General features: G+C 50.3%; 56 protein-coding genes, 1 tRNA gene and 2 riboswitches (2 of these 59 only partly in view). Of the genes, 26 read left to right on the top strand and 31 right to left on the bottom strand.

Translation table 11 applies throughout. The features are described 5' to 3' along the window. From OCU14_RS02405 to OCU14_RS02385, 5 genes are all read right to left on the bottom strand, one after another. Positions 1–559, bottom strand: the 5' portion of a protein-coding gene (locus OCU14_RS02405) for a Cof-type HAD-IIB family hydrolase (protein WP_261809630.1). 257 nt of this gene lie to the left of the window's left edge; 559 of the gene's 816 nt are visible here — the first part of the coding sequence; the start codon lies at positions 557–559; the stop codon falls past the left edge of the window. A gap of 61 nt (positions 560–620) precedes the next feature. Beyond that, on the bottom strand, positions 621–1,430 hold the full coding sequence (locus tag OCU14_RS02400; RefSeq protein WP_261809629.1) for an alpha/beta hydrolase: 810 nt from the start codon (positions 1,428–1,430) through the stop codon (positions 621–623). Continuing rightward, positions 1,408–2,703 (bottom strand): PTS transporter subunit EIIC, encoded by a 1,296-nt coding sequence (locus OCU14_RS02395; RefSeq protein WP_261809628.1) that lies wholly within the window; start codon positions 2,701–2,703, stop codon positions 1,408–1,410. The genes OCU14_RS02400 and OCU14_RS02395 overlap by 23 nt, the downstream gene beginning before the upstream one ends. Positions 2,704–2,789: 86 nt before the next feature. Next, a complete protein-coding gene (locus OCU14_RS02390; RefSeq protein WP_261809627.1) occupies positions 2,790–3,614 on the bottom strand; it encodes an HAD-IIB family hydrolase in 825 nt (274 codons plus the stop codon). A gap of 168 nt (positions 3,615–3,782) precedes the next feature. Beyond that, complete coding sequence (locus tag OCU14_RS02385) at positions 3,783–4,949, bottom strand: serine hydrolase (RefSeq protein WP_373875063.1); 1,167 nt, start codon at positions 4,947–4,949, stop codon at positions 3,783–3,785. Between the two features lie 219 nt (positions 4,950–5,168). Continuing rightward, positions 5,169–5,260, top strand: a riboswitch (TPP riboswitch). Between the two features lie 80 nt (positions 5,261–5,340). On the opposite strand from OCU14_RS02385, the gene OCU14_RS02380 reads away from it, so the two are divergent. The 5 genes from OCU14_RS02380 to OCU14_RS02360 are packed head-to-tail and all read left to right on the top strand — an operon-like array spanning position 5,341 to position 9,088. Then, positions 5,341–5,895, top strand: a complete 555-nt coding sequence (locus tag OCU14_RS02380; RefSeq protein WP_261809626.1) for an ECF transporter S component — start codon at positions 5,341–5,343, stop codon at positions 5,893–5,895. Positions 5,896–5,918: 23 nt separating this feature from the next. Beyond that, entirely contained in the window at positions 5,919–7,328 is a 1,410-nt protein-coding gene (locus tag OCU14_RS02375) for an ABC transporter ATP-binding protein (protein WP_261809625.1), read from the top strand. Beyond that, on the top strand, positions 7,325–7,978 hold the full coding sequence (locus tag OCU14_RS02370; RefSeq protein ID WP_261809624.1) for an energy-coupling factor transporter transmembrane component T family protein: 654 nt from the start codon (positions 7,325–7,327) through the stop codon (positions 7,976–7,978). Before OCU14_RS02375 ends, OCU14_RS02370 begins: the two co-directional genes overlap by 4 nt. A gap of 20 nt (positions 7,979–7,998) precedes the next feature. Next, positions 7,999–8,682, top strand: coding sequence for a thiaminase II (tenA, locus tag OCU14_RS02365; protein WP_261809623.1), 684 nt, complete (start codon positions 7,999–8,001; stop codon positions 8,680–8,682). A 43-nt stretch (positions 8,683–8,725) separates the two neighbouring features. Beyond that, a complete protein-coding gene (locus OCU14_RS02360) occupies positions 8,726–9,088 on the top strand; it encodes a hypothetical protein (protein WP_261809622.1) in 363 nt (120 codons plus the stop codon). Positions 9,089–9,196: 108 nt separating this feature from the next. Here OCU14_RS02360 and OCU14_RS02355 read toward each other — a convergent pair whose 3' ends face one another. Next, positions 9,197–9,787 (bottom strand): TMEM175 family protein, encoded by a 591-nt coding sequence (locus OCU14_RS02355; RefSeq protein WP_261809621.1) that lies wholly within the window; start codon positions 9,785–9,787, stop codon positions 9,197–9,199. A gap of 327 nt (positions 9,788–10,114) precedes the next feature. Then, positions 10,115–10,285, bottom strand: a complete 171-nt coding sequence (locus OCU14_RS02350) for a hypothetical protein (RefSeq protein ID WP_261809620.1) — start codon at positions 10,283–10,285, stop codon at positions 10,115–10,117. Between the two features lie 278 nt (positions 10,286–10,563). On the opposite strand from OCU14_RS02350, the gene OCU14_RS02345 reads away from it, so the two are divergent. Next, positions 10,564–10,758, top strand: coding sequence for an LBP_cg2779 family protein (locus tag OCU14_RS02345; protein WP_057878565.1), 195 nt, complete (start codon positions 10,564–10,566; stop codon positions 10,756–10,758). An 84-nt stretch (positions 10,759–10,842) separates the two neighbouring features. Here OCU14_RS02345 and OCU14_RS02340 read toward each other — a convergent pair whose 3' ends face one another. From OCU14_RS02340 to OCU14_RS02325, 4 genes are all read right to left on the bottom strand, one after another. Further along, positions 10,843–11,352 carry an O-acetyl-ADP-ribose deacetylase gene (locus OCU14_RS02340; RefSeq protein WP_261809619.1) on the bottom strand — a complete coding sequence of 170 codons (510 nt, stop codon included), beginning with the start codon at positions 11,350–11,352 and terminating at the stop codon, positions 10,843–10,845. After that, on the bottom strand, positions 11,353–11,598 hold the full coding sequence (locus OCU14_RS02335; RefSeq protein WP_261809618.1) for a zinc ribbon domain-containing protein: 246 nt from the start codon (positions 11,596–11,598) through the stop codon (positions 11,353–11,355). It abuts the gene before it with no gap. 22 nt (positions 11,599–11,620) lie between these two features. Next, entirely contained in the window at positions 11,621–12,784 is a 1,164-nt protein-coding gene (locus OCU14_RS02330; protein WP_261809617.1) for a hypothetical protein, read from the bottom strand. Between the two features lie 72 nt (positions 12,785–12,856). Next, positions 12,857–13,840 carry an asparaginase gene (locus OCU14_RS02325; protein ID WP_309296915.1) on the bottom strand — a complete coding sequence of 328 codons (984 nt, stop codon included), beginning with the start codon at positions 13,838–13,840 and terminating at the stop codon, positions 12,857–12,859. A 292-nt stretch (positions 13,841–14,132) separates the two neighbouring features. Next, positions 14,133–14,231, top strand: a riboswitch (purine riboswitch). 181 nt (positions 14,232–14,412) lie between these two features. Between OCU14_RS02325 and OCU14_RS02320 the strand changes: the two genes are divergently transcribed. The 6 genes from OCU14_RS02320 (at position 14,413) to OCU14_RS02295 (ending at position 19,882) form a co-directional block, all read left to right on the top strand. Continuing rightward, positions 14,413–15,732 carry a nucleobase:cation symporter-2 family protein gene (locus OCU14_RS02320; protein WP_261809635.1) on the top strand — a complete coding sequence of 440 codons (1,320 nt, stop codon included), beginning with the start codon at positions 14,413–14,415 and terminating at the stop codon, positions 15,730–15,732. 245 nt (positions 15,733–15,977) lie between these two features. Continuing rightward, on the top strand, positions 15,978–16,874 hold the full coding sequence (locus OCU14_RS02315) for an ABC transporter ATP-binding protein (protein WP_261809615.1): 897 nt from the start codon (positions 15,978–15,980) through the stop codon (positions 16,872–16,874). Continuing rightward, the gene (locus OCU14_RS02310; protein ID WP_261809614.1) at positions 16,867–18,087 is read left to right on the top strand and encodes an ABC transporter permease; all 1,221 of its coding nucleotides are present in this window, start codon (positions 16,867–16,869) and stop codon (positions 18,085–18,087) included. Before OCU14_RS02315 ends, OCU14_RS02310 begins: the two co-directional genes overlap by 8 nt. Before the next feature lie 14 nt (positions 18,088–18,101). Next, the gene (locus tag OCU14_RS02305) at positions 18,102–18,473 is read left to right on the top strand and encodes a hypothetical protein (protein WP_261809613.1); all 372 of its coding nucleotides are present in this window, start codon (positions 18,102–18,104) and stop codon (positions 18,471–18,473) included. A 57-nt stretch (positions 18,474–18,530) separates the two neighbouring features. Continuing rightward, positions 18,531–18,603: transfer RNA gene (locus OCU14_RS02300), tRNA-Ala, on the top strand. Between the two features lie 553 nt (positions 18,604–19,156). Continuing rightward, entirely contained in the window at positions 19,157–19,882 is a 726-nt protein-coding gene (locus OCU14_RS02295) for an MIP/aquaporin family protein (protein ID WP_261809612.1), read from the top strand. 55 nt (positions 19,883–19,937) lie between these two features. Here OCU14_RS02295 and OCU14_RS02290 read toward each other — a convergent pair whose 3' ends face one another. The 6 genes from OCU14_RS02290 to OCU14_RS02265 all read right to left on the bottom strand — a co-directional run bounded on the left by OCU14_RS02290 (position 19,938) and on the right by OCU14_RS02265 (position 25,579). Next, on the bottom strand, positions 19,938–20,357 hold the full coding sequence (locus OCU14_RS02290) for a GNAT family N-acetyltransferase (RefSeq protein WP_261809611.1): 420 nt from the start codon (positions 20,355–20,357) through the stop codon (positions 19,938–19,940). Between the two features lie 81 nt (positions 20,358–20,438). Beyond that, a complete protein-coding gene (pdxR, locus tag OCU14_RS02285; protein ID WP_261809610.1) occupies positions 20,439–21,827 on the bottom strand; it encodes a MocR-like pyridoxine biosynthesis transcription factor PdxR in 1,389 nt (462 codons plus the stop codon). Positions 21,828–21,954: 127 nt separating this feature from the next. Beyond that, the gene (gene pstB / locus OCU14_RS02280) at positions 21,955–22,758 is read right to left on the bottom strand and encodes a phosphate ABC transporter ATP-binding protein PstB (RefSeq protein WP_261809609.1); all 804 of its coding nucleotides are present in this window, start codon (positions 22,756–22,758) and stop codon (positions 21,955–21,957) included. 11 nt (positions 22,759–22,769) lie between these two features. Next, positions 22,770–23,657 (bottom strand): phosphate ABC transporter permease PstA, encoded by an 888-nt coding sequence (gene pstA / locus OCU14_RS02275; RefSeq protein ID WP_261809608.1) that lies wholly within the window; start codon positions 23,655–23,657, stop codon positions 22,770–22,772. Next, positions 23,647–24,600: a phosphate ABC transporter permease subunit PstC gene (gene pstC / locus OCU14_RS02270; RefSeq protein WP_261809607.1), complete on the bottom strand. Its 954-nt coding sequence runs from the start codon at positions 24,598–24,600 to the stop codon at positions 23,647–23,649. Before pstC ends, pstA begins: the two co-directional genes overlap by 11 nt. Positions 24,601–24,688: 88 nt before the next feature. Beyond that, positions 24,689–25,579 (bottom strand): phosphate ABC transporter substrate-binding protein PstS family protein, encoded by an 891-nt coding sequence (locus OCU14_RS02265; RefSeq protein ID WP_261809606.1) that lies wholly within the window; start codon positions 25,577–25,579, stop codon positions 24,689–24,691. 350 nt (positions 25,580–25,929) lie between these two features. Between OCU14_RS02265 and OCU14_RS02260 the strand changes: the two genes are divergently transcribed. Then, complete coding sequence (locus OCU14_RS02260; protein ID WP_057878582.1) at positions 25,930–26,280, top strand: hypothetical protein; 351 nt, start codon at positions 25,930–25,932, stop codon at positions 26,278–26,280. 124 nt (positions 26,281–26,404) lie between these two features. On the opposite strand, the gene OCU14_RS02255 is transcribed toward OCU14_RS02260, so the two are convergent. Continuing rightward, positions 26,405–26,608: a hypothetical protein gene (locus OCU14_RS02255; RefSeq protein WP_261809605.1), complete on the bottom strand. Its 204-nt coding sequence runs from the start codon at positions 26,606–26,608 to the stop codon at positions 26,405–26,407. 63 nt (positions 26,609–26,671) lie between these two features. After that, positions 26,672–26,938, bottom strand: a complete 267-nt coding sequence (locus OCU14_RS02250) for an HPr family phosphocarrier protein (RefSeq protein ID WP_261809604.1) — start codon at positions 26,936–26,938, stop codon at positions 26,672–26,674. A 154-nt stretch (positions 26,939–27,092) separates the two neighbouring features. Between OCU14_RS02250 and OCU14_RS02245 the strand changes: the two genes are divergently transcribed. The 4 genes from OCU14_RS02245 (at position 27,093) to OCU14_RS02230 (ending at position 31,409) form a co-directional block, all read left to right on the top strand. After that, positions 27,093–29,453, top strand: coding sequence for an ATP-dependent DNA helicase (locus OCU14_RS02245; RefSeq protein WP_261809603.1), 2,361 nt, complete (start codon positions 27,093–27,095; stop codon positions 29,451–29,453). Further along, positions 29,453–30,145 carry a hypothetical protein gene (locus OCU14_RS02240; protein ID WP_261809602.1) on the top strand — a complete coding sequence of 231 codons (693 nt, stop codon included), beginning with the start codon at positions 29,453–29,455 and terminating at the stop codon, positions 30,143–30,145. Before OCU14_RS02245 ends, OCU14_RS02240 begins: the two co-directional genes overlap by 1 nt. Further along, on the top strand, positions 30,142–31,059 hold the full coding sequence (locus OCU14_RS02235; protein ID WP_261809601.1) for a sce7725 family protein: 918 nt from the start codon (positions 30,142–30,144) through the stop codon (positions 31,057–31,059). Before OCU14_RS02240 ends, OCU14_RS02235 begins: the two co-directional genes overlap by 4 nt. A 92-nt stretch (positions 31,060–31,151) precedes the next feature. Continuing rightward, positions 31,152–31,409, top strand: a complete 258-nt coding sequence (locus OCU14_RS02230; RefSeq protein WP_261809600.1) for a hypothetical protein — start codon at positions 31,152–31,154, stop codon at positions 31,407–31,409. A gap of 704 nt (positions 31,410–32,113) precedes the next feature. Here OCU14_RS02230 and OCU14_RS02225 read toward each other — a convergent pair. Beyond that, positions 32,114–33,154, bottom strand: a complete 1,041-nt coding sequence (locus OCU14_RS02225; RefSeq protein WP_261809599.1) for a lactonase family protein — start codon at positions 33,152–33,154, stop codon at positions 32,114–32,116. A gap of 140 nt (positions 33,155–33,294) precedes the next feature. Here OCU14_RS02225 and OCU14_RS02220 point away from each other — a divergent pair, with 140 nt between their 5' ends. Next, on the top strand, positions 33,295–33,744 hold the full coding sequence (locus tag OCU14_RS02220; RefSeq protein ID WP_261809598.1) for an N-acetyltransferase: 450 nt from the start codon (positions 33,295–33,297) through the stop codon (positions 33,742–33,744). A 61-nt stretch (positions 33,745–33,805) separates the two neighbouring features. Here the strand turns inward: OCU14_RS02220 and OCU14_RS02215 are convergent, their stop codons facing one another. The 3 genes from OCU14_RS02215 to OCU14_RS02205 form a co-directional block, all read right to left on the bottom strand. Continuing rightward, complete coding sequence (locus OCU14_RS02215) at positions 33,806–35,398, bottom strand: APC family permease (protein WP_373875062.1); 1,593 nt, start codon at positions 35,396–35,398, stop codon at positions 33,806–33,808. 86 nt (positions 35,399–35,484) lie between these two features. Next, positions 35,485–36,192 (bottom strand): VIT1/CCC1 transporter family protein, encoded by a 708-nt coding sequence (locus tag OCU14_RS02210; protein ID WP_261809597.1) that lies wholly within the window; start codon positions 36,190–36,192, stop codon positions 35,485–35,487. A gap of 15 nt (positions 36,193–36,207) precedes the next feature. After that, positions 36,208–36,894, bottom strand: coding sequence for a VIT1/CCC1 transporter family protein (locus OCU14_RS02205; protein ID WP_373875061.1), 687 nt, complete (start codon positions 36,892–36,894; stop codon positions 36,208–36,210). Between the two features lie 271 nt (positions 36,895–37,165). Between OCU14_RS02205 and OCU14_RS02200 the strand changes: the two genes are divergently transcribed. Further along, positions 37,166–37,669 carry a Fur family transcriptional regulator gene (locus tag OCU14_RS02200; protein ID WP_261809595.1) on the top strand — a complete coding sequence of 168 codons (504 nt, stop codon included), beginning with the start codon at positions 37,166–37,168 and terminating at the stop codon, positions 37,667–37,669. Between the two features lie 231 nt (positions 37,670–37,900). After that, complete coding sequence (locus OCU14_RS02195; RefSeq protein WP_261809594.1) at positions 37,901–38,947, top strand: peptidoglycan recognition protein family protein; 1,047 nt, start codon at positions 37,901–37,903, stop codon at positions 38,945–38,947. Positions 38,948–39,346: 399 nt separating this feature from the next. On the opposite strand, the gene OCU14_RS02190 is transcribed toward OCU14_RS02195, so the two are convergent. The 3 genes from OCU14_RS02190 to OCU14_RS02180 all read right to left on the bottom strand — a co-directional run bounded on the left by OCU14_RS02190 (position 39,347) and on the right by OCU14_RS02180 (position 42,274). Further along, on the bottom strand, positions 39,347–40,141 hold the full coding sequence (locus tag OCU14_RS02190; protein WP_261809593.1) for a YibE/F family protein: 795 nt from the start codon (positions 40,139–40,141) through the stop codon (positions 39,347–39,349). Then, positions 40,138–41,256 (bottom strand): YibE/F family protein, encoded by a 1,119-nt coding sequence (locus OCU14_RS02185; protein WP_261809592.1) that lies wholly within the window; start codon positions 41,254–41,256, stop codon positions 40,138–40,140. The genes OCU14_RS02190 and OCU14_RS02185 overlap by 4 nt, the downstream gene beginning before the upstream one ends. A gap of 592 nt (positions 41,257–41,848) precedes the next feature. Next, entirely contained in the window at positions 41,849–42,274 is a 426-nt protein-coding gene (locus tag OCU14_RS02180) for a universal stress protein (RefSeq protein ID WP_261809591.1), read from the bottom strand. A gap of 214 nt (positions 42,275–42,488) precedes the next feature. Here OCU14_RS02180 and OCU14_RS02175 point away from each other — a divergent pair, with 214 nt between their 5' ends. From OCU14_RS02175 to OCU14_RS02165, 3 genes are all read left to right on the top strand, one after another. Further along, positions 42,489–43,373, top strand: coding sequence for a hypothetical protein (locus OCU14_RS02175; protein ID WP_261809590.1), 885 nt, complete (start codon positions 42,489–42,491; stop codon positions 43,371–43,373). Positions 43,374–43,930: 557 nt separating this feature from the next. Continuing rightward, complete coding sequence (locus tag OCU14_RS02170; protein WP_057878357.1) at positions 43,931–44,434, top strand: MarR family transcriptional regulator; 504 nt, start codon at positions 43,931–43,933, stop codon at positions 44,432–44,434. A 148-nt stretch (positions 44,435–44,582) separates the two neighbouring features. After that, entirely contained in the window at positions 44,583–46,538 is a 1,956-nt protein-coding gene (locus OCU14_RS02165; protein ID WP_261809589.1) for a M13 family metallopeptidase, read from the top strand. Positions 46,539–46,713: 175 nt separating this feature from the next. Here the strand turns inward: OCU14_RS02165 and OCU14_RS02160 are convergent, their stop codons facing one another. The 4 genes from OCU14_RS02160 to OCU14_RS02145 all read right to left on the bottom strand — a co-directional run bounded on the left by OCU14_RS02160 (position 46,714) and on the right by OCU14_RS02145 (position 53,410). Further along, positions 46,714–47,856 (bottom strand): hypothetical protein, encoded by a 1,143-nt coding sequence (locus OCU14_RS02160; protein WP_261809588.1) that lies wholly within the window; start codon positions 47,854–47,856, stop codon positions 46,714–46,716. Between the two features lie 258 nt (positions 47,857–48,114). Then, entirely contained in the window at positions 48,115–49,116 is a 1,002-nt protein-coding gene (gene galE / locus OCU14_RS02155; protein ID WP_261809587.1) for a UDP-glucose 4-epimerase GalE, read from the bottom strand. A gap of 395 nt (positions 49,117–49,511) precedes the next feature. Next, on the bottom strand, positions 49,512–51,242 hold the full coding sequence (locus OCU14_RS02150; protein WP_261809586.1) for a phospho-sugar mutase: 1,731 nt from the start codon (positions 51,240–51,242) through the stop codon (positions 49,512–49,514). Between the two features lie 449 nt (positions 51,243–51,691). Further along, complete coding sequence (locus OCU14_RS02145) at positions 51,692–53,410, bottom strand: phosphoenolpyruvate carboxykinase (ATP) (protein ID WP_261809585.1); 1,719 nt, start codon at positions 53,408–53,410, stop codon at positions 51,692–51,694. A 148-nt stretch (positions 53,411–53,558) separates the two neighbouring features. On the opposite strand from OCU14_RS02145, the gene OCU14_RS02140 reads away from it, so the two are divergent. From OCU14_RS02140 to OCU14_RS02130, 3 genes are all read left to right on the top strand, one after another. Next, the gene (locus OCU14_RS02140; RefSeq protein WP_261809584.1) at positions 53,559–54,431 is read left to right on the top strand and encodes a quinate/shikimate dehydrogenase; all 873 of its coding nucleotides are present in this window, start codon (positions 53,559–53,561) and stop codon (positions 54,429–54,431) included. After that, a complete protein-coding gene (locus tag OCU14_RS02135) occupies positions 54,431–55,252 on the top strand; it encodes an SDR family NAD(P)-dependent oxidoreductase (protein WP_261809583.1) in 822 nt (273 codons plus the stop codon). Before OCU14_RS02140 ends, OCU14_RS02135 begins: the two co-directional genes overlap by 1 nt. A 528-nt stretch (positions 55,253–55,780) precedes the next feature. Then, a complete protein-coding gene (locus OCU14_RS02130; protein ID WP_261809582.1) occupies positions 55,781–56,617 on the top strand; it encodes an alpha/beta fold hydrolase in 837 nt (278 codons plus the stop codon). Between the two features lie 121 nt (positions 56,618–56,738). On the opposite strand, the gene OCU14_RS02125 is transcribed toward OCU14_RS02130, so the two are convergent. Next, positions 56,739–57,671: the 3' portion of an MFS transporter gene (locus OCU14_RS02125; RefSeq protein ID WP_261809581.1), read on the bottom strand. It continues 483 nt past the right edge of the window; only the last 933 of its 1,416 coding nucleotides appear in the window; the start codon falls outside the window, past its right edge — the gene reads right to left on this strand; its stop codon occupies positions 56,739–56,741.

Raw genomic sequence — 57,671 nt, 5'->3', positions numbered from 1 at the left:
ATTCAAGGATCTTCGGTTGAGAACGCACCACATGGTATTGTTTGTGCAGTTCAGGTGTCAAGTTGGCCACAACCTGGTCCAATGTTGCCGGATCAGTGGCCATAACGGCCTTACTGAACAAGTGCTCTGGCAAATCAGCGAAGGTCGTTGGAATAAATTCCATGGGTGCCTTCAACATCTTTTGATATTCAGATGGCTTGAGATCGGCCACTGGGTAGACCTGGTCAAAGTCCAGAACGTCCAGTGGATACCCATTCTCAGCCGCAAAGTCATGCAGTGGCTGGAAATCTTGTTTGCTTAAACCACTCTGAGCGAGCACATCCTTAGTCGTGTTTTGAATCACGAGGGCCCCATTAAAGGTAATCGTGTAATCCTCACTAGTCGTCAATCCCAATTGTTCCAAGTACTTCCAGATGGCATTAATTGGGCGGCCCGTGCAGAGCACCACCTTAATCCCCGCCGCATGTAATTGCCGCAAGGTTGCCGCATTCTTTTCACTAATAGTCTTATCTGTATTCAGTAGCGTCTCGTCTAGGTCGAGCGCAATCATCTTTATCATTCGTCGTTGGCCTCCATTTCTCCTCTAGTTTACACGTAACGCGCGTCGAAATAAACCGTGCTTACGTCAGGAGGTCTGAACGAATCAAAGCCACGATTTGTTGGTTCTCCGGTAAGTCAGCGTGATTGGCGTTGGCACCCGTAATCGTCATCTGGGTAAAATGGCGGACGTTACCTTGAAAGATCAACTTTCCCCGGTTAACGCTGTCAAAGGGGACGATCCCATCGCCAGCGTACCCCTCACTACCGGCAATCGAATAGACTGTTAGCGTTCGTGGCAGTCGTTTACGATCGGCCGAGAGTTCCTTAAAAAGTGACGTATCCACATCCGGACTACTCTCCTCCAAGTTGAATGGCGTCCCAATGGTCATCAGGCGTTCTGCATAGGTGTCCTTAGGCAAGCTGTGTTCCAGAAATAGCGTCAGGACCAGGCCCCCATTGGAGTGCCCCATCGCAGAAAAGTGGTTAAAGTGATAGGTCTTCTGTAATTGACGAAAGGCCAAGTTAAACCAAATAGCTTGCTTTTTAATGGTGTCATAGCCATCATGATGGTTCTGAAAACCCACAACAATGATAGGTTGGGTATCTTTACGCGTGATGCTCCCCGTATATTGAATCTCACCATTGGTCATCACTTCCACTCGCAACAGACTATGCTTGGTGGTTGTCTCATGGTTCAGCTCCGTGACCAACTCGTTAAACCGATTCTGCGTGGCACTAGACCCTGGAACCAGGAAGACGGGGGCCATGGCACTCCGATACGTGGCTCGCACGCTTGCAACCTGCTGGGGCCGCCAGAGAAAACCTGGCACACTCAATAGCAGTAGGGCTGCCACTAAGACTAGAAAACTAATGATTCGTCTTTTCAACATGATGAGCCGCCTCCCCCGCTAGTCGTGACCATTTGACGAATGGGTAATAGATTAAGACACTGATCAGTAGCTCAGCACCTGCTAAGGCTAACGCCGCCATATTGCCCCCAGTGCCCAAAAAGCCCTGCAAGATTCCGGGCGTCCCATTGGCAATGGGATAGGCCACCGCAGGAACCCAGTGAAGTTGAAGACAGGTCCAGCTTAACAGACTGCAGACGACCGGCGTTACCAAAAAGGGAATCCCTAAGATGGGACTCAAGACGACAGGTAGGCCGACCATTAGCGGGGCATTAAAGTTGCCTAGGGTCGGCAGTAAACAGGCCGCCCCAACTCGCCGTTGTGCGCCATTCGAATGACCTAAATAGATGGCCAGCAGGAGGCCAAGCATCATCCCTGGTCCCCCAAAGTTCGTATAGACATCCACTACCGTATGAATCGTAATCGGATGGGGAATCTGCCAGCCGGCATGGGTCAGGACGGACGTCAAGTTCTGCGCCACTTCCACCGACTGACCCCCAACACTGGCCACGGGTCCTAAGATACCCAACCACTGACACAAGCCAGTCAGTAGACTAAATCCCAACAGGCCTGGTAGACGATGGGGGAGCGGGAACGGCCAACGTGCGAGACTAAGGAAGGTGGCATTCAGGCTTCCCTTTTGTGTCAAGGTCCAGGCCAAGCCAGCCGCCGCTAATACCAGCAACCAAATGCTGGCAATCGTCATTGTTTGTCCCAATCTTTCCTCGGCCAATAGCCAGTGTCGAATCCCCCAGCGATAGCCATCGCCAACAACCAAACCAATCAAAATACCGACTAGAATACCAGAAATTCCTAAATTATTTGAGAGCCACTGAACGGGTTGTCCGTTCAACAATGTCAGCCGATCCACGTTAAAGAACTTGAGCCCCGTGACCGCGACCACCCCGACCATCAACCGATCCGTCGTTCTTTTGGTGACCGGTGCCACCAGATAATAACTGACGGCAAAAGCCATGAACATGGCGACTAGCCCCAGAGTACCCGCACTCAGCAGGCTCAAGTAATGTTTGAGGACTGTGCGTTGCATCAGCCAATCCCCCACGTGTAACGTTTGAAAATAATAGCCCGTCGATGCCAACCAGGTTTGTCGAAACATATCGGCTAGTGTCCCAACCAGCACCACCGGAAATACCAGATGGAAGGCCTGATTAACGGCCTTGATCTGTGAGTTTTGTCGAAAAGTGACTTCTAGCTGAATCAGGTGGCTACCTAGCCAGCCCGTTTCTCGTTTCATTTTAGCCGCCTCCTGCCCTAACACTCAAATTGTAAGGGCAACGACGCGCTAACGGCCCCCGTAACATTCGGTTAAGGTGGCCGCCTTTAAAACTGTTCGAGTAAGCTATCGATGGCCGCACTGACTGCCCCCTGTTGGTTGGTCCGGGGTAACTGTTGAATCTCACTGTCATTAATCAGTTCTGCCGCGGCATTGGCGACGGCAAATCCTTGGCCAACCAATCGCAGCATGGCCAGATCATTCCCAGAATCACCAAAGGCGACCATTTCAGCCGGCGTAATGTCCCAGCGACGCCCCAGCTCTGCCACCGCACTGGCCTTATTCACGCCTGGCAAGCTGACATTCAAGCCACCCAACCCACTACTAGTGGCGACGAGATCACCCTCAAATCGGTCATTAAATGCCACTACAAACGACGTCACGTCCGCTTGTAGCCAGGTCACATCTAGCTTAAGAATGGGGTCCACGACCGCAGTCAGATCCGCCACACTAGTCAGTTGTGGATAGAAGACTTGAGATTGGTGAAATCGATCGCTGTCAGCCGGTAAATCCGCATAGGCCCGGTCACGACCACAGGCGATCAGATAGGGGTGTTCCATCACAGGCGCCGTCCGTAGCCAGCGTACAGCTGACTGCCAAAGATCACGAGGGATCGGCTGACAGGCCAGTTGTTCGCCGCTACCCGTGACCGTCAGCGCTCCATCCTCTACCACGTAGACCAAGTCTCGGGCAAGCGCCAGATCACCAAATAAGTCGATCACGTGGTCTAAAGGGTCCCCCGTCGTCACGACAAATTTAATCTGATGTGCTGCCATCTCTGCCAGTTGATCCGCTAATCTTGCACGATCATACCGCCCATTGGCATCCAAAAAAGTTCCGTCTAAATCCGTCATGATCATCCGTGGCCGCATAACCGCACCTCCCTGAGTTGTTAGTGTTGATCATACCCGATTGCCACTCTGACAACAACTCTTCACCCCCTAACTAGGCCTGGCTGGTAACCGCTCAACCACTAACTAAAAAACGGGCCACCCTGTATTAACCAATACGCTGGGTGACCCGTTAAACTATTTTTCGTTTTATTTATCTAAATTGTTCTTGTAAACGTAGTTCATCAATGAGCGGGTTTCAGTAAATTCGTCCTCATCATGCAGAACGACCGTGATGATCCGGTTGTGACCGCTCTTCTTAGCGGTCCCCACAAAACAGTAACCTGCCAGTGGGGTGTAACCAGTCTTCAACCCATCAACCTTCAAGCTGGCCTGGTAGTACTTCCGACCCTTCAACAAGTTGTTGTAGTTGTAGCAGGTTTGACCATTGACCTTCTTGGACCCAATCTGACCGTCTTTCAAGACTTGTGGATAATCCTGAATTAAGTGTTGGGCGATGTAGGCCACGTCCTTAGCGGAAACCTTGTTGGCGTTAGCCGAGCCGTAGTTGTAACCAAACTGACGGAGGTCACTGTTTTCCAATCCAGAAGCAGAAACGAAGTGGGCCTTGCCCAAGTTCCAACTCTTGGCCTGAGCGTTCATCTTGTTGATAAATTTAGCATTGCTCCCACTGACCCATTGGCCCAGAGCAATCGCCGCGTTATTCGAAGAATCTAACAGGGCGGCGTAGTAGAGTTCCTGAACGGTGTACTTGTGACCGCTCTTGAAACGGAAGCCCCCACAGGAATAGCTATTTCCCATGGCGACGAGACCCTTATTGCTGGTCTTAACGTGGTCAGACCACTTAGCAGACGTGGTGTGAATCTTCTGAAGAACCAGGTACAGGGTCATGATCTTGGAAACGGAAGCGATTGGCCGGGCCGTGTTGGCATGCTTGGACCAAACAACTTTCCCCGTCTCTTCGTTGACGGCCACCGCGGCCTTAGCCTTCTTCAAAACAAAGGGGGCCTTACCCTGCTTGAGGTAACCGTGCCAGATCAGACCCTTGACGGTATGCTTGCCATTGACGGCATAGTAGTAGACGGCATTGGTCTTCCCATGTCTCAGGACGACCTTCTTGGACACGTACCACGTGGTGTTCGGATACGACTTCAAGTTGGCAATCTTACGGGTATGCGCCTGGTTGTACACGGCTCCCTTCGTGCTCTTCTTGTGATACGCCGTCGTCTTCAACGACTGCGATGACACGGTCTTGTAGGCCGCCGCATCAGCCGGTACGGTTTGACTGCCGATCCCCATCACCGTTAAAACTGCTAAGGCGATAAATAATAATCCCTTAATATGTAATTTCTGCATGTCCCTAACCTTCCCATTTTGACTAATTAGCTTAACTAACCTTCAGCCTATCACGATCTAAGCACGACCGAAACCGTCTCTGACCCTTTGTAACGCGCTTGTCGCCTTTGTAACGTGCTTGTAAAACAATCCGACTATAAAATTTTTCATTTAAACTTTCAGCCCATTTCCCTGTGGTACCTTGCTTTTGCCAGATAAATTGGTTAGGCTAAGAGTAATCAAATACGATTGGGGTGCCCATCCGGCTGAGATCAAACCCATTGAACCTGCTCTGGTTAAAACCAGCGAAGGGAACGCGTAACATAGCTATCAATGACCCCCACTAGAAACAGTTAGTGGGGACTTTTTCGTCTTTTGGGCGCGTCAATCAACTTTAGGAGGAGTTCATCTTATGAAACGTTGGCACATCCGCGACATCATTCTCGTCACTATTCTAGCAATCTTTATGGGGGTCATTTTCTGGGTCATCACCCCCCTCTACTCAGCACTCACGGCGGTCTTTGCGCCCATGGGTCTCCAGCCACTGGCTAACGAGATCTTGCTAGGTGTCTGGACCATGGCCGGCCCACTGGCTGGGTTCGTCATTCGCATCCCCGGTGCAGCAACCTTAGGCGAACTCCTCGGCGCTGTCGTAGAGATGTTTCTCGGCGGTATCTGGGGTGCCAGCACTCTGATATCCGGGGTCGTTCAAGGCTTTGGATCAGAGTTAGGCTTCATGGCGACCCGTTACCGGCGCTACAACTGGGTCACCTTGACCCTGAGTGCTTTGACCACCACCTTGGTCACCTTCGCCTGGAGTCTGGCACGTGAGGGTTACAGTGCCTATCACTTGGGCTTCTTACTCTTATTATTCGCCGTTCGCTTCGCTTCTGTCTTCGTCTTTGGTGGTATCTTAACGAAACTGATTACCAATCTGTTAGACCGCGCACATGTCCTAAAACACTAATCGTTAAAAATGGGGGAGTTTTTGTGGTAACCGTTTCAATTCACAACTTAACATTCACGTACCCACAGCAATCACGACCCGTCCTTAACACCGTCAATGCTAGCTTTCCTGCTGGCCAATTTTCACTAATCACCGGGGTATCCGGTGGTGGCAAGTCAACCCTGCTCAAACTTATCGCGGGACTCTTGCCAACTGATGCGACTGGCATCACCTTTAATGACCAGTCACTTACTGATATTCCCGCCACCCAGCGCTCTAAAACGGTGGCCATGCTCTTTCAGGAACCCAGTACGCAATTCACGATGGATACGGTGGCCAATGAACTTCAATTTGCCTTGGAAAATCAACAGGTCCCAGCCGACGAGATTCCAGCGCGTCTAACTGCTGCGCTGGATTTCATTGGTATCGCGGCCCTACGTGACCGAAAACTCATGCACCTCTCCGGTGGCGAACAACAGAAAGTGGCACTGGCCATCATCGTCGCCATGGATAGTGCCGTGATTCTACTGGACGAGCCCTTTGCCAGCATCGATCCGGCCACTCGCCTCGTGCTTTTACAGCGACTCGCTCAGTTGAGTCGTGAACGGGGAAAGACAGTGATTCTGGCAGACCATGATCTCAGTGGTTACACCGACTATGTGGACCGGCTGACCGTCCTCGCTGACGGTCACCTCACGCATCTGTCACCCGAAGCAACACAGGAACGGCTGGCCACCTTTGCACCAGCCCAGCTGCGTCTACAACACGTTACGGTTCCTGACAATGATCAGCCGGCCCTGCTTCAAGGAACCCAGCTGAGTCTATCTGCCAACGGTCGAACACTGGTCACCCCACAGGATCTAGGACTCTTTGCCCACCACACGACTCTCATCACGGGGCCCAATGGTAGTGGCAAGTCGACCCTATTCCGTTCTCTGGTCAAGCTTGGCCATTATCAAGGCGTCATCACCTACGATGGCACCGACATTCACCGGCTGAAACGCCGGCCTTACGCGCGTCAGGTGGCCTTAATGTTCCAGTCTGCCGCGACACAATTTCTCAATGTCACGGTCGATGAAGAATTGACCTTGTCACTCAAAAATAGCTATGCCGATCATTTCACCCCGGCCATGGTGACTCAGCTTCTAACCGAGTTAAACCTGGACGACCGGCGGGAACAAATCATTTATACCCTGAGTAGCGGTCAACAGAAAAAGTTACAGCTCCTGTGTATGCTGATCATGGCCCCAGATGTGCTCCTCTTGGATGAACCGTTCAAGGGACTTGACTACGCGTCGCTACAGACGGCTATTCAAATTTTAAAACGCGTCCAACAGGACCTGGACATCACCTACATCCTGGTAAGCCACCAGCTCAGCGGCCTCGATACCTTCATCGACTACCACCTTCAGTTGGCAGACCAGCATCTAACTTATCAGGGGGTGCGCGCATGAATCCCAGTTTAAAATTAGCGTTACTCGTTCTTGTCGCGCTAGAGATTTCCTTTACCCACGTCTGGACAGTCAATGTAGCATTGATCGTGGTGAGTCTCATTCTGATGGTCTGGGGCCACGTGGCTTTCAAACGACTAGCCATGCTGACCCTAATCCCAGCCTTCTTCGGGGGAGCCTTAGTCTGGTCCTTAACCTTGCGAGGAACGGCGTCTAGCCACTTTCTCCTGGTGATCTTCACTCGGATGGTGGCCTACGTTTACATGGGTGGCTGGTTCGCCCAAACGACGAATCCCTTAACGCTCACCCGTTCTCTGGAACAAAACGCCAAGCTCCCCTCTAAATTTGCCTATGGCTTCTTAGCAGCCTTCAATCTCATGCCTAAGATCCAGGCGGAAGTTGCCACCATTAAGGCGGCTGCGCTAATGCGCGGTCAGGTCCTTCACTTCTGGTCACCACAACTCTATTTCAAAGTCATTCTAGCGGCCATGAATTGGTCGGACCAGCTCGCCGCGGCCATGACGTCTCACGGTTTCGTCGAAGACGCCCCACGAACCCACGCTACCGAAATCCCCCTCGTCACCCGTGACTGGATCATGCTAGTGGGAAGTCTGGTGCTCGTTCAGGTCGGCTTGTTCATTGGCTTACCCTAAACTCTTAAGGAGGACTTCATTTGCAATTTACAACGATCGCTCACAACGCTAACCTGGCCTCCTGGCAGGCTTCCAAACAACATCCCTTCATTCAACAATTGTTGGCAGGGACATTGCCGTTAGCTACTTTTCGCTACTACTTGATTCAAGATCACGCCTACTTACGGGAATTTGGGACCATTCAGGATTTGGCAGCCGAACAAGCACGCGATACTGACATTGCCACCCAACTTCACGCCGGAGCCGAACATCTTCGGCAAGGTGAACTGGCCCTGCGACAAACCTTCTTCGATCGTCTCAACATCACCGACGAGGAGGTCGCCAACACGCCAGTTGCGCCAACCGGTTACGCCTACACGAGCCATATGTACCGGGCACTGATGACCCAAGGCACCGCTGGGGCTATTGCTGGTTTGTTACCCTGTTACTGGCTCTACGCCGAGATTGGGGCCGAGTTGGCCGAACAAGGATCACCCGTCCCCATCTACCAGGATTGGCTGGAAAGCTACCGATCCGATGACTATGCCGGGGAGATGACCGACCAATTGGCCTTAGCCAACCGGGTGGCCACGCCAGACAACACGCCCGCCCTACTCGACATCTTTAATAAGAGCAGTTGGTATGAATTGAATTTTTGGCAAATGGCGTTGACCCACGAAACCTGGGAATTGACGGAACCGTCTGATTTTTCAACTACCACTTAATGCGCTATAATGAGGGCACTCATAGGAAAAGGTGGTGTTGATAATGAAGCGAATTCAGCAATTAACGTTTCTTCAAACCTTTGGTTATCTGGCCCTCGCGCTGGGCGTCGTCATTGAAATCTATGCGGCTCTCAGTAATCCCGGAACACGTCTGAGTGGTGACGAGATGTTTGGGGGTGCCGTGGTCCTAACCCTGGCGGTCGCCTTCATTCACAGTCGGCGCCTGCCAACCAATCTCGTTTTGATTGGCCTCAGTACGTTAGGTTTTGCTTACTTCACCTTCATTCACACGCACGCCTGGCTCTGGACGATTCTGTTGGCCATCGCGGTCGCGGCCTTCCTGATTTACTTTTTCGGCTTACGGGGAGAAGTTCGGCGCAACCAGAGTGAGTGGTTCCACTTTTAAACTCAACTAAATAATCTGATCATGGTACTGGTGAGAATTTCTCGCAGTACTATTTTTTTGCATAAAAAACGGATCAGCAACGCTTACCGCTACTGATCCGTTTCGTCTTTAAAATAATTTGTCACTGTCGGGTGATGTCCGCAGTGCCATCAAGATAAGTTCCGCTAGAGTGAAGACTAGCGAGACTGGCGGCCAAACAAAGATTAAGCCTAATACAATCAGCCAAACTAACCAAAACCACACGGTGGCGTGAATTCGATAGGCAGGCATCCGCCGGATCTTTTCCGCAATCTCTGGGTGTTTGTTTCGATTGACTCGCATCACGACAAAGGACAGCGCGGCATAAGCCCAGGTCCACAGTGTGAAAATAATAAAATAAAACAGTTCTGGTTGAACGTCCATGATAAATCGCCCGGCCCAAGCCGTTGAGACTGGCAGCATCGCCATTACCAAGATCCACAGGTTATTGACCCAGTAAATTCCCTTGGTGACTCGTTTGGTCAAGGCAAACATGTAGTGGTGATTATACCAAGCCACGCCAATAAACAAGAAACTAATCAGGTAAGCCACAAAATAACTCCATTCACTGGCTAAGGCTGCGAAGGTGGGTTCCTCCGGTGTCTTAAATTCCAGCACCATGATCGTCAAAACAATGGCAACCACTGCATCTGTAAACGCCGCCACGCGTCCTTTATCCATTATAAAATCTCCTCGTGTGTCGTGATGATCCTAGGATAGCACAACTGATTCATAGGGTGTTAAATGTGATCTGGAAACTTTGGATGGTGAAACTTGAATATTTGAAAGTTATTAAGCTCACCTATCGCTTATATTGTCGAAACGTGTGCTCGCAGACTAAGCGCCCTGGGGCACACTCTTCCCACAAAAAAGAATCAGACCAACCGAAGTTGGCCTGATTCCCTGCTTGATAAACTACAAGAGACTTGTAGTCATGTAATCATTATGATTACCATCTTTTAAGTGACACAACCGGCAAGCCGGCTTCGGGGCGGGAAGGTTCCCGCGTTAGTTGGCAAACGCCCGTGAAACATGGGTTTGCGGTGCATGACTCGCAATGGGCTGTGTGCTGAGGTGCGTGACGGTTCGTTTGCCCATCGTAAACCATGAAAACAAACTGAAGACTGCCAGAACGACAACCGCCGTTATCAGGCTCCTGATCACCCGTTTTAAATCCATCCCATCACCTCATGTTTGACTTGTTCCGACCGCTTTACGTCCAGCTTACACATCAACTATCACAAAACGGTAACGAGAAGAAAAAATTGTGATGACACTTCCGTGACACTTGCCACGAACAATTGTTATATTGGGTATTAGTTTACGCAATTTTTGCTCGTTCATCAAGTAGAATGCAAAAAAAGTTCCGAATCATGAGTCTCATCTCGCCGGTTTTTCAAAACTTTAGTATAATAAGTGTAAGCAACACACAGGACAATCATTTGGAGGGATTATTAATGAGTCAAGAATTAAGTGATCTGGCTGAAGCAATCATCGCCTACCAAAAGAAGTACGACAAGACCGATGGCGAAATGGCCTTTGGTTCCCGCATCTCTGTCGAGAAGTTTCACGCCATCAAGTCTGGGGAAGTTGACCCCAACGCCGATGAGCAAAGTTCCTTGAAGCACTACATTGCCACCAAGCCCAACTAAGGTTAGGTTTGTCAGCATTCAAAGGGGTCGACCAACTTGGTCGACCCCTTTTTTAACTGATTTGATTAAGTCAGCGAGCGAACGCTAGGCTTGTTCCCATGCCGTGCGATAGGCCGCGGCAGTCTTCGGATCAAACGCTACTAATCGCACCCGCGTTAACGTCTCCGGTTGCGCCAAAACACTGGCAATCGTACGGGTAGCCACCGCAGCGGCCTCCGCTAACGGATAGCCGTAAACTCCCGTACTAATCGACGGGAAGTCCACGGTGTGACAGCCCTTCGCCATTGCTAGTCGCAATGACTCGCGATAACAGGAGGCTAGGTCCGCGGCCTCATGATGATCGCCCCCCCGCCAGACCGGGCCTGGCGTGTGAATGACCCACTGCGCTGGCAGTCGGAACCCTGGTGTGATCCGTGCTTCACCGGTGGGACAACCGTTAAACGGCACACAAGCCGCGAATAGCTCCGGTCCGGCCGCACGATGAATGGCACCATCGACACCGCCACCACCCAACAGCGTGGTATTGGCGGCATTGACGATGGCATCCACGTCACTCTGTGTAATGTCGCCTTGAATCACTTCAAATTCTGTCATTTACTTCGACTCCTTTGACCACGGCCAGTGCCACCGATGTTTGGCGGGTTCATCTCCCTGCCGATCGTGTACCCGCTTCATTCCCTCACGATAAGGGTTACTGTAAAGCGCGTTTAGATTCAGCTTCTTAGGTGACGGTGCGTCTGGTCGAAAGGCACTGAGATCCGTCTGACACTGCGGACATTTCACGTCATCCGCCGTCACCGGAGCCCCACAGTGGGGACAGAACTTTAATTCCTCTGCCATAACCTTTGCCTCCTTGAATCGTTTATAAATCGCCTTCGATTCGCAACTGCTGCTCAACGAGATAGGCATCCAGATAGCCAAACGCAATCTCATCGACGTCACCAATCTTAAAGACCTTACCCACTTGATCCAACTGATTATCCTCTACGGTGTGGAAAATAAAACGCTCGCCGCCCACCTGACTCGGATATCCCAGACAGTGTTCACCATCGTGGAGTTTCAACCGAATGATTGTCCGGAACGTTGCCGCCTGATTCAACCGCGCACTGAATTGGTCATCAGTGGGATCGAAGAGTCGTTCGGCGTTCAACACGGGTTGATTGCCTTGTTGACGCGCCTGGTTGAGTAAGGAGAATAGACGCATCGTTTGCAAATAGTCTGAGACGAGTACGACACTGTGAAGTTCGCTTAACCGCATGACGGTATAGCCTCCGAAAAGCCCCGTCATATCAATTAAATTCATCACGACAGCGTCAGCGGTCACCGTGTTAATCCGTCCGACAAAGAACAGGTCCTGGTCATGTTCCGGAACCAATGCCACCAGGGGATCTTTGCCCGCCAATTGTCGTAAGGTATCTGGAATAAGATCCGCCTCGGTTACCTCGACCGGTTCAACGTGATTCAGCTGTTGTAGTCGCGGCGCCGCGATGGTTTGCAGACTCAGCTCTTGGCCTTGAAATTCGATGACTTCAATCTCATCGGGTGTCAGGGTCAGCTCGGGTTGGTCAGTATAATCAAATTTATTGAGCAATTGAACCGTGATCTGGTCGGCAGCCACACCGGTGACCAGCCCTTCATAGAAGTGGTCATCCTTGGCCAAGACTAACATGACCACGAGGTGATCGACCCAAGCATGACTAAGGACTTGCCGCCGTAAATCACGACGGTCGTCGAAGGTCATGTTAAGACCACTCGCGTGGGTAAAGTTTTGGTCTGTGGCGGTTTGAATCCGAAAAGCCATGTTATCCAAATCATCACTTGAAAATTCAACTTCATCGATTGCGGGCAAGGCCAGGAACACGGCCCCATCGGGTACCCCGTAGTCGTCGTAGGTCGCCAGAATGATGCCAGTCGACGTCACCGTCGTCACATACCCGGTGTAAACGACTTCCTGGTTGGCTTGGTACACGTTAACTAACAGGTTCTGCGCCAGTGCGCGATTTAAATCATTTACAATAGAATTCATGATGACGACCCCCTTTATTTTTTGTTATCTGAAAAGCTTAGCATAGTCCCCCGCAAATAGCTCGTCTCCTGTTTATGAAACGGCGGTACTCATGAAGTTTGCTAAGCGGTCGCCAGTAAAACCGGCGCTTAACGCAACCAGGAGCTTGATCCGGGCCTTCTGGCCGTTTAAGCCCTGGCACAGCATCAGCCCCATCTTTCGAAGTTCGATGCCGCCCCCTTGATAGTCATAGATGTCTTCGGCGAAGCCATTATAACACCGTGACACTAAAACGATCGGAATCCCGCGGTCTAGCAAGCGTTGCAGGGCCGGTAAGGTAACTGGCGGTAGATTCCCCGCTCCGAGGCCTTCAATCACTAACCCTTTTGTTTCGTCCGTGTTCAAGGCATCGAAGAGCGTCGCATCCATCCCGGCATAGGCCTTCAGCAAGTAGACGTGATCGACGACGTGGTCAATGTCAGAGTTAGCCTGCCGAATGAGCTGCTGGAAATAGGCGGGATGGCCCTTTGCCACGATCCCAATCGGGCCAAACGTTGGCGTTCTAAACGTAGACACATTGGTCGTGTGGGTCTTGGTCACGTAACGGGCAGTATGAATCTCATCATTCATAACCACCATGACCCCATTGCCCCGTGAGGAGTCGTCTGCGGCCACTTCAATGGCGGCCCGGAAATTATACAGACCATCGGTTCCAACCTCGTTAGAGGACCGCATAGCCCCTGTCACCACGACAGGAATCGTACTGGGGAGCGTCAGGTCTAAAAAGTACGCTGTTTCTTCCAACGTATCCGTCCCGTGAGTAATCACGACACCATCAATGCCCTCAGCTTCCGCAGCCACAATGCGTTGCTTAATCTTCAGCATTTCTACCGGCGTCATGTGTGGCGATGGCAGGTTAAACATTTCGTCCGTCACCAGATGAACGCGCCCCGCTAGAATCGTTTCCTGTTGGGCAATGGGATTCTCACTGTTAGGGACGACCTCCCCTTGTTCGTTTTGGGACATCGAGATGGTACCGCCTGTATGGATGGCCAGGATATTCTTCACAACCGTCAACTTCCTTTCAAAAATATTTCTACCCACATTGTACCCTATTTGCGGTAGAATTTAGTTAGAATTAGGAGAGGATGACTGGAGATTGCGGAAAAAAGATGAAAGCGCTAACCCTAACCGTCCGGGGGTTCAGATTCATGCGAAACGTTACAGCTCCTCAGGAGGTCTCGCCGATTGGGGACCGCTGATGACCTGGTTTAAAGGCCTTTGGCGCAAAGTATGGCATCGGCATTAGAAATTGCGTCGTGGTGTTGTTTTTTATTTTTTCTCGTGGTAAAGTAATCAACATTCCATTAAATTAAAAATAGTGATTGCCTATATAATGCCAAGATAAGGTTGGCGAGTTTCTACCCAGAACCGTAAATTCTGGACTATAAGCAAATTGAGGACGAAACTCTTTTTGCCGATGAAGAGTCTTCGTCGGCCGAGTTTCCATTGCCCCCTTTTTGCGAAGGGGGCTTTTTGTTTGCCAACCCTTGGCTTTGTATGGACGTCACGAGAAGGAGGAAACTTTCTTGCAGTCCACAAATTCCGCAACACCAGCGTCGTCATCCTCAAACGGTCAGTCCCTTTCCATGTGGAAAGCCGCCATTTTAGGCTTCCAACACCTACTTGCCATGTATTCTGGTGACGTCTTGGTTCCCCTACTCATTGGGGGAGCACTACACTTCAACGCCATGCAAATGGCTTATCTGATTAGTGCGGACATCTTCATGTGTGGGGTTGCAACCCTTCTCCAATTGAAGCGAACTCGGCTCACCGGGATTGGCCTGCCCGTCGTTCTCGGCTGTGCCGTTCAAGCGGTCACCCCGCTAAGTGCTATTGGAACCCAATATGGTGTCGGGGCCATGTACGGGGCCATTATCAGTGCCGGGATCTTCGTCTTTCTCAGTGCCGGTTGGTTCTCAAAGATTAAGCATCTCTTTCCACCCGTTGTCACGGGGTCGCTGATTACCATCATTGGCTTCACCTTAATCCCCGTTGGTTTCCAAGACTTGGGCGGTGGAGACGCCACAGCTAAGAACTTTGGCGATCCCAAATTCCTTCTGACCGGTTTTCTCACGATGGCCATTATCTTAGGTTTAAGTGTCTTTGCCAAAGGCTTCATGAAATCATTGGCCATTCTGGCCGGAATTCTCATTGGCACGGTCATTGCTGGGGCAATGGGGATGGTTTCTCTCTCCGCCGTGGGTCAGGCCAGTTGGTTCCATCTCCCACAATTCTTCTACTTTGGGACGCCCACGTTTGAATGGTCTTCGATCCTGACCATGATTCTAGTTTCTCTAACCACGATGGTTGAATCGACCGGGGTCTTCTTCGCCCTCGCCGAAATTACTGGCAAAAAGATCGAAGAAGCCGACTTGAAACGAGGCTACCGTGCCGAAGGGATCGCCGTGATCTTGGGCGGGTTGTTCAACACCTTCCCCTACTCCACGTTCTCCGAAAACGTCGGGGTGGTTCAATTGTCTGGCGTTAAGACGCGTAAGCCAATTTACTTCTCGGCCTTATTCTTAATTCTCTTAGGTTTACTGCCTAAGATCGGAGCCTTAGCCACGGTCATCCCCGATCCCGTTCTGGGTGGCGCCATGATCGTGATGTTTGGGATGGTTGGTGTTCAAGGAATTCGGATGCTCCAACAAGTCGATTTCAAAGATAACAACAATCTCTTGGTCTCCGCCATTTCGATTGGCCTGGGACTGGGTGTGACAGTCTACCCCCAGATCTTCCAAGCCCTTCCCCAATCCTTACAAATTATTATGAACAATGGGGTCGTTATCGGAAGCTTCTCAGCGGTCATCTTAAATGTCCTCTTCAACATGATGCCCCGCCGTGAGGTTAGGACGGCCCAGGCGCAATTGAACACAACCGCGCAGAGCAAGTCACAGCACAACTAAATTAGACATTAATGGCCACCTTTCCTACCCCATATTGGCTGGAAAGGTGGCTTTTTGAATTGATCCAAATTAACAGGAATTGGCTTATGCTACCTTAACAAAACAACACTGGTCAAATTAATTATGCCATATTATAAGTTGAGTATTAGCTAGTCTTAACTACTAGTTGTCCTGATCCGATTTTTTGGCGTGTTCCCCGTCGTTCGCGTATAATAAGAGCATCACGTATGAGGGGAGCTCGACCGATGCTCAGCATTCAACATATCAGTAAACATTTTGGCACTGTCCACGCACTTAACGACGTCAGTTTTGACGTGCCCGATGGCCAAATTTTGGGACTGATTGGTCAAAACGGGGCGGGAAAATCCACCACGTTTCACAGCATTTTAAACTTTATTACTTACGATGGCACCATCACCTGGCAGGGACATCCTCTGTCCGCCAACGACTTTGATACGATTGGCTATTTACCAGAAGAACGGAGCCTGATGCCCAAGTTAACCATCGAACAACAGGTGGTCTACCTGGCTCGACTCAAGGGACAATCGGCAAAGGAAACGCGAGCTCATATCGACGAATGGCTCCAGCGTTTCGCCGTCAAAGGCACCCGCAAGAGTCGAATCAAGGACCTCTCTAAAGGGAATCAACAGAAGGTTCAACTCATCTGTACCTTAATCCATCATCCGAAGTTATTGATCCTGGACGAACCCTTCAGTGGCCTTGATCCCGTCAATGCCGACCTCCTGAAGCAGGCCGTCTTAACGGCCCGTGACGAAGGTGCGGCAATTATCTTCTCCAGCCATGACATGGAACACGTGACTGCCCTGTGTGATCAGTTAGTCATGTTGCGTAAGGGCGACGTCGTCTTACATGGGACGCTGACAGAGGTTCGGAACCAATTTGGCAAGACGGAACTCTATGTGACGACCGATTGGACACCAGACCGGCTCAAAACCTTGCCGGGTGTTGCCGCCGTTACGGTTCGTCAACCGCGGCAATATCTCTTACAACTCAATGATCCCGCCGCCGGCCCAGCAATCTTTGCGGCACTGACCGAGGGCCATTACATCGAGGAATTCAGTCAACAACCGCCAACTCTCGATGAAATCTTCCGTTTGAAAGTGGGTGAAGACCATGCGTAAAACCTGGATTGTCACCTTTGAAACTTATCTGCGCCAGATCAAATCATGGAGTTTTCTCTTCATGATTCTCGGTCCCTTCCTGATGATTGGACTGACGATAGGGATCAGCTACGTCAGTGCGAACAGCACTTCTAGTAGTCGCGAAGTCGCCGTCATCAGTGACTCACAACCATTGCGGCAAGCCTTCATCAAACAAAATGATGGCCTGAATACCAAGATCACCACGGTCAAGGCCGCCAAACAGGCCCTAAAGAAGGACCACTTGGCTGGCTATCTGGTGCTTACCACCGACAACCAACAGTTCAAGGCCGATTACCACGGGAGTGACAGCATGGGCAGTAGCTTGCGCGCTCAGACGCAAAACTTCCTGGTGACCTATCAGCAAGCTGCTAATTACCAACAGGCTAACCTGACTACCAAACAGCGTAAGACATTGGCTCGAACCCCAACCCTCACGCAGCACATTGCCAAGAAGACCGGGACCGCCAACACTGCTAAGAAGATTTCCTTCTGGTTACTGGTTACCATGATCTACATCATCTTAATTACGTATTCCTCCATTGCGGCTCAAGAGATTGCCTCCGAAAAGGGAACCAAGATTATGGAAATCATCTTTTCCAGTACCACGGCAACGAGCTACTTCATTGGTAAGATCACGGGAATTCTACTGGTCATTCTGACACAGATCGTGGTTTACCTGCTGGGTGGCTGGGCCGGCTACCAATTTGCCATCAACAATGCCAAATTGAAGCCGCTCTTCACCGAATACCACTCGCTGATTAACGCTGTCATTCACAACCTGCTCAACATGAATCTCGTCTACCTCTTACTTGGGGTGGTCATTTACACCGTTCTATCCGCGTACAGTGGCGCCATTGTTGCCAAAGCCGAGGATGCCTCAAAGGCCGCGCAACCAGTTGTGATGTTGAGTATGTTAGGCTTCTTCCTCACCTTTCCCTTCCAGAGCAACCTCGATGCGCCCTTCGTTAAAATCATGTCGTATGTGCCTTTCTTCTCGTCGTACTTCATGCCAATGCGCATCATCAACGGAACTGCAAATGGACTGGAACAAGGTCTCTCACTTGCCATCTTACTAGCCGCAATTGGGCTGTTTGCTTGGTACATCGGCAGCCAATACCAACGTCTAATGCTACAAACTGATTCGAAAAGTATTTGGCAACAGTGGATTCATGACTGGCGCCATCAAGATTAAGAAAGGAAATGGGCATGACTGAGCAGGAGCGTTATTACCAACCGAAGAATACCACGGACGCGTTAAAGGAAGTGCAACGCCTCTTTAACAGCTATCGGAGTGCCCCGTTGACGCAGGAACTTCTCACTTATCATGAGGGCCTGGTGCAGCGTCTGACGACCGATCTCCGTGAGGCGGCTCAAGCGGAACACCGCGCCGACCTGGTGACTGCTACCGACGATATGGCTCAGGCCATGCGCGGCTGGACCACCGTTCGTTTGGCTGGAAAACCTTACGTCGGCCGCCTACGACACTTTAAGTTTGTCGCCGACGCTACCGGTCCGAAATTCAAACGCAACGTGATCAAGACTCATGGCACTGGTGGTCACCGAAGTAGTCGTCACTAGATACGACTTACCCATTAACAAATCACAGCAACGTGCTATACTTAATGGGTAAGTTTTGGGCCCTTAGCTCAGTTGGGAGAGCGCCTGCTTCGCATGCAGGAGGTCGTCGGTTCAAATCCGGTAGGGTCCATTGGATAACAGGTACACAAAGATTTTATGCTTGCGCGGTGAAAACTGTTGGCTTAATTGCCAGCGGTTTTTCTTTAGCCCACAAGCATCCTAAAATAGTAATTTTTCATAGCACACTGGCTAGACAAACTTTCTTAGGTCACAAATTGTGGGGGATATAGGACACGATTCGTGTAGTATCATGTTATAATGGCTTTGCAAAGAAAACTTGCAACAATTTATTCACCTTCCCACCGTTACCAGTGTGGGTTAGGTAACTGCTTAATTATGATTGAACCTCCTTGGAATTGCCATGGATTGCCTTTACAAATATTTTGGCCAAACTATTAGCGATATACTTATCTGACCACCCAGCATGATAATAGAATACACCATAACTTAGGCATTGGAATGCAAATACCCCCTCACTTTCATTTTCATGAAAAATAATTGAAACTTATCGTGAAAGCTACTTGTGATAAGCGTATGATAGGAATACTGCTGTTTTTTGACAACTAACTAGGGTCATCGAAAAGTAGCAGTCGCCTATCTTATACTTATGTGGAGTTGAATTTATGCATTATTCATTGTTCATTCGGTGTCTGGCCGAATTTATTGGAACGGCCATCATGGTTGCCCTCGGTAACGGTTCCGTTGCCAACGTTGAGCTCAAAGGAACCAAGGGTTATCACGGCAGTTGGTTGTTAATCGGTTGGGGATACGGGATTGGAGTCATGATTCCTGCCCTGATGTTCGGAACCATTTCAGGAGCACAGATTAATCCTGCCATGACGATTGCCTCAGCCGTCGTTGGAAGTTTTCCTTGGCAGGAAGTGCTGCCCTATATCGTGGCCCAGTTGCTCGGGGCCATGTTTGGTCAATTGACAATTGTTCTGGCCTACAAGCCTTACTACGATGAAACAACCGACGTGGAAGCTATTCTGGGAACCTTTTCCACGATCGATGCGGCTGGTAGCAAATTAAATGGCTTCATCAATGAATTTCTTGGCACCTTTATCCTGGTTCTGGGTGCCGTGGCGATGACCGCTGACAAACTGGATCCACGGGCCGACTTTATTGGCCTTGGCTTTTTGGTCATGTGTCTGGTAGTCTCCCTGGGTGGTCCCACTGGTCCCGCGTTGAACCCGGCCCGTGACTTAGGTCCCCGCCTCCTCCATGCCATCTGGCCATTCCCTCACAAGGGGAGCTCCCACTTTTACTATAGCTGGGTCCCCGTCGTTGCACCGATTGCGGGTGCGATCTGTGCGACACTGCTTTGGCAGGTTTTCTTAACGAAATAATATAAAATAAAACACGCTAACCAATTTAATTTGGTCAGCGTGTTTTTTCTATCATCTAAACCGTCCAGTCGGCGGGATCTAGGTGTTGCGGATTCTTCACATAACCGCGTGAATCCTTGGTAAACCCAATTTTGGCGTAGAAGTCCTTAGCATACAACGAAGCTAACAACACCGTGTGGAGTGTTTGACCTAATTGGTCCTGCACCATTCCCAACAAGTGCCGGGCAATTCCTTGGTGTCGGTAATCGGCGTCAACAGCTAGGTCGGCAACGTAAATGACATCGGCGTAATCCGTCAATCCGCGAACGTAGCCAACCACCTTGTCGCCATCCCAAGCCGTATATAAGAAATCGGCATGGTCCAACATCCCTTGGAGCTTCTGGTCATCGTTGATTTGACGATGAAGTTCTGTCCGCACTAGGAGATCTTTGAAACTTGCAACATCTAATTTGGCCTCTGATTGATACGTTATCATGTAATCGCCCTTTCTGATTGCTTAACTGACTCTCAGTATAGGCGGCTGGCATGAAAGCGGAAGTGACAGTTGACCATGAGTTTAAGCGGACAGTTCCTTTAACGCCAATACTAACTTAGCGACCCCTTGCCGAAACTCCGGTAAAGCAAAGTGGGCAAACCCCACAATATAGTAACCAAGGTGTTTATCTTGTAACCAATATTGATCCATTTTTCGTAGATAAAGGTGATGTCGCTCTAAGATTTCATCGAACTTGGCCGTCGTCTGAGGCTGTTTCAAGCGAAAGACCAGGTGAATACCGGCTTCCCCAAAATGAGCGGCAATGACTCCCTGCTGAACGAATGGCGTCAACTGTTGTTGAATGAAGGCGTACTTCTGACGATTCAACCGCAGGGACCGTGTGATGTGCCGGCTATAAGCCCCAGACGACAGAAAATCTGCCGTAGCCGCTTGAATAATTGCGGCGACGCCATTGGTTTCATAGGCAAATAAGCTCTGATAATTCGCCACCAACTGCGGCGGCAACACCATAAAGCTGAGTCGCAACTCGGTCGAAATTGACTTGGAGAAGCCACCCAGATAGATAACCCGCTTGGCATCTAGCGAAGCCAAGGCCGGCATTGGCCGCGTAGATACCGAAAACTCACTGTCGTAGTCATCTTCGATAATCAACCCCTGCTTAGTCCGCATGACCGCTAGTAAGGCCTGGCGCTTGGCTAAGGGCATCGTTGGCCCCAAAGGAAATTGGTGAGAGGGGGTCACGTAAACCAAGTTAACTGACTCTGATCGCAGACGATCAACGTCCATCCCCGATGTCTCATCCACCGGGATCAAGACCGGTTGACCCCCCTGGCGGCGAACCGTCTCTAATCCACTGCGATAGCCGGGATTTTCAAATCCGACCTGGAGTGGCGATTGAAGTTGGGCTTGCATCAGCTGGGTCACCATGACCAGTGAGTCACTGTTACCAGCGGTGATCACCACCTGTTCCGGCTGGCAGTGGATCCCGCGGCGGCGGGCCAAAAGGGCCACAATTTCTTCACGTAAGGCCAGTGATCCTTGCCGCTGAATGGCCGTCCGAGGATCCCGGCGATCCTGGTCCTGAATGGCGCGCTCCAACGATCGATTCCAGGCAGTCTTGGCATGTGTTTCCAGTAATGAGGCGGCATAGCCCAGCGAAAAATCAAAGTCTGGTTGAACCAAATCACGATCATGTTCACTGACCATCGGCGCCGTTACCAGCGGCGTTTTGACAAAGAACCCCTGCTGAGGACGATTCTCGATTCGGTCCTCCGCTACGAGCTGTTCATAGGCATTCTCCACAGTCCCCTTGGAAACCTCCAGCTCGGCTGCTAGTGACCGAATTGACGGCAACTTACCCGTCAGCTCTCCCCGGTCTATTGCCGCGGAAAGCTGCTGTATCAGCTGTTCATATAAGGGCAGTGACCCTTTTTCCTGTAAAAAATACATCCTGAACCCTCCCGCTTCTCAATAATCGTGCCTTTAGTTTACCAGTAATCGTTCAGTCTCGTACGACCTTTTAACACAAAAAAGCCCGCAGCACACGGCTACGAGCAACTAACAACTCTAAAATTCTCTACCCAAAACTTCCGGAGATATAATCTTGCGTGACCGGAATCTGCGGGTTACTAAACATGGTTCCAGTGGGCGTGTATTCCATGACGTGTCCGAGATGGAAGAAGGCACACTGGCTACTGATTCGTGCAGCTTGTTGCATGTTATGCGTCACAATGATAATCGTGTACTGCTTCTGCAACTCCAGGAGAGTCTCCTCAACCTTAACTGTCGAGATCGGGTCCAGCGCACTACAAGGTTCATCCAGCAATAACACATCTGGTGCCATGGCAATCGAACGGGCAATGCACAACCGTTGTTGTTGCCCACCGGAGAGGGATAAGGCACTCTTATCGAGACTATCTTTCACCTCATCCCAAAGAGCAGCTCCCCGCAAGCTCTTCTCGATGCGTTCCGACAATTCAGTCTTATTCTTCACCCCATTTGCCCGTAAGGCGTAGGTGATATTTTCCCGAATAGACTTGGCAAAGGGGTTCGGTCGTTGAAAGACCATCCCGATGTGCCGCCGGATTTCATAGATGTTCACGTTCGGCTCGTTGATATCGACACCGTGATACCAAATCTTCCCTGTCACCGTGGCGATCGTATCATTCATTCGATTCAGCGAACGCAGGTAGGTGGACTTCCCGGAACCTGACGCTCCAATGAGCGCCGTAATCTGATTCTTAGGAAACGCTAGATTCGCATCATGCATGGCGTGATTGGTGCCATAAAAGACCTGCAAGTCCTCCGTCTTCAGGGCCAATGAGGTCTGAGCGTCAAACGTCTGCACGGCAGTCTTATCAAATGAGTATTGTTTAAGCATCGTCACACCTCCTACTTGCTAGCCGTAACCCGACGATACAGGTACGACCCGAGAACCCGTGCGCCCAGGTTAAAGAGCAACACAGCAATAATCAGAACGGCGGAAGCAGCGGCGGACAAGGCCGCAGCGTTGCTCGCTAACCCTTCCGTATTCATCTTCCAAATGTGAACCGCCAACGTTTCGGCTGGTCGGAATGGATTAAGCGGACTCGCCGCGTCCATTGGATTCCAGTCAGCAAAGTTAGTGACCGGGGCACTTTGTCCAGCCGTGTAAATTAAGGCTGCGGCTTCCCCAAACACTCGGCCGGCGCTCAAAACAACGCCGGTCACAATCCCAGGTAACGCCACCGGGAGAATGATTCCCACTTCGGTCTTCCATTTGGACAGGCCCAAGGAAAGGCCAGCTTCTCGTTGACTACGAGAAACGGCACTGAGCGACTCTTCAATGTTCCGCGTCAACAGCGGCAGGTTGAAGAAGGTCAACGCAATAGCTCCCGAAATAACCGAGAACCCAATCTTGAACTTAACAACAAAGAGTAAGAATCCAAACAGCCCCACAACCACGGATGGTAGCGAACTAAGAACTTCAATGGCTGATCGAATGAGACTGGTCCGCCAGTTATCCTTCGCGTATTCGGCCAAATAAATCCCGGCTCCCAGTGATATGGGAATGGAAATCAGCATAGTCAAGACCAACAGGTAGAAGGAATTAAACAGTTGGACCCCAATTCCACCAGTACCATCGAAAGAATCCGTGGCCCCAGTCAAGAAACTCCAGCTGACATGTGGCAGGCCCTTAATGAGAATGTAGGCCAGCAGGAAGAAAAGAATCCCAACCACGATGGCAACAATGAGGTCAATGATTACCGTAGCAATCATGTCTTTACGTTTAGCGTTCATGTTTGAGTTGCCCCCTCTTTGCGATGACCCGTACCAGGGCGTTGAAGAATAGTGACATGAGCAATAGAATCAGCGCTAATGACCACAGGGCGTTGTTTGGCAACGTCCCATCAATGGTATCCCCAATTCCCGTCGTCAATTGACTAGTCAGCGTTGAAGCCGCCGAAATCAAGTCTTTAGGCATGACGGCAGCGTTTCCGATCACCATTTGAACGGCTAAGGCTTCCCCAAAAGCCCGGGCCATCCCAAAGATTACGGCAGTTAAAATTCCAGGTGTGGCGGACCGAAGAATGACCTTAGATACCGTCTGCCAACGTGTCGCCCCCAAGGCGAGTGATGCTTCCTTGTAGTAGCGTGGTACTGCCCGCAGACTATCCACAGTCATTGACGTAATCGTTGGTAGCACCATCACGAACAGCACGAAGGTGGCTGAGATAATCCCGAACCCGGAACCCCCGACCAGGTGCCGCATGAATGGCACCACAACTGCCAGTCCGATGAACCCGTAAACTACGGAAGGAATCCCAACCAATAATTCAATCACGGGTTGTAAGAACTTCCGGCCCTTGTTAGGTGAAATTTCCGTCATGAAGATGGCAGTTCCAACCGCGAACGGTGTTGCCACAATTGCGGCGGCGAACGTCACGGCAAAGGACCCCACAATCATGGGTAACGCGCCAATCTTACCTTGGCTTGGTGACCAATCGGTGCCAGACAAGAACTTCCAAAGGCTGACGTGGTTTTGCGTAAAGGTCGCGATCCCTTTTGAAGTGATAAACCACAGCATCGAAGCCACGACCAGGATGATTACCCCAATACAGAGATAACTGACCCCCCGGCCGATCCAATCCTCGCGAGTCGCTCGGGTCGCATGGTGTAGCCGCTTGGACCATTCCTGTGATTGGGTATCTTGTTTCTTAAGTTGAAAATTTGTTTGCTCCATAAGTTGACTCCCCCCTTTTAAAAAAGGTGAAAGTGCTTCGACCGCACCTTCACCCCATTTCAACATCTTCTAAATCTACGCTGGATGCTTAGTTCTGGGTAACGACACCCTTAGCGTCCTTCGTCACTTTCATGTCATGGATACTGATGTAACCCATGTCCTTAACCAAGCTGTCTTGAACGGTCTTGGAATCCATGTACTTCAGGAAGGCAGTGGTTGCCTTGTCAGGCGTGCCCTTCGTGTACATGTGTTCGTAGGACCAGATCTTCCACTTGTTCGTTTCAACGTTGTTATCGGTTGGCGTCACGTTGTCGATAGAAACGGCTTGGAGCTTGTTAGTGAAGTATGAGAAGGCCAAGTAACTTACGGCCCCTGGCGTCGTAGAAACGATCTTTTGAACGGCACCGTTAGAGTCTTGTTCTTGAGACTTCACAGCGTCAGTACCCTTTAATACAGCATTTTCAAACGTTGCTCGAGTCCCACTACCTTGGGCCCGGTTGATGATAACAATCTTTTCATCCTTACCGCCAACTTCTTTCCAGTTGGTAATCTTCCCGGTAAAGATTTGCTTCAATTGTGCCATCTTTAAGTTCTTAATCCCGGTATCCTTGTTGACAACTGGGGCCATCCCCACGACCGCAACCTTGTGGTCGGTCAACTTGTCAGCCTTGATGCCGTCTTTTTCTTCGGCAAAAATGTCAGAATCACCAATAGAAACCGCACCGGCTTGGACTTGGCTCAGCCCAGTTCCGGAACCCCCACCTTGAACGGTCAGGTTAACTTTACTGTTCTTGGCAGTGAAGTTTGACCCGGCCTTAGCGGCTAATGGTTGTAACGCCGTTGAACCAACGGCCGTAACCTTTCCTGAAAGTGCTGCGCTACTTTCCTTACTGCTAGTTGAACTAGTGGCCTTGCCACACCCAACTAAAAGCAAACTAATTGCTGCAATCCCCATTGCTAACTTTGATCCCTTATTCATCTCTGTCACTCCATGTCTTTGAGATAGTAGAACCATCCAAAGCCAAATTGCACCCCGAATGCCTCCCCTTAACTTACAACCCTGATTCTAAGCGATGAATATATAGTAATCGTCGCAATCGTGTAAATTTTCGGTAAATGTTGGGGAAATCTTCATAAATTTTCTAATAATCCGATAGTTAATACCCAAACACGATTATTATGACAATTAGTTCGACGCTATGTTAACGTTTTACCTTAAAGTGACTTCTTATCATTGGGTCACTTGTTAACCCGACTGAACATCGGCCAAGGAGAATAATTGCGTGATTAAAGTCGAATGACTAGAATGAAACTAAGGGGTGATCACAAGTGGCAAAAAAAAGTGAAAAACAAGCACGGCAAGCGATTATCATTGATATGAATGACTTTCTCATGGACTATGCCGCCATTAAATTAGGTAAACAACACGACCTGGCACAGCGCGTCTCGGCCGCGGCTAAGGATGATCTGACCAAACTCGACGATCTCTTTAAGGACAACGGAATCGGCAGACGGACCAAGTATTTGGATCTCGCCGCTGGTTTCTTGCGCGACGAAGCCGATGCTGAAGGCGACGCCGACAGCCAAAATTTCGATCAAGAAAGCCAACAATTAGGACAAGAAGCCATGGCCTACCTCGCCAGCCACGCCCAGGACTTTGATCGCTGGGAAGAAGAATAGCGTCCGAGACAAGGTTGTTGGCCAAGTTTAAGCGATGCTGACTGCCTAGTCTCACACGTTTCAGCAATAGACATTGAACAAAAAAGATTGGACCACGACAAGAACGTCGCGGTCCAATTTTTAGTTATTGCCACTGCCACAGATCCGCCTTCATTTGCGTGGCGATAATCTTGGACAGCATATCAATCAATTGGTCAGGCATATAGGTTGCCGCGTCGAATGACGTGGCTTGCCCATTAATTTCAGTAATGATCAATCCCTCATGGGCTAACTGTAACCCATACTTGGGAGCAATCTGACAGAGTCTATCGACCTGTTCTTCATTCATGGGACATCCCTCGCTTCATTTCATTAAGTCGAGCTTAACGAATCCAAACGAGTGGGTCAAGGTTTAGTAGTCACAATACTGGTCCTTGACGAGCTGCTGATGAATAGCAGTTGCCAGTTGGGCTTCGTCAGGGCCGTCCGTTACAATTCGAATAAATTTCCCACCATAATTGCCAAGCGTTGCGATCTCGACTTGTTCTCTGGGATTAATTTCGATGTCACGAACTCTAATCGTGGCCTTACTTGTGTGTCGTTGACAAATCCGTTGAAGCGCAGACGCTTCATCGATTGCGGTTATTTCTTCGTGTAGCGGAAAGCCAATTGTTTTCATCCAATATCACCTCGCTCTCTATTGTAAGCGATTTCATAGATTTTGCCAATCCCCCCGACTCGCTTTTCACACCCGTTAACCAATCACGAACACGCGTTCAAACCCGTCGCAAAATGTGGTATGCTGATTATCAGCAAAAGGAGGTGGCGATTGGATGCCAATCAAATTAGGGGTACGCGAATTAATCGAATTCACTTTACGAACCGGTGACCTAGGTACAACTAGTAACAGCCAAAACACGGCATTATTAGGGGCGCGCATCCATCGTCGCCTACAGAAACAGCGTGGCGCCGACTACAAGAAGGAATACTATCTGGATAAGACGCTCACGCTCAATGATAATGAGTACCTGCTCCACGGACGAGCTGACGGCGTGACATTGACGGATGGCCAAGCCAGTATCGAGGAAATCAAAACTTCCGAAACGGTCTTCGCCAATCTCAGTACCAATACCCTCACGCTCTACTGGGGACAGGTCAAGCTCTACGCCTATCTCTTAATGGATCACGAATCCGACCTGGATCAGGTCACCCTTACCCTGACCTACTTTCAAACCAATACGGAAACCACCACGCAGACGGACCAGACGATCACTCGGCAGGAAGCCCAGGCGTTCTTCGACAAGGTCATCGATGAGTACGTCACCTGGCTCAAGTTCAGGTCGGACCTTCGGGAGCGCCGAGACCCCACCATTCAGCAGCTCACCTTCCCCTTTGGTCACTATCGACCGGGTCAACGCGAACTCGCCGTCGCCGTGTACAAAACAATTCTTACCAACAAGCGGCTCTTCGCTGAGGCGCCAACCGGGACCGGGAAAACCATTTCGACACTTTTCCCCACAATTAAAGCTATCGGCGAAGGCGTCATTCAACGAATCTTCTATCTCACTGCTAAACAAAGTACCCGGTCCGTTGCCGAAGAAGCCCTCGATCTCATGGCCTCACAGGGACTCCTACTCAAGAGCATCACACTGACGGCCAAAGCCAAGATCACCTTTCCCGAGGAAGCCGACCTGTTACCCGAAGAGAATCCGTATATGTTAGGTTACTATGATCGCTTGAAGCCAGCACTCCTGGATCTCATCCAAAATAACGATCAGCTGACCCGACCCGTGATCGAAACCTACGCCCGCAAACACACCCTCGATCCCTTTGAATTTCAATTGGATGCGAGCCTCTTTTGTGATGTCATCATCGGCGACTACAACTACCTCTTCGACCCCCAAGTCCACTTACAACGGTTCTTCACGACCGAGGATCCCGATAACTTCTTTCTGATCGATGAAGCCCACAACTTGGTCAGCCGCTCACGCGATATGTACTCCGCCGAGTTGACCACACGGCCTCTCGACCAGCTCATCGAACAAAGTCGTGAGCTGGATCAGGCCACGCCGAAACTACGACGTCGGTTGCAAGATCTACGAGCCACCTTTAGTGATATTGCGGCCCCACTCCTGGCCGATGGGCGCGATGACAGTACCTTCCTCACGCCTCCCGAAGCAATCGACCATGACCTCGGTCGACTAGTGGAAGCCATTCACGACTGGCTTGTTGACCAACCGCACACCCCCTTTACCCAAGCCATTCTGGATTACTACTTTGCGGCTATCAGCTACCAACGGATTGGCGACTACTACGACGACACCTACCGTATGCGACTCACCATCGCAGATGGCAATATCACGCTCAAGCAGCTCTGCCTCGACCCCAGTGCTTTCCTGTCAGACAGTCTGGCTCTGGGTCACGGTGCCGTTCTCTTCTCGGCGACCCTTTCACCGATGGACTATTATCAGCGGGTTCTCGGGGGCGACGAGGACAGTTTGGCCTATCAGCTCACCTCACCATTCAAGCCCCAGCATCAGGCAATCTTTGTCACCAATTACATTCAAACAACTTACAAACAACGGGATGCCAACCTGGCCAATATCCTTCTGGCCATCAAAACCCTCGTCGACGGCAAGACCGGAAACTATCTGATTTTCCTGCCGTCCTACCACTACCTTCTCGACGTCAGCCAAGCCTTTTCGATGGCGTACCCGCACTTAAAAACGGTCGTCCAACAGGCGCAAATGGCCGAGGCCGATCGGGCCGCCTTTTTAGAAAACTTCACGCCTAATCCCGACTCGACCCTGGTGGGCTTCGCCTTACTGGGCGGCATCTTCGCGGAAGGGATTGACCTCAAGGCCGATCGGCTGATCGGGGTCGGCGTCGTCAGCGTCGGTCTCCCCGGTATCAATCCGGAAACCGACTTACTACGGGATTACTTTGACCAACAATCACATCAAGGATTCGCATTTGCCTATCAACTACCCGGTCTGAACAACGTCTTCCAAGCTGCGGGTCGCCTGATTCGAGGATCCAAGGATGTTGGCATTATTCTCCTCATGGATCAACGTTTCAGTAGTCCCCGTTACACGCACCTGTATCCCCAACACTGGCAACACTTCCAACGACTCTACCGGCCGGAACAACTCACCAGTGCCGTTCATAATTTCTGGCATCCGGAGGTGTCATGATGAAAACAAAATTAACACTTGAACTAGAAAGCACCCTCTACGCCTACTGTCGCGAAGCTGGCGCCTTTGCTGTCGAGGAGGTCACAATGCCCGACGATCAAGGCATCGTGGATACCCTGAGCTACCAGGAACTCCCGAGTGGTGACATTGAGTGGCGGTGTTATGAACTCAAGGTCACCAAATCCGACTTCCACTCCAAGGCCAAGCTCTCCTTTGTGGGCCACTATAACTATTTCGTTTTGCCATTAAAGCTCTATCAGACAGTCGCCGACGAGATCCCTGCTCATATTGGAGTGCTAATTTACCGGCCTTTCAATAAGGAAATGTTGGCAACCGCAACTGAGGCGCCCAGTACGCCAGGCTATTTGACCGTGGCACGTCCGCCCCGCCGCCAAGACCTTCAGGTACCAGAATCCGAACTGACCACCCGGTTTATTGCCTCACAGGCCCGAGAAGTCGGCAAGGCTAAACAAATGGCTACCGGTCTCAAACAATACAGCACCGATCGCCTCTATCAGGAACTGAAAAAACGCCACCAACACTATGACGTCTACGATCCGGAAGCCAACTTCTACGACCAGTTCATCGACGATACCCAATCGACCGCGGTGACGGCTTTGCAAAGCGAGATTGACGCCTTAAACTTAGAACGCCACGATCTTCAGCAACAACTCAAGGAGCAACGATCATGATCTATTTTCCTTACTTTCGGGGTCGCCAGTATGACCTACTGGCTCTAAAGAATATTGCCCAGCAACACGTTCTCCCACCAAACATCATCCCCATTATTGAACCCGTTCGCGACATCCGGGCCTTGCCCCAAACCGTCGCGGCCTTTGTTGAACACGATCAACCGCTAGTCGTCATTGCTAATCCCACCGTCAGTGACTACGCCCTCACGCAGCAAAAACTCTATGATTGGCGACCATATGCCGACAATCCCAATCTCATTGTGGGGCACATTTTGACACCAACAACTATCCCCGAGGACCTACGACCGACACCGGATCATCACACGTTACTGGTTGCGCGCCAATATGACGAACTCCTTGCGGCTAGCCATGCGGGTTGGTTGGACGCCCCAACCCACTTACTCGTGCCACCAGAAGCCAGAATTCGCCAGCTACTGACGCGACCTAGCGGGAGTCTATTTGACCATGCCTGGCTCCCTGAACACGATCGCAGTTACGCCGATATCACTAACGGTTTCTTCAGCGAGGACTGGCAGCAGGCCAGCCTCGACGGTTATACCAGTATCAGTGACTATACGATCGGTGGCGCCCACTACAGTGAACACGGCTATCCCGCTCGCGCCGTGACCCTCCACCTAACCTACTTTGCCGGTGACCAACTCCGAATCCATCGGTTTGTCTCCGACGATCGCGAGGATTTCCGCCATCCCAAAGAGAAATTCTTCCAGGCCGTCGCCAAACTTGCGGCCTGGTTACCCGCACAGCCAGCTGCCGTGCAAACCCCTGCGGCGCTAGCATTGGCCGACTATCACGTCACCCAACACTTCCCAGGGCTCGGGGTGGTTAAGCGTCTCAGTCTGGAGCACCACCTCCAAACGATGGCCGCCTACTTCAAGACCCACTACCCCAACTAAAAGCAAACGAAATTTTTAAGTTCTTCCCCGTAAACGTTTCACCCCCCAAGCGACGTGCTATACTGAATTTATCGGGGAAAGGGGAACGTTATATGAAAATTAATTGGGGAAATTGGTCGCATCTATTGGGCTACAATAAGGCCACCCATCGTTATTCCAAATGGGGGCAATTACTTGTCTTACTATTCTGGCCAGTTGCAATTTTAGAAGCCATCGTGTGGGTTTTCGGGGATACCACCTGGTGGACGCTTTTAATTAACGGGCTGGCTATCATCTATACTTTACTCATGGTGCCAACCTTAATTGTTAATATCATTCGCAATGCCTACCGTGAAGATAAGCAAGACTAAGGGGATAATCGGTATGGATTTGGGAAAGATTCTAAAATCAGCGCGTTGCAATCGCGTCATTCGCAACGGCGTGGTCATTGGCATTAGCCTGTTTCTATTAACGGTTCATGTAGCTTGGTTCCTTAAGGTACTGGCAATTGCTATTATGCTCGGGATCATCTTGTATCCCTTCTTGACCAAGCCCGCTACCCATTCCGCCAATCAAATCCAGTCAACTTTGATTAGCGGAATGATCATTCTAATATTAATCCCAACCTTCTGGAGTGCCCCCAGCTTAGATTCCTGGGGCTTTCTCATCGTTGAGAGTGTCTTCTTTGCGTTGTACAAGACTTGGCATCTCATGCGAAGTCTTGTACAGAGACATTAAACAGCAATAGCGTTTAAGAAAGTCTAATGGCCTTCTCAAACGCTATTTTTAATACTCATATTTGAAAAAGGCGTCGTGCTGTTATCTTGAAGATAATTGCACGACGCCTTCATTTTTAATTTTAACCAATATCAGCCGCAGGGCTGGTGAAAATGAGCCCAGCCGTGGGAGTTTCCTTAGTGACGAACTTTGTCACTTAGGAAACTGCTAGGTTTGAGACTCGCAGAGGCTCGAACCTAAGCACGGAGACCGCACTTAGGCTCCGCGCGTGCGCCCACAGCGTTCCGGCCTCATTTTCACCAGCCCGGAGGCGCTGATAACACATCTACCTAAAAACCTAGGCAGGTAAGACGCAAACCCCTTCAGGAACCATAAAGTCCTTCTGAACTAAGGTTAACTCACCACTCTGTGCATCCCGGCTGAACAATGACGCATTGTCAGAGTTTTGGTTAACGACGATGACAAACTTCTCGTCATGGGTCCAGTTGAAGTCTCGTGGGAAGTCACCTTCCGTTGAGATATTCTGAATCCGCGTTAACTGACCTTCATCGTCAGTGCTAAAGACGGCCAGAGTGTTTTGACCACGGTTAGACACGTAGAGGAAACGACCGTCACTACTCAAACGAATGGCAGCGGAACCGTTATGTTCCGTCCAATCGTCAGGAATCGCGGAAACAATTCCCTTAACCGTAAATTTACCAGCAGTGGCATCATAAGCCAGCGTAGCGACGTTGCTACTCAGCTCACCAACCAGGTAAGCGACATTCTTTGAGGCGTCAAACACGATGTGCCGTGGGCCAAAGCCAGCAGGCATTTCTAACGTGCTAACAGCCGACAACTTGCCATCGTCGGACACGTCATACAGATAAACCCGGTCAGTCCCCAAATCGCAAGCCACTAAGCGGTTGTCCGGTGTCAGGTTGGCAAAATGTGGGTGTGCCCCGTCAGCTTGTTCTGGCGCTGGACCAACTGGATCGTCGTCCACAACCTGGTCCGTCTTCAATAACGTCCCATCATCGGCAATTGCGTAAACCGTAACCGTTCCACGATGGTAATTTGCGGTGTAGACCAGTTGACGATCTTCATCGACGGCAACGTATGCCGGTGAGGCCCCATGGGTGAGCACTTGTTGAATGGCCCGGGGCTTTTCTTCGGAGACATCATAGATGATTAATCCACCCTGTGTCTGGCCATCAGTTTCTTTCTTGTTGATGACGTACAAGCGTTTAGCATCGGCTTTAGCGATGTAAGTTGGGCTACCTGCTGAGGCTAACCACTCACAATCAGTGAGTTCTGGCTTCTTGGTATCCACACTTACCCGGTAAATTCCGCGGCTAATCCGCTTGGTGTAAGTTCCAATATAAAAATCTTCCGTCATTGTGCTACCCCTTTCAACTTACCAATATCTACTTTCAAGTATAGCACAGCTGACTGGTATACACCGAAGAAGTCTCTGGTCAATCGCGCAATTTACCGGTACAATAGAAGTAATTTGGTTCAGAAAGGACTCACTTGAAGATGTCTAGCTTCGAAGGTTACCACCCGCTCCTCACGCCCAGTTTTCGTTTCGACTGGCTCACCCAATTTAAATTAAAGAACGTTGCTGCCCTGACCAGTCAGGACCTGGCAACCACCGCGGACTGGGTCAACGCAACCATGCACAATACGATGAACCGCACGGCACTGACGTGGGGCATCGAACGGCGGCAAACCCACAAACTAATGGGCTGGGGCGGCTTCACCGATCTTGAAATTCCGGCTCACCGCTGTGCGCTTCAGGTCGTGGGTCCCAAATTCACGCCGACCGATCAGGAAGAAATTCTGCGTCGGTTGATCGCCTTTGGTCACGATGAACTACAACTAACCAAGCTCACCCTCGTTGATGACCATCGTCTCGCCAAAACGGCATTGACCGCTGTGGGTTTCCAGTATGAAGACCAACAGTGGATCTGGCGCGCGCAACACTAAAACCTAACAAAATGAATCGGACATCAACTCTTAATCAAGTTGATGCCCGTTTTTAATCGTTTTATTCAGTTTCTTCAACACGTTGATTTAGCTCCTGCGCAATCTCAAAGGATTCACTCTGGTAACCGTCATGCACCCCGAGATAATAACAAGCCAGGCTCCCCAACGTCACTGCCAAAAAGTCCAGTGGGTATGGGAACCAACCGTGGCCACCAAACTCGTGACTGCCCACGGCCGACATGATGGTGAGCCAAATCATTTCGGCCAACAACCATCGACTCCCCTTCAGGCTAGCCCGCAAGGCTGTCCAGCCAGCAGGTTGTCGAAATTCGTAATAGACGTAACAGATAAGGCCCAGAGCAATGACCCCGAAGACCTCAATCGTCGTCGGCCATTTCGCCCAGTAGATGGCAAGACTAGCCAGTACATAGGCTAAGGGGGCCCACAATTTCAGGCCCCACAGTCGAAACGGCCGACTGAATTCCGGCGCATTTCGCCGAAGCGTCGCGACCGTCACGGGGCCTGTCAGATAGGCAATCAGGGTCGACGTCGAAATCACATTCGACAAGGCACTCCAATTCCGAAAACCAGCCACGAGAACAACCCCGAGAACCATATTGACGACCATAGCTCGCCGTGGCGTCTGATACTTCCGATTCAACTCACCCAGCTTGGTGGGCATGTGCTTGGTTCCGGTCATGGCCGCTAAGGCCCGACTGGTGGTCGCCACGAAGGAAACCCCGGTCCCAAACGGCGACACGAAGGCGTCCAAATAGAGTAACGTCGACAGCCAACCTAAGTTCATCAAAATCGCCAGATTAGCGAAAGGTGACTCAAAGTTAACCCCTTGCCAACCGTGAACCAAATAGTGTCCCGGAACCGCACCAATGAAGGCAACCTGCAACATCGTATAGATAACTGCACTGATACTAAAAGCAATCACGATTCCCCAAAGGATATTGCGTTCTGGATGTTCGATCTCATTTCCCATGTTGATCGTCGTCTGAAAGGCATTGTACGAGAAGATAATTCCCGCAGCCGTTGTGGCCGAGAAGATCGCGGCACTCCCGTTGGGCATGAAGCCCGCGGTATGACCAAAGTTCCCCGACTGAAAACCAGTTGCCATTAGCACGATAATCGTTAACGTTGGAATCCCCAATTTAAAAATAGAGATAAAACTGGTAAACCGCGTCAGCAATTTAACCGACCAGAAGTTCAACAGCGTAAAGGCCAGAATGAACAGGAACACAATGACCAAGCCCTGATTCGTGATATCCCCATCTTTCAGGAAGCCTCGCGTCCAGTTGGCCCAGGACCACGGCCAGGAACTCATGTACTGCACGGCGGCCACGGCTTCAATTGGAATAATCGTCAGCAACGACAACCAATTGGCCCAGCCGGCAACGAACCCCAACAAGGGGCCGTGAGAGAAGGCCGCATACTGGCTCATTCCCCCACTCGTGGGAAACATAGTCCCCAATTCAATATAATTCAATGCAATCAGGCCAATGATGACGGCCCCCAGAATCCAAGATAGGATGGCAGCCGGACCGGCGATCTGGGCGGCCATACCCGCACCAAACAACCAACCCGAGCCAATGATGGCACTCAGCGTTAACATGACTAAAGAAAATAAACTCATCTTGCGCTTCAACCAAAATTCCTCACTTTCAAAAAAAGATATTGGCCTATTGTACACTTGGTATCTGGCAATGTGCTAAGAAAGCAGCAATAGTTTACTTAGAATAGTTGTCCTACATAATAGTGAATAAACATGGTAATAATCCCCACAATAACGTTTCTGATAATGGCGGTCTTCACTAAACCATGTCCTAATTTAGCACTCAGAAACCCGGTCAAGGCCACGGATAAAATAACCGCAATAATCGTGGCTGGCCATTGCCACGTCACTGAGAACAGCGTCATCGCGATCAGCGGGAACGTACCCCCCAATCCGGCTGCAAAAAGTGACGAAAAGGCCGCATCCCAGGGGTTCATGTAGTGACCCAACTGAATATCATCCTTCACGTTGACGACCGTAGCCAGGGCATCCTTTTGCATCAAGTCCTGGGCGATAGCCAGCGACGTTTCGGGTGTTACCCCACGTTCCTCGTAAAACTTTTGAACCGCGGCAACTTGATCGTCGAAGTTGGTTTCAAGCAACTTGGCTTCCTGGGCCACCGCTGATTTTTCCGTATCCTTTTGCGTGCTGACAGAGGCATACTCCCCGGACGCCATCGAAAAGGCACAGGCCAGCAGGTCTGATAGGCCGGCAATAAAAATCGTAAATTGGTTACTCGTCGCAGCCGCCACACTGAAGAGCACCCCAACGACGGTCAAAATCCCATCATTGGACCCCAGGACACCGGCTCGCAAGGTATTTAATTTTTCATCCATCGTTTGATGTTGCTTTTGCTTCTTAACATGTACTTGTTCATTCGTTGCCATGATTGATTGCCTCCCCTATGCCAACAAGTGTCCGATGCCGTAAGTGACCAGCATCGTCAAGATTCCCGCAATCACGTTCCGCCGGGTTCCGTGCCAGCGATCGGCATTCCCCAGAATCGCAGCGACATACCCCGTAATAGAAAGAGCGATGATCACTGCCACGAACGTCCCAGCAATCCGCCAGTTCTTTGGTAACAACGTAATTGACACAAGCGGTAAGATCGATCCGGTTGGAAATGAAATCATCGATGCAATGGCCGCAGAGAAGGGATTGGTATACTCGCCAACGTTGAAGCCAAACCGCTCACGCACAGTCGTTTTCACGGGATCCTCGGCCATCATTTCCTTGGTCGCTTGATCAGCTAGCTCCGGCTTGATTCCAGTCGCCACGTACTTGTCGCGAACAAAGTTATATTCGTTATCATAGTCATTGTCTAACGCGACGGTTTGGGTTTCAATCGCCTTACGTTGGGCATCCTTCTGTGTATTGACGGAGACGTACTCACCCATCGCCATCGACACGGTACCCGCGATCATCCCCGCAATCCCAGAAATAAAGATTGCAAAGCTACTCGTTGCGGCCCCCGCAACCCCCACGACGATTCCCGCCACGGAGAGGATCCCATCATTGGCACCCATCACACTTGCCCGTAATACGTTGATCCGTTGGGCCAACGTTGCTGGTTTTTTCTCTTTTGTCATCATTCTCTGCCCCCAGATATGTCTTAATTTCAGTTTAACACTCTTAGAATTAAAAGTTAGGTGAGATTAACATTTCATTTCACTTTAGAATCATTATTAACTAAATACAAATTCATTGTACGCTCATTTCGTCAAAAGTAAATCACTTGTTTCAAGCGCCGACTCGTGAGCTACCACGTCTTCTTCTAATAAGCTTTTAGCTGGCTATTCACGCAAAGTGTGGTTTAATAGAGGCAAACTAGAGTGATTATAAATTAAAGGAGGGATCAGTATGGCTAATCAGACCCAGTTACTCAACCAGGCCTTACAAACCTTGAAGGAACACCACGTGCGCGTGACACCCCAACGGCAAGTCATCTTGACGTATCTGGTAACGCATCACAATCACCCCGCAGTGGAAACCATCTTTTCTGCCCTCACAGGCCAATTGCCTAACCTCAGTATGGCGACGGTGTACAATACGTTGAATCTGTTCGTTGAACTCGGCATCGTGATCGAGCTCCCCAATGATAACGGCGGCCTGCGCTACGACTTCTTCGGCCGCCCTCACTACCATGTTATCTGTGAAAATTGCGGCAAAATTACCGATGTTTTTGCGCCAGAATTCCCAGAAATCGAACGTGCTCTCAACCAGGCAGCCAGCGATCAAACGGGTTACCTGGTGACTAGCAACCACGTGGAAGTCTACGGTATCTGTCCGGAATGCCAGCAAAAGTTACATCTGAATACCGGTAACTCAAAATTGGCTGCAGACCAGGCGAAACCGCTGTCATAACAATGTTACAGCCACATTACAGGTGTCGTTAAGTTTTAATCTATTTGAAAACACCTCGATCAAACCCCGATAGAGTCATTATTACCATCGTAATATTACGGTGAACGCCCCGTCAGCCGGTTGTCGGGGCCAAAAATAATGTATATAGTTGATAGCGAAGAATATCGACTGAGCAACCGGTCATCCGGTTGTGTAATGACTAAAAAGATTTGAGGGATGATCAGGGTGAAGATGCACAAAGTAGTTTTAACGGCTCTGGCTGTTTTAGGGGCGACGGGAGTTCTTGCCACGTCAACCACGGCCAACGCCAGTTCCAAGGTAAACGATTATATTAGCAGTAACAACATTGGTCACGCTAAGGTGACGAAGTCCATTTGGAAAGGTTTCCCTAAGTACAAGTACCGTCATGGTAAGGGTAAGCCCGAAGGTGTTGTCGTTCACGAAACGGCCAACCCTTCTTCCACACTGACTAACGAAGTCGCTTACATGAAACGTAACTACCAAAACGCGTTCGTTCACAGTTTCGTGGATGCTTCTAAGATTGTGAACATCGCGAACACAGACTACCTCGCTTGGGGTGTCGGTTACCCTGGTAACGCGCGTTTCGTCCAATTCGAACAAGTTGAAGTTCACAGCAAAAAGGCCTTTGCCAAGGAAGTTAATAACGCTGCCTGGTACACCGCCTACCTCTTAAACGAATACAACTTGAAGCCTAATGATGCTGCTTACGATGGCAAAGGAACGGTTTGGTCTCACTCTTCCGTAGCCAAGAAGCTTGGTGGATCCTCACATACCGACCCAGTCGGTTACTATGCTTCTAACGGCCGGAAGTACTTCGGTCAGAAGTACACCATGGCTGCCTTCTATCAGTTGGTTAAGCAGTACTACAACGACATGAACATGAGTCATGTGAAGTTGGTCAGTGCCACTTACACCAATGTCAACAAGCAGGGTAAGTTGAGTAGCAAGTACAAGAACTTCCGGATGTACAACAAGTTAAAGGGCGCTGCCAAAAACGTTAAGAAGGTTAGCTGGTCAAAGATCTCACCTAAGGTGGGCAAGACCTACTACATCGACCAAGTTGGTAAGAAGTACAAGTCAACCACTTGGTATCGCATCCGGCCTTCTAAGAACAGCAAGACGCGTTACTGGGTCTACAGTGGCAACTTAACTGGGGTCAAGGACGTCGAAACGGCGACTGCCACGGCTACTTCTGCCACGGCTACTTCTGCCAGTGCAGCTAGCTCTTCTGCTAGCTCCTCAAGTTCTAGCAACTAGACATTAAACCAAAGTTTGAATAAGGATGTTACCTCTCTAGCCGGGGGTAACGTCCTTTTTGTATGCCCTTAGAACCTAGAAGGTCGCCTGCGGCCACCAGACGCCACCCTGTGAGGCAGACCTGAAGCCTGAGGGGCGGTCTTCAGGGCAACCTTGAACCTCGAAAACCACGAGTTTCAAAGTTGGCCTGTGCTCTAAGTCGAGACAGAACCTCGACTAAGACCACCGACACGGGGTTCTGTCTGGTGTCCTCCGGCTGAGATCGTGATCACTTTTGGCAATCAAGCGTTCCCTCTCCCTAAGCGGGCACAAAAGCCACAAGCCATTCAATTAACGGGAATGGTTTGTGGCTTTCTAATCTCTTATTCTATAACAAATAATGATTTTAAAAATTACTTTCTATTTCTGTTCATCCTTTTTAGCCGTAACAGCCGCCTGGTGGCGCCGTTGACCGGTTACGGCTCGGGTCATGACCCAGGTAGTGATGGGCACCGTCAGAATCACACTGACCATGGCAAAGAGAATCATCAGGATCTCCGCGACGAAGACCTTGTCATTTAAGATTTCCCCGAATGAGTAGTGCACGCCAGTAAACCAGATGAATAGGGCCAGAAAGCCGCCGAAAAAGCCAAAGAACAGGGTATTGAAGGTAGTCCCGATAATTTGCTTCCCCACATCGATGCCATCTCGTAGGAGGCTCTTAGTGTCCACCTGAGGGTGTTGTTCAAGGATTTCGCCTAATCCTGCGGCAATAGCCATGGCGGCCTCTGCAATGGCTCCTAGGGTGCTTAGAATTGCCGTGGCGATGGCCACCTGGGTAAAGCTGACCCCAACGAGGACAGAAAGGCCCTCGAGGTCCTCACTATCTTCGGGACCGAATCCCTGGGCCATGGCCCAATGTTCAACGGGAACGATCACCAAGATTAGCCCCACCAGCACGATGGCTGAGGCAATGAAGGCCACGGTACTGGACAAGTCATCCCCACTGCTCATGAAGATCGTCAGGGCTAACACCAATAGACCCACCACTAAGGTCACCGTTAATGCTGGAAATTGAAAGGCCACTAACACCATTGCCAGGAACAAGAGACCAAAGTTTAGGATTAAGGCCAGGAACGACTGAATCCCGGCCTTTCCCCCAACCAAAGCCATTAATAATAAGAGAACTAAACCTAACACACTAATAGTGCTCATAGCGTCACCTTCTTTGTCATCAACCGACTGGCCAGGAAACTAGCCAGTGGCACGGCCAGGACAATCCCAATCCCACTGATGAGGCTTTGAACAACCCCCATCGACATATTCATCGCAAAGGTGTAGCCCCAGCTATTACCATTTCGCAGGTACAGAATCCCCATTGGAAAGGTATCCGCCACAAAGATGAAGAAGAGCACATTAATTAATGGCCCCATAATGGTACTTCCAATTTGGCGACCAGATTTAAAAATTTGAGCCGCGTTCAATTCCGGACGTTCCCGTTTCAACGCAAATAATGACGAGATAATATCTGTCGACTCATCCATGACGGCCCCTAACGACCCCAGTAGCGTTTCCGCTAAGAACAAAGGCCGGGGAAGTTGTGTGACATACTCCATGGCTTCGTAGTACATCCCCTTCTCATGGGTGAAATGAAAGACCAGCAATGCGATCAGGATGGCTAATGCCGTTCCACTGAGTGTCGTGGCTAGCGTGATGACCATTTGCCGGGTAGGACCTAACACCAACCACAAGGTCAGTGCGGCGAAGACAATCGCCAGACTCCCAAAGATCCAGAGCACGCGGGCCCCTTGCGTCGATCCGTTAAGAAAAATCGCCAATAGGAAGAGGACCCCGTTTAAATCTACACTGAGAAAGGCCATGAACCCACTGAATTGCATGATAAGTAAGAGCAACCCCACGACGACCCAGAGCATCAAGACCAGCGGCCCATCCCGTTTCAAATCCTTCACAGTCCCACTCAAATCACCGTGATGGTGATGTAGGGTCACGAAGAGTTGGCTGCCCACGCGATAACGTTGGTCCATTGCCTTAGACCGAGAATAAACATTATTGAGGACAATCGTCTTACCGGCATACTGCCCGTTTAAAATTTTTCCGGTCAGAATCTGTTTCGTCTGAACGTCCTGATTATGAAAATCATCTTCCACTGTTGTTCCCGGTCGCGTCTGGACCTGTGTGACCCGGACGATAGGTTCGCGATACCACCGGGCGTTATGCTGGGTTACCCAGACGAGCAGGCCCCCAATGGCGATCACTACCAACCAGGCGATAAGCATCGTCGCCCGACTCTTATGTAATTTTTTTGGCATATTCCCTATCCCTTCTCCACTTACCGTGTTATTATTCTCAATATAACACTCTTTCAGGGTCGGTCTCGGCTTCAATATAAACTTTAATGAAATCACAGCAATCCTTACTCTAGCAACCTTACCAGGGTGTTAATCATCAGGGATTACGCTGGAAGCCTTGCATTCCCTGAAAAAAAACAGTACAATAACAGTCGATTGTTATTTTAATTAAGCGAGGGTTCATACAATGAGAAAAGCACATCCAAATGGCGTACAAGGCCGGCGGAAGGTTAACCGTAAAAAGGACCGGAAGCGCCGCGACGACATTTCAAACTTACAACGTTGGTTAAAGGATAAGAAGTAACCATACGTTTTGACTGAAAAGAGACCGGAATTTTCCGGTCTCTTTTTTTATGCTCTAGTTGAAAAGAGTGCGATAAAAGGCGGTTAGCTGGTGAGCATTAAGGCCGATAAGCAAATAATCCCGGGCTTGGATTGTTTGCTTATCGGCTTTAAGCGGAACCAGCTGCCTTTTATCGCACGTTTCGGCTATATCAGTTTGGCAACACAAAAGGGTCTGGAATGACCCCCAGACCCTTACTTAATAATCTATTTAATCAACGACCAAAACACTGGTCTCTGAGTGGTGCACCACGTAACTCGTGGTTGAGCCCATGATAGCCCGCCCTAATCCGTGAACCCCCGAACGGCCAATAACAGTCAGGTCAGTGTGGAGTTTTTCCGGAAAAGTCTGTGCGATGGATGGCTTAGCGAGTCCCGTCATGAAGTGTGTCTCCACGGGAATCCCCGCGTCCTTAACCTCTTGGACGGCGCCATCTAAGAATTTGGAGGCTGCCTTCTTAAAGTGTGTCACAATCTCATTGCCAAATTCCGCGCCATAGTGGGCATATGTCTGATCACTGGCGACGGCCACGATGAACAATTTGGCACCCAGCTTTTGCGCTAACTTAATAGCCTCGTCCAAAGCAGCATGGGCATTCTTACTCCCATCCATTGGTACTAAAATGCGTTCATACATCATAACCCGTCCTTTCCATAGTAAACCATATATGTGGTATCGCTTTCAACAACTTCATCATATCAGGAAAAAGCCCGGTATGGAAGCCTTTTGAGCCATTTATCACGAGACTCTTAGAGAGCATGATAAAATGTTAGCCAATTCTCATTCTCGCTTTTTATTCGGATTGTGGTAAGATGTATCAAGTAAATTAATTAGAGGGATGGATAACATAATGAAAAAGCTTTTGTTGGGCACCCTGGGGTTACTCGCACTAACTCTCGCCGGCTGCTCAAACGACCAACTAACCACCAAAAAGAGTAGCTACCGCCCAACCGCTTTGACCGCTGTTATCAAAGGCACGGCCAAGACCAAGCGCGTCAACTACCAAATCGATAATCAAGCCAAGAAATCCGTCGCCGTTAAGGGTGGCACCTACTTCTTCCAAGTTCCTGCATCCACGACCAAGCAATCGGTCAAGATTAGTGCGGGTAACACCAAGAAGTCTGTGACCGTCTACCCGGTTAAGTCCCTGGGTAACTACAAGAAGTTCGCGGCTAAATACAATCAGATGATGATTGCCAGCTACCTACCAACTAAGACGCAAAAACAGCTTCAACAGGCCCAGAAGACGCAAGCAACCGCCAAGAAGAAATTGGCAGCCTTGGCGCAAACGGACCCTGCCGCAGCCGCCGTTGCTGTTCAGCAACAACAGGCTGCCGCTAAGAAGCTCCAAGCCAAGATGGCCACAGCTAAGCGTCAGGCCAAGGATGACCTCTTGCCTACCACGACTGAGGACGGCCTCAAGAACCTGGTTGACACCAAGTACACAACGGTTCGAGCCAACGTTCAGGATGGCAAGCTGATGGGCTTAGCCTTGATGACCCCTATCAAGCAGATGAAGGAAAAGACCGGCCAAAAGAAGTTCGGAACGACCTTCGCCCTGTTGGGAACAACGTTGGACACGGAACCTAAGACAGTGATGAAGAAGTTCAAGAAGGTTTTGAAGGACGCTAAGAAGAACAGTTCTTCCACAACCACCAAGACCATTACGTCTAAGGGCATCAAGTTCAACACCGGTTTCTCAACCGATACGCTCTACATCTACATGACAAAATAAATCGCTACACTGAGTCCGCGAAACCAGCAAGCTTTGCGGACTTTTTGTTTGCAGTGAAATTCTCATTCCGGAGAAGATAGCCATTTTTCCGTCGTTCCTCTCTAACCCATGGCTCAAACATACTTCTCTACAACTCCCTCACGGTCTCTTACACCACCACTATGCCAATCACACAGCCGGAGGCCACCAGACTAGCCCCCTGTGTCGGTGGTCTTGGTCGAGGTCCTTTCTCGACCTAGAGCACGGCCAACTTTGAAACTTGCGGTCTAAGCAAGGTTCAAGGTTGCCCTGAAGACCGCCCTTCGGCTTCAGGTCTGCCCCACAGGACGGGCTAATCTGGTGGCCGCAGGCGACCCATTTAATCCTTTAGCCAGTGTAGAAGCGGAAATTGAGATTACAAACTGAATAGGCCAAACTATTCGTGTCTAAGCGCAATCATTTTTATCCCACCCATTGAGGCGGCATAATAACGGTATGCTGATGTAGTGAAGTTGCGTGGTCATTTCGTCATGCAAAAGTTGTTATGCCAGCACTAGTGTTTTCAAGGGGGGAGTATCATGCAAAACGAAGAAAGGGTATTCGAAGCATTCCTACGACAGTATCGCGAGATTTTTCGAGTCATGATCAATGCGGCCGAACAGATCACCGGCCAGTATTCGGTTAGTTTCGAGCAGTATCTGTTGTTGAAACAAATCCATGAACAACGAAACATCACGTTAAGTGAATTGGCAGACTCCACACACACCACACGTTCGGCGGCGGCCCGAAAGTTACGGGCCCTCCTGCTCGACGGATTCGTTGAACAAGAAGCCAAGATGGATGATCGCCGAGTCAAGTACCTTCGCCTGACCACTAAAGGCGTCACGGTTGAACACGACATCCGTCAAGCCTTCCTGCAGAGTGCGCGGACTTGGGAGGAAATCCCAGCAAACATGAAACCCGCGAACATCAACGATTTCTTCACGCAATATCAACAGAACATCGCGATTTGGGATCGGACCCGGCCAAAGTTCCGGCGGCCGGTGCTCCATGCTAAACGCAAAGCTTTAGGTGGCGAATAGCCAAATATACGGGGCCAAGGCCGTGAGTCTTGACCCCGTTATTATGGTCTTTAACCCCTTTTATTAAATTATGATGATAAAAAAGTTCCCTTTTAAAGGCAAATGGGTTAACCTGTGTCTAACGACTAATTTTAAGGAGGATCTTTGTATGCGATTTAACCATTTCTCAGCACAACCTTCTACCAACGGGACGACCGCCGGTGAAGTCAATTCAGCACTCTTGAAACAAGACCTTTATGAAGCAGTCAACGGCAAATGGGCCGAAACGGCAACTATTCCTGGTGACCACGCCTCGACCGGTGGCTTCATGGACCTGGTTGATGGCATCGAAAAGACCTTAATGTCTGATTTTGCCGACCTCTTAGCCGGTAAACTCGATCCAGCCAACCCTGAAATGGCCGAATTCAAAAAACTTTATGCCATGACGAGTGACACCCAAAAACGAGAAGCCACGGGCACCGCACCTTTGAAGCCTTGGTTGGCTAAAATCGAAGCCCTTCAAAATTGGGCCGATCTCAGTGACCATTTGGCAGAATGGTATCAGAAGGGACTGCCCACACCTATCACGATGACAGTGGAACCCGATATGAAAGATACCAGCCGTTACGCCCTCTTCGTGGACGCACCGGATCTCTTCTTACCCGACAAGACTTACTATGAACCCGACAACGCGGCAGCTAAGCAACTCCTGCCAATCTTCACCCAAACGGCCACCAAGCTGCTCGAGCTTAATGGCTACTCTGCCGAAAAGGCGGCAACCATCGTCGAACAAGCCAAAGCCTTTGATGCACTGATTGCCCCTCACGTGAAGTCTTCCGAAGAGGCGGCGGACTACGTGAAGATGTACAACCCACGCGCACTCAGCGACGTGGATGCCCAGGTCAGCCAATTAGACCTGACAGCCGCCTTCACCCAGGTCTTACATGACACCCCAACCGAGGTCATCCTGCCACAACCCGCCTTCTTCGACGCAACTAATGACATCTTGACTCCGGCTAACTTTGAAAACTTGAAGAGCTGGATGCTGGTCGGCACCATCTTCGATGCCACTGGCGTCTTGACCGAGGAATACCGGCAGGTTGGGGGAACGTACAGCCGCGCCCTCTCCGGTAAGAAGGAAGCTCGCTCACCAGAAAAGGCCGCCTTTTACTTGGCAACCGGGAACTTCTCTCAAGTTGTTGGGGACTACTATGGTCGGAAATACTTCGGTGAAACCGCCAAAGCTGACGTTCGTAACATGGTTCTGAAAATGACGCACGTTTACCAACAACGACTGAAGACCAACGATTGGTTGAGTGCTGCAACCCGTGAAAAAGCCATCGTTAAGCTACAGAAGTTAACGATTAAGGTTGGGTACCCCGACCAGATCGACCCACTCTATTCACAATTCCACGTTGACACCACCGAATCATTATTCGATAACATTCAGCACTTCGGTGAATTGGCTCTGGCTGACGAGTTCGGCCACTGGGGTCACCCCGTCGACCGCGATCGTTGGGAAATGAGTGCCAACACCGTCAACGCCTATTACTCACCAACCAACAACGAAATTGTCTTCCCAGCGGCCATCCTGCAGAAACCATTCTACAGTTTGGACCAATCCAGCAGTGCCAACTACGGGGGGATCGGGGCCGTCATTGCCCACGAAATCTCCCACGCTTTTGACAACAACGGGGCCCAATTCGATGAATTTGGGAACCTCAACAACTGGTGGACGGAAGCCGACTTGTCGCACTTCCAAGACTTGGCACAAGCCATGATCAAAGAATTTGACGGCATCGAATTTGCCGGTCAGAAGGTCAATGGAAAGCTGACCGTTTCCGAAAACATCGCCGATGGTGGTGGCTTGAGCTGTGCGCTTGAAGCTGCTAAATCCGCCGATGACGTCGACCTCCGCGCCTTCTTCATCAACTGGGCCAACGTTTGGCGGATGAAGGCCACGACCGAATACATGCAACTGTTGTTGTCAATTGACGTGCACGCCCCTGCTAAACTCCGGGCCAACGTTCAGGTCAAGAACCTCGACGACTTCTTCACCACCTTCGACGTACAACCTGGTGATGCCATGTACTTGGCTCCTGCAGATCGCGTCAAGATCTGGTAACTTAAAATTCGTCACAATCAAAAACGTTGTGTTAGCTCTCAGGCTGACACAACGTTTTTTTCGTCCATTTGATTTAGGTAAGCTAAATAACACGTGCACCAACAGTTCTCAGTTAGTTACCGTCAACCGCAAGCTCACGTCTGGACGGTTATTTAGTGGTTGGGGGGAAACAAAGTTAGGACTTCTTTGACCGTACGCCGGCGATGCCAGCGACTGTCAAACTAGTCAATAACAACAGTAATCCGGCTACTTCGGCACCAATCGAGCGTCGGTCACCAGTTTGTGGCAACGTGGCCTTCTTGGTTGTAGGGGAAGATGCCGAGGCACTAGTTGCAGGAACGGTTGCGCCTTGACCACCGGTTTGCGTTCCCGTGGTTGTTGGCCGGTGAACGCTTGGCTTCTGTGGCGTAGTCGTTGGATGTTCGGGTTCCGTAGCTCCCGGTTCTTCGCCGCCAGGAACTGTCACTTCGGGCGTCTCCTCTCCAGGAGCTTCTTCACCAGGATGTTCGGTCCCGGGAATTTCAACCCAAGGGTGTTCCGGTTCGGGAACTTCTGTGCCAGGATGACCGGGTTCCTCGACCCCAGGGATTTCTTCGCCAGGTTCTTCAGTCCCAGGTTCTTCAATTCCGGGTTCTTCGGTCCCGGGTTCTTCGGTCCCGGGTTCTTCAGTCCCAGGTTCTTCAGTCCCAGGTTCTTCAATTCCAGGCTCTTCAACTCCAGGTTCTTCAACTCCAGGTTCTTCAATTCCGGGTTCTTCAACTCCGGGTTCTTCAACTCCAGGTTCCTCAGTCCCCGGCTCCTCAACCCCGGGTTCTTCAACCCCAGGCTCTTCAGTCCCGGGATCCTCTTCGTCTCCGCCTTCACCGGAGCCACGTGTTTCGAAACTAATCCAACCCTCTTTGTCATATCTGTGGGTCGAAAAGTAGCTATTGAAGGTTGCTACACCAACATGTGAATCCATCGTTACCATGACCGAACCTACCTTAGCTGTGCCGTTATAACTGGCCATACCAAATGACCGCGTCCGATCAACCCGAACGTTTAGTGGCACGTAAAAGAACATCTTGTCACCCTTTGCCACATAAACACTGTTGGCAATCTTCCACTCATATTTCACATCATAAATCCCACTCGCTGGCAATACTTCCGTGTGAGACATCACAACGCCGGTGGGATCCGTCACAATCTTAGCATCAGCGGCACTGGTCCCACTACCGGTGATAATCTTGGCATCAGCGTTAACGGGTACCTCGACCCAAATAAACAGGGCCAAGCCAGAGGTCGCAATCAATAATAATCCTTTGATATGATTTCGCATTTGTCTTTCCTCCTAACCTCTCCATCGCGCCTTTTAAGCACCTATAAATTAGCACGTTTATACATTAAGAGTTAGACAAATGACTGGTTTGTTAAATTTCCTATTATCCGTGAATCCTGATGATTAGCCGTGTAAATACTAGTCATGGCAAGTCATTGGGCCACTAAAATAAGGACCCGTTAGCGATGAGCCAACGAGCCCTTATGATTGTTTTTTAGTTCATCCTACAACATGTTTATTTGCCGTAGAATATCTACCCTAGGCCTTTTGAACATCGGCATATCCGGCCGGATGCTTTTGTTTCCAGTTCCAGGCCGTCCGAATAATATCATCCACATTGTCAAATTGTGGCTGCCAGTTCAACAGGTCACGGGCCTTGTCGCTGGCCGCAATCAGCGTGCTGGGGTCGCCAGCACGCCGTGGGGCCATTTTAGCTGGAATGGCCTTACCGGTCACTCGGCGCGCCGCCTCCAGGATTTCCAGATTGGAGAAGCCCGTCGATGACCCGAGGTTAAAGGCGTCACTGACGTTGTGATCCTTGAGATAGGTCAACGCTAGGATATGGGCGTCAACGAGGTCAACCACGTGAACGTAGTCTCTGACATTGGTGCCATCCTTTGTCGGATAATCATCCCCGAAGATAGCCAGCTCCTGTCGTTCCCCGGCCGCCACCTGAAGAATAATTGGAATCAAATGCGTCTCAGGGTGATGGTCTTCCCCAATGCTCCCGTCTTCCTTAGCACCGGCGACGTTAAAGTACCGTAACGCGATGAACTTAATGCCATAAGCCTCATCTGCCCAGTGCATGATCTTTTCCATCATGAGCTTGCTTTCACCATAAGGGTTCGTGGGTACTTGTGGATCAGTTTCACGAATTGGAATCTGCTGAGGTTCACCATAAGTGGCCGCCGTTGAGGAGAACACGATCCGCTTAACCTGGTGTTGGGTCATTACTTCAAGCAATGTTACCATGCCAGCTGTGTTGTTGTCGAAATACTTCAACGGTGCCTGCATCGACTCCGGTACGATTGAAAAGGCCGCAAAGTGAATCACGCCTTCAATCGTTTCGCGATCGAAAACGTCGTTCAGGAAAACCTGGTCACGGACATCGCCTTCATAAAACCGGGCCTTGGGATTGACCGCGGCGCGATGGCCAGTGACGAGACTATCAACCACCGCCACATTGTAACCGCGTTGGATCAATCGATCAACGGCGTGGGAACCAATATAGCCCGCACCACCTAAGACTAAAACTGTCATGGGTAAACTCCTCCTCAGATTGACTGTAATGTGTTCATTTTCCATCATTTTAGCGAAATTGACCAGTACTAATTGGGAAACAACCTAAATGTAAGTCTTTTTTAAACCTACTTCCCCACTCTCCTTAAGATTACCATCCACCGGCCTAAATCCAAAACCGAAGCCCCGCAAATCTTCCAGTCTGATCGGGTGCCAAACGCACTCGTCTAAGAGTGGGGCAAAAGGCGGTTAGTCAATGAGCATTAACGTCGCTAGACGAATAATCCCGGCCTTGGATTATTTGTCTAGCGGGGTTAAGCGGAGTTGACTGCCTTTTGGCACACGTTTCGACCAGTTAAGTTTGGAAACACAAAGAACCCGAGAATTTAATCTCAGGTCCTTAGAAAACATCGGTTTTAAATTGAGGCTACATAGGCATTAACAGCTGCTTCAAAGGTGGCCAATTTTTCTTGGGCCGCTTGATCCGTCTTGGCACTGGTTCCCACGTAGAACTTCACCTTAGGCTCAGTCCCAGAAGGCCGGATGCAGATCCAAGTCCCATCGGCCAACCAATACTTCAGAACATTGGCTTGTGGCAAATCAATCGTACTCGTCTCACCCGTGGCTGACGTCTTAACGCCGGTTGAAAAGTCCTCGGTCTCCGTAATGGCGACGTTCGCAAAATCATGCGGGGCATTTTCTCTAAACTCGGTCATGAGATGTGCCATCTCTTGGGCACCGTTGACTCCAGGGAATTCCTGAGCCACCGTCTTTTCGGCGTAGTAGCCATAGGTCGCATAGAGTTCTTCGATCCCGTCGTACAGCGTCATGCCACGTTGTTTGTAATCCGCCGCAACCTCAGCCAACAGAACCGTCGACTGAATGGCATCCTTGTCCCGGACGAATGGCTTGATCAGGTAACCATAACTTTCCTCGAAACCAAAGAGGAAGGTGTGGTCGTGTTGCGTTTCGTACTGGTGAATCTGTTCGGCAATGAACTTAAAGCCAGTCAGGACATTCTTCATTTCGATGCCGTAAGCTGCCGCAATCTTCGTGGCCAATTCCGTCGAGACGATGGATTTTACCACGCGACCATTTTCTGGTAACTGACCGGCTTCTTTGCGGGCCTTCAAAATGTAGGCCAACAAAATTGAAGCGATCTGGTTTCCAGTCAACAGTTGATAGTCCCCGCTCGGTTGACGAACGGCGGCACCAAGGCGATCGGCGTCAGGGTCGGTGGCCACTAAGAGATCGGCGTCCTCCTTCTTACCCAAGGCAATCGCCATATCGAAGGCTTGCGCAAATTCAGGGTTCGGGAATGGCACCGTTGGAAATTCGGGATCGGCAATCGCCTGTTCGGGTACCATGGTAAAGTTCTCAAAACCGGCTGCCCGCAGCGCACGTTCGCCAATCACCTTACCCGTCCCGTGAAGTGGCGTGTAAATGAGTTTCATGGTCTTCCCGACCTTTTGAATCAGGTCGGCATTGATCGTCACACTGGCCACGTTGGCGAGATAGGCTTGATCGACATCCTCACCGATAATCCGGAGTAATTTATTCTGTCGTAAGTCACGTTCGTCGGCCACTGGAATAGCAAAAACGTCGGTTGCGGAACGGACAAATTCGGTAATTTTATCCGAGTCAATAGGTGGCATCTGACCACCGTCTGGCCCATAAATTTTGAACCCGTTATACTGCTTAGGGTTGTGGCTGGCCGTGATCATGATTCCCATGGCCGTCTGCAAGTGCCGCACAGCAAATGACAATTCAGGCGTTGGCCGCATGTCATCAAAGACAAAGCTTGGAATCTGGTGAGCCCCCAGGACGTGTGCCGCTTCATGGGCAAACTCACGAGAATGGTAACGGGAGTCGAAACTGATAGCCACGCCACGTTGCTTCGTGGCTTCATCCAACGTATCCAAGTAACGGGCAACCCCCTCGGTTGCCTGACGTACCGTGTAGACGTTCATTTGCCCGATACCGGGTCCCATGACGCCACGCATGCCGGCAGTCCCAAAGCTCATGGGACCGCTGAAGGCCGCCTCCAAGGCTTCGCTATTCCCAGCCATGGCGGTTAATTCGTCATGGATGTAAGGAATCATTGTGGGTTGTTCTTGCCAAGTATGATAATTTGTTTGCCAACTCATGATTATCTCTCCTTAATAGTTATACGTTCTAATGACTAACGCCATAGGCTTAATTGGATGCCTTGGACCAGCAACACGTCCATAGTTGCGTGCCTGCTTTGGTCCAACCTATTGGCGCCTCCCCTGTTAATTTTGACGCTTACTAAAATCATACCCCGTTTGGGCGTTCTAAACCAGTGTGGCTCAATAATTTCCCTTAGGAAACTGTCTGCCCTTACACCTTAACAATCAGGTAATCCGCTTTCATTGTACCCTATTTTAAACGTTTGGATTATTTCGTTTTTACTAAAAAAATGACTGCTAACGATCATCAGGTCTCAAAAAGGCGTCGTTCAATCCTCAAAAATGAGAATCAAACGACGCCTAGCCCAACTCATAATTAAATTTATTTCACGAAAATCTGCGAAAAAACACGGCCGAATTTCGTTAGTAAGAGTAAGCCCTAAAGTTTAGAGATCCAACAAAACCGCTAAGAGTTCGCGAGCAGACTCGTTCAACTTGGCTTGCGACTTGTCATTACCCAGGTGGGTGTAAATTTCACCCACGTAGACGCCATCGGCAAATAACCGGTCGAAGACGGCATCAATGATTGGCTGGGTGGCAGCTTGTTCTTGAACAGGACCAAATGGGTTGGCAAAGAACGTCGTGCTCATCCCCACCTCATCGGTCGTGCCCAGCGCCTTACGCTTGCCGGCCACGAAGGTTTCTTCGGCCGTTTGCTGGTCGTCGAAACGGTGAATTCCCACAGCGTCGTCGTAGTTGTTCGCATAAACCCACATATCGATGTGATGGTGCGCCACAACACGTGGCCAAGTGTTGGCCGGGATGATGACCCGGGCATTCTTCTGCTCGGGGTTCATGTAAATTCCGCGGTCCATATTGTTGAAGGCCACTTCACTACTGAGGTCATCCAAACGGACAAAGGCCCCAGTTTCGGTCCCCTGAGCATAGAGATCCTTTCCGTTCAACGTGAAGCTTCCCATGTCATCGAAGATGGTTTCCATGCTGACAATTTGATCGTCGGCTACCTCTTGGAGGGCCTCGATGGATTCGGACTTGCCGGCACCGGAATCCCCGAAGAAAACGACCGTCTTGGTTTGCCCATTAGCAAAGGTAATCTTCACCATGGACCCGTGAATTGGCAACCGCTTCTGCGCAATCATGTGCAGGTTATGCAATGTCAAACACATCTTCTTCATGTACCCAAAGTAGGTCGTTTGGTCGTTGTAAGGCACTTGACCCACATAAATATCATTAGCGGCATCATAGAAGTAATGGCCGTTCTCGTGATCGGTATCGCTCTCAACCCCTGGGGTCCCAAACAACAAGACCAAGTCTGGTTTGTGCGCCGCCACCTCGGTACTGTCCGCCAATTGGAAGAGATTGGCTAGGGCCAAACCGGAAGCCAAATAGTCACGGTGGAAGTACAGGTAAGCCAGGCTCTCCCCAATCTTAGCTGGGTAACAGAACCAGTCATCTTCGGTACCGGTAAAGTTTTTCATTGGGTTGACTTGGGTTGCGGTGAAGGTCCCCTTTCGCTTGTTGCTCTTGGTGTGCAACATCATCGGCGGCCGTAACATCAAGCGACTGATGAAGCGAATGTCCTTCAGTCCTTCATAGCCAGCGGGCATGTTCCAAGCCAACCGCCGTAACAGCACACAGGCACTCGACCCGGCGCTCACTTGACGGTAAACGTGGTTGGGATGGCCTTGCAACTTTTCCTCAATCGTCCGGTATAACCGAATAACCAAGTCATTGAAGCGTTGGTCAATCGTCATAAATTCACTGGTGACCACATCGTTTTGCGTAACGGTCATCGTGGCCACTCGCAGATACGTCCGGTAATATGAGTAAAGATCCTCAATGCTGGCCAGAATCTCAGCCGGTTTGAAACGATCAAACGCGTCCACCCGGTCGGTCAGAACGGCCTTGATGGTCGCGAGATACACGTCTGGCGTGACTAAATCAAAGGTCGTTTTGGGATCGGCGGCTTCCGGCGTGCGATCGCGCTGTTCCTCTAAAAACAACTTCACGAAACCAGCCAACTCGGGGCTATTCACCAAGTCGAAAATACTGGTAATGAAGTGTTCGTTATAGTTCAACACGGCCACATTGCGGTCCGGGTTCGCGTAAAATGACGGTAAATTTAATGATTCGGGTGTTTGCATAAGCGGTCTCCTTTCAGATCTATCCTTACTCGCCATTCTAGCCTACTTTGCCAGCCGAGGGAAGTGACTTCTTGCGACATCGGTGGCAATCCGGTCGCCCATGGATGACGATAAAGATGGAACTTGTTTCGAAAGGAAGTCTTCTGTCATGGAAATTGATGGACACACAGCACTAGTGGGCCTCATCGCTCACCCAGCCGGTCACTCACAGTCCCCGGCCATGCACAATCTAGCTTTCGCGGCGGACCACATTAACGCCCGCTTTCTGGCTTTCGACGTCGAACCCGAACACCTCAAGCCAGCCATCGACGCCATCCGCGCCTTTAAAATGTTAGGGGCAAGTATTTCGATGCCCTTCAAACAGGCTGTGATCCCTCTGCTCGATGAACTCGACCCGGCCGCCAAGATGATTGGGGCCGTGAACACCGTCGTCAACCACGATGGTCACCTCACCGGCTACACCACCGATGGGATCGGCTTCGTCAATGCTTTAAAGGACGAAGGTGTTGCCCTCAAAGGTCAGACGATGACGCTCGCCGGGGTTGGCGGCGCAGGGACGCCTATTGCCATTCAAGCCGCATTAGCTGGCCTGAAGACCCTCAATATCTTTAATATCAATGACGGTGCCGTAGCCAATGCCAAACGAATCGTCACCGAAATCAATGCCCAAACCGACTGTCACGCCACGTTTACGCTCCTGGATCACCAGGACCAGTTCCAAGACGCCATCGCGCAGAGCGACCTGTACGTCGATGCCACCGGTCTGGGGATGGGTAAGCTCGTGGATCAGGCCCTCGTGACTGATCCAACTTGGTTCCACACCAACATGACGGTCTTCGATACTGTCTATGCCCCGAGCGAAACCAAGCTCATGCGCGTCGCCAAGCAAGCCAACGTGGCCCATATTTTGAATGGCCAGGGCATGCTACTCAATCAAGGTGCCGCGGCCTTTAAATTGTGGACCGGCCAGGCAATGCCAGTCGATCAAGTACGGAAACACTTCTTTAAGGAGGACGAATAATGACAACAGAATGGTTAGGATTACGCGATAAAGTTTGTGTCGTTACCGGTGCGGTCGGTGGTATGGGCACCAAGATTTGTGCCGCTCTCACCGAACAAGGCGCGAAGGTCGTTGTTTTGGATCGTGAAGCTGATCCCACGACAAAATTCGCTAAGGAGCTGGCCCACGACTATGACGTTCCGGCACTAGCCGTCAGCTGTGACGTCACCGACGAGGCTAGCGTCAAGGCCGCCGTCGCTCAAGTTCAATCAACCTTCGATCGGGTCGATGTGGTCATCAACACTGCCGGCATTCTGAAGTTCGATCCGCTTGAGGACCTGGACTATGCCACCTGGAAACAGGTGCTTGACGTCAACTTGAACGGTTACTACCTCATTACCCATGAATTTGGGAAGGTCATGATTGCCCAGAAGCACGGGACATTCGTTCACATCTCTACGGTTGCCAGTGACATCCCTGAAACTTACAGTGGCGCTTACAGCACCAGTAAGGCCGGTGTCAACATGCTTTCCAAGCAGGTCGCGGCCGAATGGGGCATGTTCGGCATCCGGAGTAACGTTCTCGAGCCTTGCCTGGTCAAGACCCCAATGTCCGCCGCCTTCTACGCGGACCCAGAGGTTGAAAATGGTCGAAAGAAATTGACCGCTAGCAAACGGATCGGGACGACCGATGATATTGCCAATGCCATTCTCTTCCTGGCCAGCGACCGGTCGAGCTACGTCAACGCCACCAGTCTCGCCATCGATGGTGGTTTCAGTGTCATGATGCAAAACCAGATTCCTAAGCCAGGTGGCCGTCGCGGCTTCGCCGAAACGCACTAAAAATTTTAGGTAGATTAAGTCGACCGAGTGATCAAAAGGCCGCCTGCGGCTGCCAGGGATTACGCCTGCTGTGGGGACGCTTCAGCCCCTTGGGCTTCTCGCTCGATTTGAAGCCCCGCCAGGAACACGGGTCTTCAAAGTCGCCCGTGCTGTAAACTGGAAAACCACCAGTTAACACCACCCTCACGGCCGGCTCCATCCCTGGCCTCCTCCGGCTAAGATCCACCGTTTTTATCACCTATCTAAACCAATCAGGTTTAAGTTGAAATCAAAATTTGCAATCCAAATTAAAAGGAACGAACCAGCTTATCACAGCCGATCCGCTCCTTTTAATTTCTCATGTGAAAGTTCCATAAGTTACAATTGTTGATTTTTGTCACCAAATACGGTAAACTCACTTTATTCACTGAATTGACAATCTGTCATTAAGACAAATGAAGGAACTGTTAACAAAAGCCGTGTAGCGGATCAAACTTCTCAGCTCATGGTCAACGGACGTGTCCACTTCACCGGAAAGGACTCTTCACTATGACCTCATACATTGATGTACCAACCAAGACCATTGTCACCCCGGAAAATAAAACCTTTGCCTACCGCGAGATTGGAACGAACACTGGCGTTCCCGTAATCGGATTGATTCACCTTTCCGGTAATCTCGATAACTGGGACCCAACCGTGATCGACGGTCTCGCGCAAGAACATCGGCTGATCTTACCAGACTACCAAGGCGTTGGTGGTTCCGGCGGTAAAGCTGCCAAGACCATTCAAGGCATGGCCCAAGAGATTCGTGAATTCATCCACGCTCTCGGCCTCAAGCAGATCGACTTGTTCGGATTTTCAATGGGCGGCTTCGTTGCCCAAGAGGTCATCAATCAGGAACCGACCTTGATTCGACGGGCCATGTTGACGGGAACGGGTCCTCGTGGTGGTCAAGGTATCGGCGATGTGACCAGCATCTCCGATCGCTCTTTAGCTAAGGCGATCTTCACCTTTACCGACGTGAAAACCTACCTCTTCTTCACCCGGACGGCCAATGGTAAGAACCAAGCCGCACGTTTCTTAAAGCGCATCAAGGCCCGGAAGACGAACCGCGACCGTTCAATCGGCTGGAACGCTTACCGGACCCAACTGAAGGCCATTAACCAATGGAGTACCGAGTCTGCCATCGACTTTTCTAAGCTTGAAATTCCAGTCTTAGTCGGCAATGGGGACCATGATTTGATGGTCCCGACAAAACCGAACAGCTATGACCTAGCCAAGGCCTTTAAAAACAGCAAGCTTGTGATCTATCCCGACGCTGGTCACGCTGGTGTCTTCCAATTTAACAACGATTTTGTCAAACAAGCTAATGATTTTTTGAGATAAACAGTTTCAAAATCAAACACCTCACAAAAATGGACCCCCTGAGTGGAAAATTCCACTCAAGGAGTCCATTTATCAACTATACGTTATCAGTAAAAGCATATTTATAAAGGTTGTCTTTATCCTATTTGGCGGGAACCGACTTCCGACCATCACGCAACATAACCGCAAAGATCCAGCCAACGATAGCGACACCTAGGAAGGTCAGGAACACGGCGCGATACCCGGCAAGTGTTGCTGCTGTGGCACTTCCCACCTTAGCATGACTTCTGGTGACCATGGCCAGCACCAACGTGGCCACGGCAACCCCAGTCGACCCTAGGATTTGCCGCACCGTGGTAATCACGGCCGTCCCGTGGGAGATCAGATTATCGGGCAACGAGTTTGCCCCTAAGGTGACCGCTGGCATCATGACGAAGGCATTGCCCCCTTCGATCAGTGCCGCCGTCAGAACCATCGCCAACAATGACTGGCGACCACCAACCAAGCTCAACCAGAGCCAGCCGACAACAATCATACTCATCCCCGTTAACATGGTCGCCTTAAAGCCAATCCGGTCGGCCAGTTTCCCCGTCAACGGATTTAGCAAACTCAGGACAATGGCCCCTGGTACCAATGCCATCCCCGAGGCAAATGGCGATAGCCCCAGCACTTCTTGATAATACAACGGGAAGATGATGGTCACGACGATCAAAGCAATGTAAGACGCTCCCGTCAAGAGAACGGCCAGATCGAAGTTGAACGTCTTGAGCACCCGCAAATCCAGAAGTGGCGTGTCGACCTTAAATTGACGCCAAACGAAGAACGTCACGGCCAAGACACTGACTACTAACAGACCCAACATGAGGGCCCAGTTGGCATTGGCCTTGCCAATTTGATTGACGACATAGAGAATCCCAATGAACCCAATACTACTCAACACCGACCAGTAGTCCAGATGTGACGCGGCCTGGGGCATAACATCCTTAATCGTTTTAAGTGCAATCACGAAGACGATGGTAATAATAACCATGAAGACCACGAAGAGTCCCTGCCAGGTGGTGTAACGCAGGATGAT

This window comes from Levilactobacillus humaensis (genome assembly GCF_024345185.1).
Classification (GTDB): domain Bacteria; phylum Bacillota; class Bacilli; order Lactobacillales; family Lactobacillaceae; genus Levilactobacillus; species Levilactobacillus humaensis.
This window is presented reverse-complemented; position numbering and strand designations above follow the sequence as displayed.

What these genes read in the sequence shown, in the direction of transcription:
- OCU14_RS02400 (WP_261809629.1), bottom strand. Translation starts at nt 1,430, where the DNA reads ATGTTGAAAAGACGAATCATTAGTTTTCTAGTCTTAGTGGCAGCCCTA.
- OCU14_RS02395 (WP_261809628.1), bottom strand. Translation starts at nt 2,703, where the DNA reads ATGAAACGAGAAACGGGCTGGCTAGGTAGCCACCTGATTCAGCTAGAA.
- OCU14_RS02390 (WP_261809627.1), bottom strand. Translation starts at nt 3,614, where the DNA reads ATGCGGCCACGGATGATCATGACGGATTTAGACGGAACTTTTTTGGAT.
- OCU14_RS02385 (WP_373875063.1), bottom strand. Translation starts at nt 4,949, where the DNA reads ATGCAGAAATTACATATTAAGGGATTATTATTTATCGCCTTAGCAGTT.
- OCU14_RS02380 (WP_261809626.1), top strand. Translation starts at nt 5,341, where the DNA reads ATGAAACGTTGGCACATCCGCGACATCATTCTCGTCACTATTCTAGCA.
- OCU14_RS02370 (WP_261809624.1), top strand. Translation starts at nt 7,325, where the DNA reads ATGAATCCCAGTTTAAAATTAGCGTTACTCGTTCTTGTCGCGCTAGAG.
- OCU14_RS02360 (WP_261809622.1), top strand. Translation starts at nt 8,726, where the DNA reads ATGAAGCGAATTCAGCAATTAACGTTTCTTCAAACCTTTGGTTATCTG.
- OCU14_RS02355 (WP_261809621.1), bottom strand. Translation starts at nt 9,787, where the DNA reads ATGGATAAAGGACGCGTGGCGGCGTTTACAGATGCAGTGGTTGCCATT.
- OCU14_RS02350 (WP_261809620.1), bottom strand. Translation starts at nt 10,285, where the DNA reads ATGGATTTAAAACGGGTGATCAGGAGCCTGATAACGGCGGTTGTCGTT.
- OCU14_RS02345 (WP_057878565.1), top strand. Translation starts at nt 10,564, where the DNA reads ATGAGTCAAGAATTAAGTGATCTGGCTGAAGCAATCATCGCCTACCAA.
- OCU14_RS02340 (WP_261809619.1), bottom strand. Translation starts at nt 11,352, where the DNA reads ATGACAGAATTTGAAGTGATTCAAGGCGACATTACACAGAGTGACGTG.
- OCU14_RS02335 (WP_261809618.1), bottom strand. Translation starts at nt 11,598, where the DNA reads ATGGCAGAGGAATTAAAGTTCTGTCCCCACTGTGGGGCTCCGGTGACG.
- OCU14_RS02330 (WP_261809617.1), bottom strand. Translation starts at nt 12,784, where the DNA reads ATGAATTCTATTGTAAATGATTTAAATCGCGCACTGGCGCAGAACCTG.
- OCU14_RS02320 (WP_261809635.1), top strand. Translation starts at nt 14,413, where the DNA reads ATGTGGAAAGCCGCCATTTTAGGCTTCCAACACCTACTTGCCATGTAT.
- OCU14_RS02315 (WP_261809615.1), top strand. Translation starts at nt 15,978, where the DNA reads ATGCTCAGCATTCAACATATCAGTAAACATTTTGGCACTGTCCACGCA.
- OCU14_RS02310 (WP_261809614.1), top strand. Translation starts at nt 16,867, where the DNA reads ATGCGTAAAACCTGGATTGTCACCTTTGAAACTTATCTGCGCCAGATC.
- OCU14_RS02305 (WP_261809613.1), top strand. Translation starts at nt 18,102, where the DNA reads ATGACTGAGCAGGAGCGTTATTACCAACCGAAGAATACCACGGACGCG.
- OCU14_RS02295 (WP_261809612.1), top strand. Translation starts at nt 19,157, where the DNA reads ATGCATTATTCATTGTTCATTCGGTGTCTGGCCGAATTTATTGGAACG.
- OCU14_RS02290 (WP_261809611.1), bottom strand. Translation starts at nt 20,357, where the DNA reads ATGATAACGTATCAATCAGAGGCCAAATTAGATGTTGCAAGTTTCAAA.
- pdxR (WP_261809610.1), bottom strand. Translation starts at nt 21,827, where the DNA reads ATGTATTTTTTACAGGAAAAAGGGTCACTGCCCTTATATGAACAGCTG.
- pstB (WP_261809609.1), bottom strand. Translation starts at nt 22,758, where the DNA reads ATGCTTAAACAATACTCATTTGATAAGACTGCCGTGCAGACGTTTGAC.
- pstA (WP_261809608.1), bottom strand. Translation starts at nt 23,657, where the DNA reads ATGAACGCTAAACGTAAAGACATGATTGCTACGGTAATCATTGACCTC.
- pstC (WP_261809607.1), bottom strand. Translation starts at nt 24,600, where the DNA reads ATGGAGCAAACAAATTTTCAACTTAAGAAACAAGATACCCAATCACAG.
- OCU14_RS02265 (WP_261809606.1), bottom strand. Translation starts at nt 25,579, where the DNA reads ATGAATAAGGGATCAAAGTTAGCAATGGGGATTGCAGCAATTAGTTTG.
- OCU14_RS02255 (WP_261809605.1), bottom strand. Translation starts at nt 26,608, where the DNA reads ATGAATGAAGAACAGGTCGATAGACTCTGTCAGATTGCTCCCAAGTAT.
- OCU14_RS02250 (WP_261809604.1), bottom strand. Translation starts at nt 26,938, where the DNA reads ATGAAAACAATTGGCTTTCCGCTACACGAAGAAATAACCGCAATCGAT.
- OCU14_RS02245 (WP_261809603.1), top strand. Translation starts at nt 27,093, where the DNA reads ATGCCAATCAAATTAGGGGTACGCGAATTAATCGAATTCACTTTACGA.
- OCU14_RS02240 (WP_261809602.1), top strand. Translation starts at nt 29,453, where the DNA reads ATGAAAACAAAATTAACACTTGAACTAGAAAGCACCCTCTACGCCTAC.
- OCU14_RS02235 (WP_261809601.1), top strand. Translation starts at nt 30,142, where the DNA reads ATGATCTATTTTCCTTACTTTCGGGGTCGCCAGTATGACCTACTGGCT.
- OCU14_RS02230 (WP_261809600.1), top strand. Translation starts at nt 31,152, where the DNA reads ATGAAAATTAATTGGGGAAATTGGTCGCATCTATTGGGCTACAATAAG.
- OCU14_RS02225 (WP_261809599.1), bottom strand. Translation starts at nt 33,154, where the DNA reads ATGACGGAAGATTTTTATATTGGAACTTACACCAAGCGGATTAGCCGC.
- OCU14_RS02220 (WP_261809598.1), top strand. Translation starts at nt 33,295, where the DNA reads ATGTCTAGCTTCGAAGGTTACCACCCGCTCCTCACGCCCAGTTTTCGT.
- OCU14_RS02210 (WP_261809597.1), bottom strand. Translation starts at nt 36,192, where the DNA reads ATGGCAACGAATGAACAAGTACATGTTAAGAAGCAAAAGCAACATCAA.
- OCU14_RS02205 (WP_373875061.1), bottom strand. Translation starts at nt 36,894, where the DNA reads ATGACAAAAGAGAAAAAACCAGCAACGTTGGCCCAACGGATCAACGTA.
- OCU14_RS02200 (WP_261809595.1), top strand. Translation starts at nt 37,166, where the DNA reads ATGGCTAATCAGACCCAGTTACTCAACCAGGCCTTACAAACCTTGAAG.
- OCU14_RS02195 (WP_261809594.1), top strand. Translation starts at nt 37,901, where the DNA reads ATGCACAAAGTAGTTTTAACGGCTCTGGCTGTTTTAGGGGCGACGGGA.
- OCU14_RS02190 (WP_261809593.1), bottom strand. Translation starts at nt 40,141, where the DNA reads ATGAGCACTATTAGTGTGTTAGGTTTAGTTCTCTTATTATTAATGGCT.
- OCU14_RS02185 (WP_261809592.1), bottom strand. Translation starts at nt 41,256, where the DNA reads ATGCCAAAAAAATTACATAAGAGTCGGGCGACGATGCTTATCGCCTGG.
- OCU14_RS02180 (WP_261809591.1), bottom strand. Translation starts at nt 42,274, where the DNA reads ATGTATGAACGCATTTTAGTACCAATGGATGGGAGTAAGAATGCCCAT.
- OCU14_RS02175 (WP_261809590.1), top strand. Translation starts at nt 42,489, where the DNA reads ATGAAAAAGCTTTTGTTGGGCACCCTGGGGTTACTCGCACTAACTCTC.
- OCU14_RS02170 (WP_057878357.1), top strand. Translation starts at nt 43,931, where the DNA reads ATGCAAAACGAAGAAAGGGTATTCGAAGCATTCCTACGACAGTATCGC.
- OCU14_RS02165 (WP_261809589.1), top strand. Translation starts at nt 44,583, where the DNA reads ATGCGATTTAACCATTTCTCAGCACAACCTTCTACCAACGGGACGACC.
- OCU14_RS02160 (WP_261809588.1), bottom strand. Translation starts at nt 47,856, where the DNA reads ATGCGAAATCATATCAAAGGATTATTATTGATTGCGACCTCTGGCTTG.
- galE (WP_261809587.1), bottom strand. Translation starts at nt 49,116, where the DNA reads ATGACAGTTTTAGTCTTAGGTGGTGCGGGCTATATTGGTTCCCACGCC.
- OCU14_RS02150 (WP_261809586.1), bottom strand. Translation starts at nt 51,242, where the DNA reads ATGAGTTGGCAAACAAATTATCATACTTGGCAAGAACAACCCACAATG.
- OCU14_RS02145 (WP_261809585.1), bottom strand. Translation starts at nt 53,410, where the DNA reads ATGCAAACACCCGAATCATTAAATTTACCGTCATTTTACGCGAACCCG.
- OCU14_RS02140 (WP_261809584.1), top strand. Translation starts at nt 53,559, where the DNA reads ATGGAAATTGATGGACACACAGCACTAGTGGGCCTCATCGCTCACCCA.
- OCU14_RS02135 (WP_261809583.1), top strand. Translation starts at nt 54,431, where the DNA reads ATGACAACAGAATGGTTAGGATTACGCGATAAAGTTTGTGTCGTTACC.
- OCU14_RS02130 (WP_261809582.1), top strand. Translation starts at nt 55,781, where the DNA reads ATGACCTCATACATTGATGTACCAACCAAGACCATTGTCACCCCGGAA.